This is a genomic window from Pseudonocardia sp. ICBG1293, from assembly GCF_020131355.1.
Taxonomy (GTDB): domain Bacteria; phylum Actinomycetota; class Actinomycetes; order Mycobacteriales; family Pseudonocardiaceae; genus Pseudonocardia.
In genome coordinates, this window is sequence record NZ_JAHLEL010000053.1 from 113,881 (window position 1) to 169,545 (window position 55,665).

Annotated in this window: 61 protein-coding genes and 2 pseudogenes (2 of these 63 cut by a window edge); 36 read left to right on the forward strand and 27 right to left on the reverse strand. The window is 74.1% G+C overall.

Annotated features, from left to right (window positions below; translation table 11 throughout):
* Nucleotides 1-108 carry the 5' portion of a phosphomannomutase/phosphoglucomutase gene (locus KPF47_RS29365; protein WP_224392057.1) on the reverse strand. Its footprint begins 1,305 nt before the window's first position, so 108 of the gene's 1,413 nt are visible here — the first part of the coding sequence; it begins with the start codon at nt 106-108; its stop codon lies off the left edge, out of view.
* Between the two features lie 64 nt (nt 109-172).
* The gene (locus tag KPF47_RS29370; RefSeq protein ID WP_020627719.1) at nt 173-523 is read right to left on the reverse strand and encodes a DUF3499 domain-containing protein; all 351 of its coding nucleotides are present in this window, start codon (nt 521-523) and stop codon (nt 173-175) included.
* 135 nt (nt 524-658) lie between these two features.
* Between KPF47_RS29370 and KPF47_RS29375 the strand changes: the two genes are divergently transcribed.
* Nucleotides 659-1,144, forward strand: a complete 486-nt coding sequence (locus KPF47_RS29375; RefSeq protein WP_374108914.1) for a metallopeptidase family protein — start codon at nt 659-661, stop codon at nt 1,142-1,144.
* Nucleotides 1,145-1,289: 145 nt separating this feature from the next.
* Here KPF47_RS29375 and KPF47_RS29380 read toward each other — a convergent pair whose 3' ends face one another.
* The gene (locus tag KPF47_RS29380) at nt 1,290-1,580 is read right to left on the reverse strand and encodes a WhiB family transcriptional regulator (RefSeq protein ID WP_224392271.1); all 291 of its coding nucleotides are present in this window, start codon (nt 1,578-1,580) and stop codon (nt 1,290-1,292) included.
* Nucleotides 1,581-1,801: 221 nt separating this feature from the next.
* Between KPF47_RS29380 and KPF47_RS29385 the strand changes: the two genes are divergently transcribed.
* Nucleotides 1,802-2,572 carry a site-2 protease family protein gene (locus KPF47_RS29385; protein ID WP_224392058.1) on the forward strand — a complete coding sequence of 257 codons (771 nt, stop codon included), beginning with the start codon at nt 1,802-1,804 and terminating at the stop codon, nt 2,570-2,572.
* Between the two features lie 48 nt (nt 2,573-2,620).
* Here KPF47_RS29385 and KPF47_RS29390 read toward each other — a convergent pair whose 3' ends face one another.
* The 6 genes from KPF47_RS29390 to KPF47_RS29415 all read right to left on the reverse strand — a co-directional run bounded on the left by KPF47_RS29390 (nt 2,621) and on the right by KPF47_RS29415 (nt 8,556).
* The gene (locus KPF47_RS29390) at nt 2,621-3,151 is read right to left on the reverse strand and encodes an NUDIX hydrolase (protein WP_224392272.1); all 531 of its coding nucleotides are present in this window, start codon (nt 3,149-3,151) and stop codon (nt 2,621-2,623) included.
* Nucleotides 3,152-3,227: 76 nt separating this feature from the next.
* Nucleotides 3,228-4,577 (reverse strand): coenzyme F420-0:L-glutamate ligase, encoded by a 1,350-nt coding sequence (locus KPF47_RS29395; RefSeq protein ID WP_224392059.1) that lies wholly within the window; start codon nt 4,575-4,577, stop codon nt 3,228-3,230.
* Nucleotides 4,570-5,568 (reverse strand): 2-phospho-L-lactate transferase, encoded by a 999-nt coding sequence (gene cofD, locus KPF47_RS29400; protein WP_224392060.1) that lies wholly within the window; start codon nt 5,566-5,568, stop codon nt 4,570-4,572. Before cofD ends, KPF47_RS29395 begins: the two co-directional genes overlap by 8 nt.
* Before the next feature lie 18 nt (nt 5,569-5,586).
* A complete protein-coding gene (locus KPF47_RS29405) occupies nt 5,587-6,522 on the reverse strand; it encodes a DNA-3-methyladenine glycosylase (protein WP_224392061.1) in 936 nt (311 codons plus the stop codon).
* 11 nt (nt 6,523-6,533) lie between these two features.
* Nucleotides 6,534-7,604, reverse strand: a complete 1,071-nt coding sequence (locus KPF47_RS29410; RefSeq protein ID WP_224392062.1) for a sugar phosphate nucleotidyltransferase — start codon at nt 7,602-7,604, stop codon at nt 6,534-6,536.
* A 37-nt stretch (nt 7,605-7,641) separates the two neighbouring features.
* Nucleotides 7,642-8,556: a glycosyltransferase family 2 protein gene (locus tag KPF47_RS29415; RefSeq protein ID WP_224392063.1), complete on the reverse strand. Its 915-nt coding sequence runs from the start codon at nt 8,554-8,556 to the stop codon at nt 7,642-7,644.
* Nucleotides 8,557-8,934: 378 nt separating this feature from the next.
* On the opposite strand from KPF47_RS29415, the gene KPF47_RS29420 reads away from it, so the two are divergent.
* Genes KPF47_RS29420 through ilvA form a run of 3 tightly spaced genes read left to right on the forward strand, consistent with a single transcriptional unit; the run spans nt 8,935 to nt 12,656 of the window.
* Nucleotides 8,935-10,590, forward strand: coding sequence for an LCP family protein (locus KPF47_RS29420; RefSeq protein WP_224392064.1), 1,656 nt, complete (start codon nt 8,935-8,937; stop codon nt 10,588-10,590).
* A gap of 31 nt (nt 10,591-10,621) precedes the next feature.
* Nucleotides 10,622-11,368, forward strand: coding sequence for a TIGR03089 family protein (locus tag KPF47_RS29425; RefSeq protein WP_224392065.1), 747 nt, complete (start codon nt 10,622-10,624; stop codon nt 11,366-11,368).
* A gap of 52 nt (nt 11,369-11,420) precedes the next feature.
* Complete coding sequence (ilvA, locus tag KPF47_RS29430; RefSeq protein WP_224392066.1) at nt 11,421-12,656, forward strand: threonine ammonia-lyase IlvA; 1,236 nt, start codon at nt 11,421-11,423, stop codon at nt 12,654-12,656.
* Here ilvA and KPF47_RS29435 read toward each other — a convergent pair.
* From KPF47_RS29435 to KPF47_RS29450, 4 genes and pseudogenes are all read right to left on the reverse strand, one after another.
* Nucleotides 12,653-13,646: pseudogene (locus tag KPF47_RS29435) on the reverse strand (IS481 family transposase). The gene ilvA and the pseudogene KPF47_RS29435 overlap by 4 nt on opposite strands.
* Before the next feature lie 250 nt (nt 13,647-13,896).
* Nucleotides 13,897-15,120, reverse strand: a complete 1,224-nt coding sequence (locus KPF47_RS29440) for an IS701 family transposase (RefSeq protein WP_374108783.1) — start codon at nt 15,118-15,120, stop codon at nt 13,897-13,899.
* A gap of 78 nt (nt 15,121-15,198) precedes the next feature.
* On the reverse strand, nt 15,199-16,080 hold the full coding sequence (locus KPF47_RS29445) for an IS5 family transposase (protein ID WP_224392067.1): 882 nt from the start codon (nt 16,078-16,080) through the stop codon (nt 15,199-15,201).
* A 250-nt stretch (nt 16,081-16,330) separates the two neighbouring features.
* Nucleotides 16,331-17,188 carry an IS5 family transposase gene (locus KPF47_RS29450; RefSeq protein ID WP_224389877.1) on the reverse strand — a complete coding sequence of 286 codons (858 nt, stop codon included), beginning with the start codon at nt 17,186-17,188 and terminating at the stop codon, nt 16,331-16,333.
* 116 nt (nt 17,189-17,304) lie between these two features.
* Between KPF47_RS29450 and KPF47_RS29455 the strand changes: the two are divergent.
* Nucleotides 17,305-17,559 (forward strand): annotated as a pseudogene (locus tag KPF47_RS29455) (transposase); the annotation flags it as partial.
* A gap of 27 nt (nt 17,560-17,586) precedes the next feature.
* Here KPF47_RS29455 and KPF47_RS40500 read toward each other — a convergent pair.
* Nucleotides 17,587-17,709 (reverse strand): hypothetical protein, encoded by a 123-nt coding sequence (locus KPF47_RS40500; protein ID WP_255659617.1) that lies wholly within the window; start codon nt 17,707-17,709, stop codon nt 17,587-17,589.
* Between the two features lie 65 nt (nt 17,710-17,774).
* Here KPF47_RS40500 and KPF47_RS29460 point away from each other — a divergent pair, with 65 nt between their 5' ends.
* The gene (locus tag KPF47_RS29460) at nt 17,775-18,047 is read left to right on the forward strand and encodes an MSMEG_0570 family nitrogen starvation response protein (RefSeq protein WP_224392273.1); all 273 of its coding nucleotides are present in this window, start codon (nt 17,775-17,777) and stop codon (nt 18,045-18,047) included.
* 33 nt (nt 18,048-18,080) lie between these two features.
* Here KPF47_RS29460 and KPF47_RS29465 read toward each other — a convergent pair whose 3' ends face one another.
* On the reverse strand, nt 18,081-19,259 hold the full coding sequence (locus tag KPF47_RS29465; protein WP_224392068.1) for a benzoate/H(+) symporter BenE family transporter: 1,179 nt from the start codon (nt 19,257-19,259) through the stop codon (nt 18,081-18,083).
* A gap of 260 nt (nt 19,260-19,519) precedes the next feature.
* Between KPF47_RS29465 and KPF47_RS29470 the strand changes: the two genes are divergently transcribed.
* The 3 genes from KPF47_RS29470 to KPF47_RS29480 are packed head-to-tail and all read left to right on the forward strand — an operon-like array spanning nt 19,520 to nt 20,921.
* Nucleotides 19,520-20,038 (forward strand): DUF1097 domain-containing protein, encoded by a 519-nt coding sequence (locus KPF47_RS29470; protein WP_224392069.1) that lies wholly within the window; start codon nt 19,520-19,522, stop codon nt 20,036-20,038.
* Nucleotides 20,039-20,055: 17 nt separating this feature from the next.
* Complete coding sequence (locus tag KPF47_RS29475) at nt 20,056-20,301, forward strand: MerR family DNA-binding transcriptional regulator (RefSeq protein ID WP_224392070.1); 246 nt, start codon at nt 20,056-20,058, stop codon at nt 20,299-20,301.
* Between the two features lie 56 nt (nt 20,302-20,357).
* A complete protein-coding gene (locus KPF47_RS29480; protein ID WP_224392071.1) occupies nt 20,358-20,921 on the forward strand; it encodes an XRE family transcriptional regulator in 564 nt (187 codons plus the stop codon).
* A gap of 56 nt (nt 20,922-20,977) precedes the next feature.
* Here KPF47_RS29480 and KPF47_RS29485 read toward each other — a convergent pair whose 3' ends face one another.
* Both KPF47_RS29485 and KPF47_RS29490 read right to left on the reverse strand, forming a co-directional pair.
* Nucleotides 20,978-21,943, reverse strand: coding sequence for a squalene cyclase (locus tag KPF47_RS29485; RefSeq protein ID WP_224392072.1), 966 nt, complete (start codon nt 21,941-21,943; stop codon nt 20,978-20,980).
* A 14-nt stretch (nt 21,944-21,957) separates the two neighbouring features.
* Nucleotides 21,958-23,112 (reverse strand): acyl-CoA dehydrogenase, encoded by a 1,155-nt coding sequence (locus tag KPF47_RS29490; RefSeq protein ID WP_224392073.1) that lies wholly within the window; start codon nt 23,110-23,112, stop codon nt 21,958-21,960.
* A 60-nt stretch (nt 23,113-23,172) separates the two neighbouring features.
* Here KPF47_RS29490 and KPF47_RS29495 point away from each other — a divergent pair, with 60 nt between their 5' ends.
* Nucleotides 23,173-23,901 (forward strand): TetR family transcriptional regulator, encoded by a 729-nt coding sequence (locus KPF47_RS29495; protein ID WP_224392074.1) that lies wholly within the window; start codon nt 23,173-23,175, stop codon nt 23,899-23,901.
* A 269-nt stretch (nt 23,902-24,170) separates the two neighbouring features.
* Here KPF47_RS29495 and purE read toward each other — a convergent pair whose 3' ends face one another.
* Both purE and KPF47_RS29505 read right to left on the reverse strand, forming a co-directional pair.
* Nucleotides 24,171-24,683, reverse strand: a complete 513-nt coding sequence (gene purE, locus KPF47_RS29500) for a 5-(carboxyamino)imidazole ribonucleotide mutase (protein ID WP_073576360.1) — start codon at nt 24,681-24,683, stop codon at nt 24,171-24,173.
* Nucleotides 24,680-25,915, reverse strand: coding sequence for a 5-(carboxyamino)imidazole ribonucleotide synthase (locus tag KPF47_RS29505; RefSeq protein WP_224392075.1), 1,236 nt, complete (start codon nt 25,913-25,915; stop codon nt 24,680-24,682). Before KPF47_RS29505 ends, purE begins: the two co-directional genes overlap by 4 nt.
* A 34-nt stretch (nt 25,916-25,949) precedes the next feature.
* Between KPF47_RS29505 and KPF47_RS29510 the strand changes: the two genes are divergently transcribed.
* Nucleotides 25,950-26,483 (forward strand): GtrA family protein, encoded by a 534-nt coding sequence (locus KPF47_RS29510; RefSeq protein ID WP_224392076.1) that lies wholly within the window; start codon nt 25,950-25,952, stop codon nt 26,481-26,483.
* A gap of 4 nt (nt 26,484-26,487) precedes the next feature.
* On the opposite strand, the gene KPF47_RS29515 is transcribed toward KPF47_RS29510, so the two are convergent.
* Together KPF47_RS29515 and KPF47_RS29520 are read right to left on the reverse strand one after the other, a co-directional pair.
* A complete protein-coding gene (locus KPF47_RS29515) occupies nt 26,488-27,762 on the reverse strand; it encodes an ATP-binding protein (RefSeq protein WP_224392077.1) in 1,275 nt (424 codons plus the stop codon).
* Between the two features lie 7 nt (nt 27,763-27,769).
* Nucleotides 27,770-28,426, reverse strand: coding sequence for a response regulator transcription factor (locus KPF47_RS29520; protein WP_224392078.1), 657 nt, complete (start codon nt 28,424-28,426; stop codon nt 27,770-27,772).
* 65 nt (nt 28,427-28,491) lie between these two features.
* On the opposite strand from KPF47_RS29520, the gene KPF47_RS29525 reads away from it, so the two are divergent.
* Both KPF47_RS29525 and KPF47_RS29530 read left to right on the forward strand, forming a co-directional pair.
* The gene (locus KPF47_RS29525) at nt 28,492-29,310 is read left to right on the forward strand and encodes an inositol monophosphatase family protein (protein ID WP_224392079.1); all 819 of its coding nucleotides are present in this window, start codon (nt 28,492-28,494) and stop codon (nt 29,308-29,310) included.
* Nucleotides 29,303-29,776, forward strand: a complete 474-nt coding sequence (locus KPF47_RS29530) for a MaoC/PaaZ C-terminal domain-containing protein (protein WP_224392080.1) — start codon at nt 29,303-29,305, stop codon at nt 29,774-29,776. The genes KPF47_RS29525 and KPF47_RS29530 overlap by 8 nt, the downstream gene beginning before the upstream one ends.
* Here KPF47_RS29530 and KPF47_RS29535 read toward each other — a convergent pair.
* The 3 genes from KPF47_RS29535 to KPF47_RS29545 all read right to left on the reverse strand — a co-directional run bounded on the left by KPF47_RS29535 (nt 29,751) and on the right by KPF47_RS29545 (nt 32,237).
* Nucleotides 29,751-30,689 (reverse strand): hydroxymethylglutaryl-CoA lyase, encoded by a 939-nt coding sequence (locus KPF47_RS29535; RefSeq protein ID WP_224392081.1) that lies wholly within the window; start codon nt 30,687-30,689, stop codon nt 29,751-29,753. The genes KPF47_RS29530 and KPF47_RS29535 overlap by 26 nt on opposite strands.
* On the reverse strand, nt 30,686-31,309 hold the full coding sequence (locus KPF47_RS29540; protein ID WP_224392082.1) for a PH domain-containing protein: 624 nt from the start codon (nt 31,307-31,309) through the stop codon (nt 30,686-30,688). The genes KPF47_RS29535 and KPF47_RS29540 overlap by 4 nt, the downstream gene beginning before the upstream one ends.
* 79 nt (nt 31,310-31,388) lie before the next feature.
* Nucleotides 31,389-32,237, reverse strand: a complete 849-nt coding sequence (locus KPF47_RS29545) for a biotin--[acetyl-CoA-carboxylase] ligase (RefSeq protein WP_224392083.1) — start codon at nt 32,235-32,237, stop codon at nt 31,389-31,391.
* 144 nt (nt 32,238-32,381) lie between these two features.
* Between KPF47_RS29545 and KPF47_RS29550 the strand changes: the two genes are divergently transcribed.
* The 5 genes from KPF47_RS29550 to KPF47_RS29570 all read left to right on the forward strand — a co-directional run bounded on the left by KPF47_RS29550 (nt 32,382) and on the right by KPF47_RS29570 (nt 36,902).
* Entirely contained in the window at nt 32,382-34,022 is a 1,641-nt protein-coding gene (locus KPF47_RS29550) for an acyl-CoA carboxylase subunit beta (RefSeq protein ID WP_224392084.1), read from the forward strand.
* A complete protein-coding gene (locus KPF47_RS29555) occupies nt 34,022-34,279 on the forward strand; it encodes an acyl-CoA carboxylase subunit epsilon (RefSeq protein ID WP_224392085.1) in 258 nt (85 codons plus the stop codon). The genes KPF47_RS29550 and KPF47_RS29555 overlap by 1 nt, the downstream gene beginning before the upstream one ends.
* 260 nt (nt 34,280-34,539) lie before the next feature.
* Nucleotides 34,540-35,034 (forward strand): hypothetical protein, encoded by a 495-nt coding sequence (locus tag KPF47_RS29560; protein ID WP_224392086.1) that lies wholly within the window; start codon nt 34,540-34,542, stop codon nt 35,032-35,034.
* A 39-nt stretch (nt 35,035-35,073) separates the two neighbouring features.
* Nucleotides 35,074-36,255 (forward strand): histidine kinase, encoded by a 1,182-nt coding sequence (locus KPF47_RS40505; protein WP_224392087.1) that lies wholly within the window; start codon nt 35,074-35,076, stop codon nt 36,253-36,255.
* Nucleotides 36,252-36,902 carry a response regulator transcription factor gene (locus KPF47_RS29570; RefSeq protein WP_224392088.1) on the forward strand — a complete coding sequence of 217 codons (651 nt, stop codon included), beginning with the start codon at nt 36,252-36,254 and terminating at the stop codon, nt 36,900-36,902. The genes KPF47_RS40505 and KPF47_RS29570 overlap by 4 nt, the downstream gene beginning before the upstream one ends.
* A gap of 282 nt (nt 36,903-37,184) precedes the next feature.
* Here KPF47_RS29570 and KPF47_RS29575 read toward each other — a convergent pair whose 3' ends face one another.
* Genes KPF47_RS29575 through KPF47_RS29585 form a run of 3 tightly spaced genes read right to left on the reverse strand, consistent with a single transcriptional unit; the run spans nt 37,185 to nt 39,825 of the window.
* Nucleotides 37,185-37,661, reverse strand: coding sequence for a zinc ribbon domain-containing protein (locus KPF47_RS29575; RefSeq protein ID WP_224392089.1), 477 nt, complete (start codon nt 37,659-37,661; stop codon nt 37,185-37,187).
* Between the two features lie 56 nt (nt 37,662-37,717).
* On the reverse strand, nt 37,718-39,013 hold the full coding sequence (locus tag KPF47_RS29580; RefSeq protein ID WP_224392090.1) for a hydroxyacid-oxoacid transhydrogenase: 1,296 nt from the start codon (nt 39,011-39,013) through the stop codon (nt 37,718-37,720).
* Nucleotides 39,013-39,825 (reverse strand): N-acyl homoserine lactonase family protein, encoded by an 813-nt coding sequence (locus KPF47_RS29585; RefSeq protein WP_224392091.1) that lies wholly within the window; start codon nt 39,823-39,825, stop codon nt 39,013-39,015. Before KPF47_RS29585 ends, KPF47_RS29580 begins: the two co-directional genes overlap by 1 nt.
* 136 nt (nt 39,826-39,961) lie before the next feature.
* Between KPF47_RS29585 and KPF47_RS29590 the strand changes: the two genes are divergently transcribed.
* The 17 genes from KPF47_RS29590 to KPF47_RS29670 form a co-directional block, all read left to right on the forward strand.
* Nucleotides 39,962-40,423 carry a GAF domain-containing protein gene (locus tag KPF47_RS29590; RefSeq protein WP_224392092.1) on the forward strand — a complete coding sequence of 154 codons (462 nt, stop codon included), beginning with the start codon at nt 39,962-39,964 and terminating at the stop codon, nt 40,421-40,423.
* A gap of 202 nt (nt 40,424-40,625) precedes the next feature.
* Nucleotides 40,626-41,858, forward strand: a complete 1,233-nt coding sequence (locus KPF47_RS29595; RefSeq protein WP_224386690.1) for an IS110 family transposase — start codon at nt 40,626-40,628, stop codon at nt 41,856-41,858.
* A gap of 239 nt (nt 41,859-42,097) precedes the next feature.
* Complete coding sequence (locus KPF47_RS29600) at nt 42,098-43,330, forward strand: IS110 family transposase (protein ID WP_224386690.1); 1,233 nt, start codon at nt 42,098-42,100, stop codon at nt 43,328-43,330.
* A 61-nt stretch (nt 43,331-43,391) separates the two neighbouring features.
* Nucleotides 43,392-44,714 (forward strand): CdaR family transcriptional regulator, encoded by a 1,323-nt coding sequence (locus KPF47_RS29605; protein ID WP_224392093.1) that lies wholly within the window; start codon nt 43,392-43,394, stop codon nt 44,712-44,714.
* A gap of 11 nt (nt 44,715-44,725) precedes the next feature.
* Nucleotides 44,726-45,343, forward strand: a complete 618-nt coding sequence (locus KPF47_RS29610; protein WP_224392094.1) for a nucleoside triphosphate pyrophosphatase — start codon at nt 44,726-44,728, stop codon at nt 45,341-45,343.
* Between the two features lie 40 nt (nt 45,344-45,383).
* Nucleotides 45,384-46,274, forward strand: coding sequence for a sulfurtransferase (locus tag KPF47_RS29615; protein ID WP_224392095.1), 891 nt, complete (start codon nt 45,384-45,386; stop codon nt 46,272-46,274).
* Nucleotides 46,271-46,711, forward strand: a complete 441-nt coding sequence (locus tag KPF47_RS29620; RefSeq protein ID WP_224392096.1) for a SufE family protein — start codon at nt 46,271-46,273, stop codon at nt 46,709-46,711. The genes KPF47_RS29615 and KPF47_RS29620 overlap by 4 nt, the downstream gene beginning before the upstream one ends.
* Before the next feature lie 166 nt (nt 46,712-46,877).
* A complete protein-coding gene (locus KPF47_RS29625; RefSeq protein WP_305080482.1) occupies nt 46,878-47,813 on the forward strand; it encodes a TIGR04222 domain-containing membrane protein in 936 nt (311 codons plus the stop codon).
* Between the two features lie 93 nt (nt 47,814-47,906).
* Nucleotides 47,907-48,743 carry a DUF692 family multinuclear iron-containing protein gene (locus tag KPF47_RS29630; RefSeq protein WP_224392097.1) on the forward strand — a complete coding sequence of 279 codons (837 nt, stop codon included), beginning with the start codon at nt 47,907-47,909 and terminating at the stop codon, nt 48,741-48,743.
* Nucleotides 48,740-49,225, forward strand: coding sequence for a hypothetical protein (locus KPF47_RS29635; RefSeq protein ID WP_224392098.1), 486 nt, complete (start codon nt 48,740-48,742; stop codon nt 49,223-49,225). The genes KPF47_RS29630 and KPF47_RS29635 overlap by 4 nt, the downstream gene beginning before the upstream one ends.
* Before the next feature lie 115 nt (nt 49,226-49,340).
* On the forward strand, nt 49,341-51,116 hold the full coding sequence (locus KPF47_RS29640) for an acetyl/propionyl/methylcrotonyl-CoA carboxylase subunit alpha (protein WP_224392099.1): 1,776 nt from the start codon (nt 49,341-49,343) through the stop codon (nt 51,114-51,116).
* Nucleotides 51,117-51,184: 68 nt separating this feature from the next.
* On the forward strand, nt 51,185-51,697 hold the full coding sequence (locus KPF47_RS29645; protein WP_224392100.1) for a GNAT family N-acetyltransferase: 513 nt from the start codon (nt 51,185-51,187) through the stop codon (nt 51,695-51,697).
* Nucleotides 51,698-51,925: 228 nt separating this feature from the next.
* Nucleotides 51,926-52,432: a hypothetical protein gene (locus KPF47_RS29650; RefSeq protein WP_224392101.1), complete on the forward strand. Its 507-nt coding sequence runs from the start codon at nt 51,926-51,928 to the stop codon at nt 52,430-52,432.
* Nucleotides 52,433-52,570: 138 nt separating this feature from the next.
* On the forward strand, nt 52,571-52,936 hold the full coding sequence (locus tag KPF47_RS29655; protein WP_224392102.1) for a hypothetical protein: 366 nt from the start codon (nt 52,571-52,573) through the stop codon (nt 52,934-52,936).
* Nucleotides 52,933-54,000, forward strand: a complete 1,068-nt coding sequence (locus tag KPF47_RS29660) for a hypothetical protein (protein WP_224392103.1) — start codon at nt 52,933-52,935, stop codon at nt 53,998-54,000. Before KPF47_RS29655 ends, KPF47_RS29660 begins: the two co-directional genes overlap by 4 nt.
* 202 nt (nt 54,001-54,202) lie before the next feature.
* The gene (locus tag KPF47_RS29665) at nt 54,203-55,435 is read left to right on the forward strand and encodes an IS110 family transposase (protein WP_224386690.1); all 1,233 of its coding nucleotides are present in this window, start codon (nt 54,203-54,205) and stop codon (nt 55,433-55,435) included.
* A gap of 214 nt (nt 55,436-55,649) precedes the next feature.
* Nucleotides 55,650-55,665: the 5' portion of a hypothetical protein gene (locus KPF47_RS29670; RefSeq protein ID WP_224392283.1), read on the forward strand. It continues 668 nt past the right edge of the window; the window shows 16 of its 684 coding nt (coding positions 1-16); the start codon lies at nt 55,650-55,652; its stop codon lies beyond the right edge, outside the window.

The following is a 55,665-nucleotide window of genomic DNA, read 5'->3' on the forward strand; positions in this document are numbered from 1 at the left end:
GAGGCGCGCCGTCGCCGCGCCGAGTGCGCGCGCGGTGGGCTCGTCCAGTTGGTCGCCGACGACACCGCGGATGTCGTAGGCCTTCACGATCGCCGAGAGGTCGGGCACGACGCACGACCCTAGCGCAACCGTGTCACCCGTCCGCGCAGGTCTCCTCACCCGAGGGGGCGGCTCAGCCGTCCTCGGGCTTCGGGAGCACCCGCAGGTGCCCGCGCCGGCCGGTGCCGCCGGGCCGCGCCACCACCTCGACCGGCCGGTCCACCCGGCCCGCCTCGCGGACGGCGTCGGCGAGCGCGGTGAGGTCCTCGCCGCTGTGCTGGGGCTGGGCGAACTCGCCCTCGAACCGGACGACCTCCCACCCGCGGGGGGCCGTGAGGTTGTGCGCGTGCCCGGTGCAGAGGTCGTAGGAGTGCGGCTCGGCCTGTGTGGCGAGCGGGCCCACGACGGCCGTGGAGTCGGCGTAGACGTAGGTGAGCGTGGCGACGGCGAGCTCGGTGCAGCCCGTCCGTGAACATCTCCGCACACTCAACACGCCGCCGACGATAGCCCGTCGCCGCCCCGTCGCCGCAGAGCGACGCGCACCCCGCTCGGCGGACGGTCCGCCCGCCGCGGTCGCGGGTCACCCCCGGGTGGGGCGCCGGGGTCCTAGAATGCCCTGGTGCCCACCGCTCGTCCCGAGAACGACCGCCGGTCGCCGCGCAGCCCGCGCCGGCGGGACCGCCGAGGACGCGGCCTGCGCGGCCTGATGTACCCGGTGTCGACGCCGGCCTTCCGCACCCGCGCCGAACGCTTCGACGCCAAGGTGCTGGAGGCGCTCGAACCGATCGAGGCGCGCTGGGGCCCCGAGCTGGTCGACCTCGACCTCGCCGTCGACGACGTGCCGTCGGTCGACCGCACCTCGCCCGACGAGATCGTGTGGGGCACCGGGGTGCTGGCCGACGGCGGCGTCCCGCTGGCGCACCTCGTCCCGGCCGGGGTGGACTCGGCCGGGATGCCGACCCGGGCGCGGATCGTGCTGTACCGCCGTCCGCTCGAGGCCCGCGCGCGCAACGGCGAGGACCTGGCCGACCTCGTGCACGAGGTGCTCGTCGAGCAGGTCGCGGAGTACCTCAACATCGAGCCCGACGCCGTCGACGGCGGTTGAGCACCCGGGGCACGACGGGTGCCCACCGAAGGCTGCCCCTTGACGGGTGCCCACCGACGACGACGGGCCGGTCACCGTGACGGCGACCGGCCCTCGTGTTCGTGTACCCCCCGCGGCTCGGACCGGGGCGGCCTCCGTGCTGCGCTCAGACGGCGGCGCGGCGGAGGCGACGACGCTCCCGCTCGCTCAGCCCGCCCCAGATGCCGAAGCGCTCGTCCTGGGCCAGCGCGTACTCCAGGCACTCGGCCCGGACCTCGCAGCCGGAGCAGATGCGCTTGGCCTCACGGGTGGAGCCGCCCTTCTCGGGGAAGAACGCCTCCGGGTCCGTCTGCGCGCACAGGGCACGCTCCTGCCAGTCCGGCACCTCCTCGGCGGCGCCGTCCTCCAGCAGGCCCCTCAGGTCCAGGATCTGGGCGACCTGGTCGTAGTCAGCCATCTCCTGGCCGGGCCGTTCGACCGGCCCCGCCGGCTCGGCCTCCACCGGCCGGAGCATCCGCATGAACCCCTCGACGTCGTCCACTCGCCCACCTCCCCGCAACGCACTGGCGAATGACACCGCTGTAAGTACAGCGCTGAGACTCGCTCTGTGCAAGCCGGCTCTGCCGATCGAGTGAAGGGTCGCGCGCACGCGTTTCGTCCGGCATGGAGTATGGGTATGTGCCGTCCCTGACCCGCCGTATCAGTCCCTGGTTCCTGTTGATCCTCGGCGTCACCGCCCTCGGTGGAGGCCTCGCCGCCGCCGCGGTTCCCACCCGATCGGAGGCGCTGGCCACCCTCGGGGTGTTCGTCCTGGTGCTCGGCGGCTGGGTGGTGTCGCTGTGCCTGCACGAGTACGGGCACGCCATCACGGCCTACCGTGGCGGGGACACCTCGGTCGCGGCGAAGGGCTACCTGACCCTCGACGTGCGGCGCTACACCGACCCCGGCCTGTCCCTGGTCCTGCCGCTGATCATCCTGCTGATCGGCGGTCTGCCGCTGCCCGGCGGCGCGGTGTGGATCAACCAGTGGGCGCTGCGGTCGCGCGCCCGGCGCAGCGCGGTCTCGCTCGCCGGCCCCGCGGCGAACCTCCTCCTCGGCATCGTGCTGATCATCACGGTCGCCGTGTTCCCGGGGATGCCGTTGCCGGTGGCGGCCGGGCTGTCGGCTCTCGCCTACTTCCAGGTGATCGCGTTCGTGCTGAACATGCTCCCCGTACCCGGCCTCGACGGATGGGGCGCACTGGAGCCGTACCTGTCCGAGCCGGCCCGGCGGCTCGGGGAGCGGGTCCGGCCCTGGGCGCCGCTCGTGCTGCTCGCCCTGCTGCTGTTCGTGCCCGGGGTGAGCGCGCTGTTCTTCACCGCCACCCAGCTGCTGTTCGGCGCGGCCGGCGGGAACCAGGAGCTGTTCGCACTGGGCTACGACACGATGTTCTTCTGGCGGAACCTCTGAGTCCGGCGCACCGCTCCACGGTGCGCGCGTGGAACGGCAGGGCGCAGGTCAGTGGACGGCGGCGACCATCGTGGCGACGGTGTCGTCGTCGGCGGGCAGCGCGTCCACCGGCCACCACCGCAGGTCCAGCGACTCGTCGCTGATCCGCGGCGTCGCCCCCGCGGGGGCGCGCACCAGGTAGCGCACGTCCAGGTGCCGGGTCGGGACCCCGAGCGAGCAGGTGACGGGGTGGACGTCGACGTGCAGCGGGTGCTGCCCGATCTCCAGGCCGTCGATCCCCGACTCCTCGGTCGCCTCGCGCAGCGCCGCCGCGCGCAACGAGCCGTCACCGGGCTCGCAGTGCCCGCCCAGCTGGATCCAGCGGCCGACCCGCGGGTGCAGGGTCAGCAGCGTGTGCTCTCCGGCGGCGTCGAGCAGCAGCGCCGACGCGGTGAGGTGGCCGGGCACGCAGGAGCGGTCGCAGGCGTCGTCCGGGCGTGCGGCGAGGAAGGCCAGCAGCGCCTCCCGCAGGGCCCGCTGGCCCGTCCCCACCGGCTCCCAGGCGCGGAGCTCGTCCGCGGCCACCGGTGCCGCTACCACGCCGCCGCCCCCGGGCCGGGCCGCGTGCCCGGCGCTCCCGGGCGACCGGGCCCGACCGGCCCGGCGCTCGGGCGGGTCACCGCTCGACCAGGGCGTCGCCGGGGTCACGCGGGGTGCGGGGCACGATCGGCTCGACCGGGACACCGACGGCGACGGCGCCCAGCGCCGCCCAGTCGTCCGGCAGGTCCAGGACCCGTCGGGCGACGTCCGCGGCGAAGATCGTCGACCCGACCCAGCAGGACGCCAGTCCCTCCGCGGCCAGCGCGACCAGCAACGACTGCACCGCCGCGCCGCCGGCGACGGTGAACATGTCCCGCTCGGCGGCGTCGCGCACCGGGTCGGGGTAGGCGTGCATCCCCGCGGTGGCCCGGAACGCCAGGACCAGCTCCGGGGCGCGGCGCAGCAGGTCACCGCGGGCGAGTCGGCGCTCCACCTCGTCGGCCGGACGTCCGTCGGCGACCAGGTCGGCGCGCCAGCGCTCGCGCAGCGCGTCGAGCACCGCGGTGCGCCGCGCCGCGTCGCGCAGCCACACGAACCGGAACGGGGTGCTGTGGTGCGGCGCGGGCGCGGTCAGCGCGACGCCCACGGCGCGGCGCACCGCGTCGGGGTCGACCGGCTCCTCGGCGAAGTCCCGGGTGCTGCGGCGCAGCAGGACCGCCTCGCTCCGCCCGCGGGCGATCGCCTCCTCGGTCCCCAGCCAGAACAGGTCCTCGGAGATCGGGCGGACCAGGTCACGGGCCGTCGAGCCGTCGTCGGGCAGGACCGCGCCGCGCACCACCGCGACCGGCATCCCGCCGAGCTTGCCCTTCACCAGGTCCGCGGCCGCGGCGATCTCGTCGGCGACGGCGATCTCGGTGACCACCAGGTCGTTGCCCTGGCCGTCGACGGCGCCGGCGTAGCCGTGCAGGACCGGCAGCCCGGCGGAGCCGATCGCGACGTCGGTCTGGCCGACCCGCCAGCTGCGTCCCAGGGTGTCGGTGACCACGACGCCGACCTCGACACCGAGCCGCTCCCGCAGCCCGGCACGCAGCCCGGCCGCGCTGGCGTCGGGGTCGGCGGGCAGCAGGGCGAGCTCGTCGCGGCGGACGTTGGACCCGTCGATGCCCGCGGCCGCCTGCACGATCCCGAGCTTCCCGGTCACGATCAGCGTCCGGCCCCTCCGGGCCACCACCCGCTCGGTCTCCTGGTCGACCAGACGGCGACGGAGCGCGTCGCGCTCCTGTTCGTCGGCGGGGGCGGGCACCAGCCTGCCCTCGACCTTGGAGAACACCTTGCTCGTGACCACCACGACGTCGCCGTCGCGCAGCCAGCTCAGCCGCTGCGCCAGGGCCGCGGTGAGGTCGTCCCCGGGACGGAACTCCGGCAGCCCGGGGACCGGGAGGATCTCCAGCTTCTGCGCCGCGTGGTCCGGGACGCGCTCAGACACCGACGCCCGCCAGCTCGAACGCGGCGCGGGCCATGTCGGCGGTCGCATCGTGGTCGGTCATCAGCAGCGGTACCTCGCGCACGGTCGCGCCGGGCACGGTCGCCGCGTCGCCGGTGTGCACCAGGTAGCCGTCGAGCAGGCCCCCCTCGCCGCGGCCGCCGTAGTGCCTGCCGACACCCTCGGCGCTGGTCTCGACGCCGATCGCGGTCAGGCAGGCGTCGGCCATCCCCCGCACCGGCGCCCCGCCGACGATCGGGGACAGCCCCACGACCTTCGCGGGCGTCGCCGCGAGGGCCTGGGCCATCCCGGGGACCGAGACGATCGTGCCGATCGACACCACCGGGTTGGACGGGGCGACGAGCACCACGTCGGCGCCGGCGATCGCGGCCCGGGCGTCGGGCAGGATCGCGGCCTGGTCGGCGCCCACCGAGGCGAACCGGTACGCCTTCGGGGCGGCCCGGTGCCGGATCCACCACTCCTGGAAGTGGATCGCGACCTGCGGGGTCTCCTCGACCGCGGCCGGGTCCGGGTTGTCGATCACGACGTGGGTCTCGACGCGGTCGTCGGAGGCGGGCAGCAGCCGCACCCCGGGCTGCCAGCGGTGGCACAGCGCCTCGGTGACCTGGGAGAGCGGGTAGCCGGCGCGCAGCATCCGGGTGCGGACGAGGTGGGTGGCGACGTCGCGGTCGCCGAGCCCGAACCAGCTCGCCTCGGCGCCGTAGGCCTCCAGCTCGGCCTTGACCGACCACCTCTCGTCCGAGCGGCCCCAGCCCTTCTCGACGTCGATGCCGCCGCCGAGGGTGTACATGACGGTGTCGAGGTCCGGACAGACCCGCAGCCCGTGCAGCCAGATGTCGTCGCCGACGTTGACCACGGCGGTGACCTCGTGCGCGGACCCGCCCGACCCCACGGGGGGCAGTCCGAGCGCGTGCTTCACGCCTTGCAGGAAGCGGGCTCCGCCGACGCCGCCGACCAGAACGGTGACCTTCACACGGCGACCCTACGTCGGTCAGAGCGAGCGGTAGTCGCGCGGGGAGAAGCGGGGCCCGAACCGGGGACGCCGGAACCCGGACGCCTCGATGTAGCGGACCGCGCGCTGGCGCTGCGGCGCGTAGGGGGCGAGCACCTCCAGCATCCCGGCGTCGTCGAGGTCGTGGCCCAGCAGCGCCCAGCCGACGGTGTTGGGCACGTGGAAGTCGCCGAAGCTGACCGCGTCCGGGTCGCCCCAGGCGCGCTGGGCGATCTCCGCGGCCGTCCACACCCCGATCCCGCGGACCCGGCGCAGCAGCACCCGGCCCTGCTCCCCGCCCAGCTCGGCGGCCCGTTCCAGCCGGTGGGCGACGACGGCGGCGTGCAGGATCGCCGTCCGCCGGGCGTGGTCGACCCCGGCCCGGTGCCACTCCCACTCGGGCACCGCCCGGATCTGCTCGGGCGTCGGGGGGACCCGCATGCCGGCGGGCACCACCCCGGCCGGCCCCGGCGCCGGCTCCCCGAAGCGCCACGCGAGCTCGCGGAACGAGCGGTGCGCCTCGGTGCCGGTGACCTTCTGCTCCAGCACGGCGGGCAGCAGCGCGTCCCACACCCGGCCGGTGGCCCCCAGCCGCAGCCCGGGCCGGCGCCGGTGCGCGTCGGCGACGAGCGGGTGGTGCGCCACGAACGCCGACGGGTCGTCGTCGGCCCCCAGCAGCGACGGCAGCCGGTCGACCTCCCAGGGCGCGCCGGGGCCCCAGCCGGTCGCCCGCACGGTGCCGTCGGCGCGACGGCGGAGCGCGACGGTCGCGGGACCGGCAGGCGTCGTCGACACCCGCCAGATCACCGCCCCGTCGACCGCGGTGCGCCAGGTGGGGTCACCGCGCCCGCGGCGCAGCGGGGCCAGCACGCCGTACAGGTCGAGCGGGAACGGCGGCCGCCATTCCCGGTCCACCACCACGGCGACCGCGTCCACGCCCCCGATGGTCACACGTCGGGGGAGAACCGGACCCCGTGGGGCGGCAGCGTGACGTCCGGCCACACCCGCATGTCGTGGCGCAGCTCGCAGTGCGCACCGATCACGGCCCGGTCGCCGACCACGGTGTCCCGGATGCTCGCCCCCTCCTCGACGACGGCACCCGCTCCGACCACGGAGTTCTCCACCACGGCGCCGGCCTGCACCACCGCGCCGTCGAACAGCATGGAGCCCTCGACCCGGGCCCCGGAGCCGATCCGGGCCCCGCGGCCGACGGTGGTCCCGCCGAACACGAACGCGTCGGAGGCCACCTCGGCCCCCTCCAGCACCATCGACTCGCCGGTCGGGCCGGGCAGCGCCGCCGACGGCGCGACCCCGCGGACCAGGTCCGCCGAACCGTGCACCAGGTCGCCGGGGGTGCCCATGTCGCGCCAGTAGGCGACGTCGACGTGCCCCTGCACGTGCGCCCCGGAGGCGAGCAGGTCGGGGAACGTCTCGCGCTCCACCGACACCGGCCTGCCCTCGGGGATGGTGTCGATGACCTCGCGGCGGAAGACGTAGCAACCGGCGTTGATCTGGTCGGTCGGCGGGTCCTCGGTCTTCTCCAGGAACTCCAGCACCCGGCCGGTCGGGTCGGTGGGGACGCAGCCGAAGGCCCGCGGGTTCTGCACCCGCACCAGGTGCAGCGTGACGTCGGCACCGGTGCTGCGGTGGGTGTCGGCGACCGCGGTCAGGTCGGTGCCCGCCAGCACGTCACCGTTGAAGATCATGATGTGCTCGGCCGAGAGCTTGCCCGCCACGTTGCGGATGCCCCCGCCCGTGCCCAGCGGCTCGGTCTCGGTCACGTAGGTGAGGTCCAGCCCCAGCGACGCGCCGTCGCCGAAGTGCTCCTCGAAGGTCTCGGCCAGATAGCTCGTGCCCAGCACCACCCGCCGGATGCCCGCCTCGCGGATCCGCGACAGCAGGTGCGACAGGAACGGCACCCCCGCCGTCGGCAGCATCGGCTTGGGCGCCGACAGGGTCAGTGGCCGTAGCCGGGTGCCCTTGCCCCCGACCAGAACGACCGCCTCGACGTCCTGCAACGCAGGTTCCCCCTCAGGTTCTTCTTCTCGTAAGCGCTCAGCCGGTCCGCCGCAGCAGACCCGAACGCACGGCCAGGCCGGTACGCAGGGCGGCACGCAGCGGTGCGTGCACCGGACCGCGGTGGCGGTCGGCCAGGTACCGGTAGGCGCTGCGGTGGTGCTCGGCGAGCATGCGTGCCGACACCTCCGCCTTACCCGTGGACGCTCCGCCCACGTGGACGACATCGGCGCCGGGGACGTACACGTTTCGCCACCCGGCGAGCCCCAGCCGCTCGCCCAGGTCGACGTCCTCGAAGTACATGAAGTAGCGCGGGTCGAAACCGTCGACGGAGTCGAACGCGGTGCGCCGCAGGAGCAGGCACGATCCGGACAGCCAGCCGGCCGCGCGCTCGGTGAGGTCCTCGCGGCTGCGGCGGTAGGCCGCCGTCCACGGGTTGTCCGGCCACACCGGGCCGAGCGCGGCGTGCCCGGCCCCCGCGACCAGCGACGGCACCGCGCGCGCCGACGGGTACACCGCGCCGGAGGGCTCGCGGATCAGCGGGCCCAGCGACCCCGCGCGGGGGTGGCGGCCACCGGCGTCGAGCAGGGTGTCCAGCGAGCCGGGGCCCCACTCGAGGTCCGGGTTGGCGACCACCACCCAGCCGTAGCGGCCGGGCAGCGAGGCGACCCCGCGGTTCGCCGCGGCGCCGTAGCCGACGTTCTCCCCGATCGGCAGGAACGTGACGTGGTCGCGCTCGCGGGCCGCACGCTCCGGCGCGCCGTCGACGGAGCCGTTGTCGGCCAGTACGACCGGCACGTCGGTACGGGTGGTCGCGGCGCGCAGCGAGTCCAGGAAGGTGTCCAGCAGGGCGCCCGGCGAGTACGTCACCGTGACCACGGCGACCTCGTCGCCGTAGGACCGTACGTCGTCGCCCACGTGCCCTCCCCCGTCCTTTTCGTCCACCCCGCGCATGACCCGAAACCTAGTCAGCGGCCGGCGTTCCCCGCCCGGCGGCACCGCCCGGCAGAGCCCGTTCGCGCCCGCGAAGATCACAGACCGTCACCGGGAACGGTAGCGCGACACCCCGACACCAACCGCGGAAGGCCCTCCGAGCAGCGACGACGCGCCGCGCGCCGACGTCACCCTCAAGTCCCCGCCCCCTACGACGACCGGGCGAGCGACCCGACACGCAGGCCCGTACGACCCACGATGCGGGCCCGGATGCTGCACCCTGGTCCCCGACCGGGGTGTCCGGTCCCAGAGACGCACGGGCCGCGCCCGGGTTCACCGGGCTCCCCCGTCCGGGTGAGACGGCGCGGCACGGACCGGACGGACCCGAGGGGAGCGAGCATGGGCGAGGGCTACCGGGACCGCTCCCGCCCGTCGGCCGCCGAGCGCGCCGCCGCCCGGCGGGCCGACCGTTCCGCCGCACCGGACGGCTGGTCCCGCTCGCCCCGCGTCCGCCCCGCCGGCGGCGCCGCGCGGGGCAGGCCCGCGGGACCGGCGGGCTGGAGCCGGGCCGCGACGGCGTCCGGCCCCGAGGAGCATCCGCCGTACCCGGCGCGCGGTCGGCGCACCGGCGGGCGACCGGCCCAGGGGCAGGGGGTACTGGCCCGGCTGCGCATCGCCGTCGCCGTGCTGTCGGCGCTGACGGTGCTGCTCACCGGTGCCGTGTGGACCCTCTACCGCGACGTCACCGGCGGCATCACCACGACGAACCTGCTGTTCGGCGGCTCGGCCGGCGGCGACCAGAACATCCTGCTGGTCGGGGTGGACAGCCGCACCGACGCCCAGGGCAACCCGCTGCCCGCCGACGTCCTGGCCCAGCTGCGCAGCGGCGCCGAGTCCGGTGTCCTCAACTCCGACACCATCATCGTCGTGCACCTGCCCGCCGACGGCGGCAGCGCGACGGCGTTCTCGATCCCGCGCGACTCCGAGGTGTCGATCCCCGGGATCGGCCGCAACAAGATCAACGCGGCCTACCCGCAGACGAAGGCGCTGACCTCGACCCGGCTGGTCGCCGAGGGCGTCACCGACCCGCGGCGGATCGACCAGGACTCCTCCCAGGCCGGCCGGCAGGCGCTGATCGACACCGTGCAGGACCTCACCGGGCTGGCCATCGACCACTTCGCCGAGGTCAACCTGCTCGGCTTCTACAACCTCACCAACGCCGTCGGCGGCGTCGACGTCTGCCTGAAGGACCCGGCGCGCGACACCTTCTCCGGTGCCGACTTCCCCGCGGGACCGCAGACGATCTCCGGGGCCGACGCGCTCGCGTTCGTCCGCCAGCGGCACGGGCTGGCCGGCGGGGACCTGTCCCGGATCAACCGCCAGCAGGTGTTCCTCGCCGCGGTCGCCAACAAGGTCCTCTCCTCCGGCACGCTCACCGACCCGACCAAGCTCGGCGCGCTGGTCGAGGTGATCCAGCAGTCCGTCGTCATCGACAGCGGCTGGGACCTGCTCGGCTTCGCCCGCGAGGCGTCGTCGATCGCGGCCGGGAGGATGGACTTCCTGACCATCCCCACCGGCGGCCCGGAGACCACCGGCGGCAAGGATGTGCTGGTCGTCGACCCCGGCGAGGTCCGCGACTTCGTCTCCCGGCACACCGAGCCCGAACCCGAGGAGTCCGCCGCGCCCTCCACGGAGGCGGCACCGCCGGTCGTGGCCGACGTGGCGAACGGGTCCGGCGTGACCGGGCTGGCCGCTCAGGTCGCCGACACCCTGGGCTGCAACGGGTTCACCCCCGGCGAGGTCGGCAACGCCCCGGACCGCACCACCTCGGTGGTCCGCTACAGCCAGGCCGACGGCGACGCCGCCGCCCGCCGGGTCGCCGAGGCCCTCGGCGGGGTCGGCGTCGAGCAGTCCGACGCCGTCGCCCAGGGCCGGGTGCAGGTCCTGCTCGGGACCGACCGCGCCGACGGCGGCCGGTCGACCTCCGCCGCGGCCGCGCCCGCCGCCGCCCCGGCGCCGTCGATCACCGCGGGCGGGGTCCCCTGCATCGACTGACCCCGGTACCGGCCGACTAGCGTCGGCGGCGATGGACACCGTCTTCGGCTCCGGCCTGTTCCTCACCGACGCGCTGCTCGGCCCGGCGCTGGGCGCCGCCGCGCCGCGCCCACTGGTCACCCACTACGACGACGCGACCGGCGAACGCACCGAGCTGTCCGGCACGACCACCGCGAACTGGACCGCGAAGGCGGCGAACCTGCTGCGTGACGAGGTCGACGTCGAGCCGGGCACCCGGGTCGCGGCACTGCTGCCGGCGCACTGGCAGACCGTCGCGGCGCTGCTCGCCGCGTGGTCCTGCGGCGCGGAGCTGGTCGCCGACCCGGCGGGCGCGGACGTCGTGCTCGCCGACGGGGCGCGGCTCGACGTGGCGCTGGCGGCCGGGGCGGGCACCGTCGTCGCGTTCTCGCTGGACTTCTTCGGCCGGGGCCTCCCCGGGCTGCCCGGCGGGGTGGTCGACTTCGCGACCGAGGTGCGGGTGCACGGCGACGAGTTCGTCCCGTGGGATCCGGTCGACGGCGTGGCGCCGGCCTGGGACGGCGCGACCGGCGAGCAGGTGCTGGCCGCCGCCCGGGAGCGGGCGGACGCCCTCGGCATCACCGCGGGGGCCCGGGTGCTGTCGACGACCGGCTGGGACAGCGCCGACGGCCTGCGGGACGGGCTGCTCGCCGTCCTCGTCGCGGGGGCGTCGCTGGTCCAGACGGTGAACCCGGCCGCCGACCCGGCGACCCTGGAGCGCCGCGCGGAGTCCGAGCGGGCCACCCTGCGTCTGGGGTGAGCGGCGGGGCCGGCCGGAGGTCATGACACCCTGGTCGACCGTGACCCCCTCTGTGAGCGCCCGGGACGTCGACGACGCGGCGGCCCGGCTCCGCGCCGTCATCGGCCCGACCCCGCTGCAGCTCAACCCCCGCCTGTCCGACGCGCTCGGCGGCGAGGTCTGGGTCAAGCGCGAGGACCTCCAGCCGGTCCGCTCGTACAAGATCCGCGGTGCCTACAACCTCATCGCACAGCTGCCCGAGACCGACCGCCTCGCGGGCGTGGTCTGCGCCAGTGCCGGCAACCACGCCCAGGGCGTGGCGTTCGCCTGCCAGCGGCTCGGCGTGACCGGCCGGGTCTACCTGCCGGGCACGACGCCGCGCCAGAAGCGGGACCGGGTCGCGCGCCTGGGCCGCGACGCCGTCGAGGTGCGGGTGGTCGGCAACACCTACGACGAGGCCGCCGCCGCCGCCCGCGCGGACGCCGAGTCCACCGGTGCCACCCAGGTCCCCGCCTTCGACGACCCCCGCACCGTCGCCGGCCAGGGCACCATCGCCCGCGAGATCCTCTCTCAGCTGGCCGACCCGCCGGACGTGCTCGTCGTGCCGGTCGGCGGCGGCGGGCTGCTCGCCGGGGCCATCACCTACCTGCGCGAGCACGCGCCGTCGACCCGGATCGTCGGCGTCGAGCCCGCCGGGGCGGCGAGCATGGCGGCCGCGGTGGCCGCGGGCGAGCCGGTCGAGCTGGGCTCGCTGGACCCGTTCGTCGACGGCGCCGCCGTGCGCAGGGTCGGCGCCGCCACGTTCGACGTGGTGCGCGACGCCGGCGTGGAGCTGCTCGCGGTCCCCGAGGGCCGGATCTGCGTGGAGATGCTCGCGCTCTACCAGTCCGACGGGATCATCGCCGAGCCCGCGGGCGCACTGTCCCCCGCGGCGCTGGACCGGCTCGACATCCCCCGCGACGCCACGACGGTCTGCCTGCTGTCGGGGGGCAACAACGACGTCTCCCGCTACGCCGACATCGTCGAGCGTGCCCTGGTCTTCGAGGGGCGCAAGCACTACTTCCTCGTCGAGTTCCCGCAGGAGCCGGGGGCACTGCGCCGGTTCCTCGACGACGTGCTCGGCCCGGACGACGACATCACCCTGTTCGAGTACACCAAGCGCTCCAACCGGGAGACCGGCCCGGCGCTGGTCGGGATCGAGCTCGGGTCGCCGGACGACCTGCCCGCGCTGCTCAAGCGGATGGCCGAGGCGCCGCCGCACATCGAGCCGATCCCGCCGGACAGCCCGCTGTTCGGTTTCATCCTCTAGATGTGATGTCCAGGCAGGTTGGTCAGGCGGTTGATCGGCGGTAGGCCGTTGGTTGCGCTGTGGGGCCGGTGGTGATTGTAGAAGTGCAGCCAGCCGGGGAGCGCGTCTCGACGAGCGGTTTCGCAGGGGTGGAAGCGGGCGTAGGCCCACCCGTCGGCGAGGGTGCGGTGGAAACGTTCGATCTTGCCGTTGGTCTGAGGCCGGTAGGGCCGGGTTCGTTTGTGGGTGATGCCCAGTTCGCTGCAGGTGTCACGCCAGGCGTGTGAGCGGTAGCAGCTGCCGTTGTCGGACAGGACCCGTTCGACGGTCACGCCGCGGGCGTTGAGCCAGTCCACGGCTCGTCGGAGCACACCGGTGGCGGTGTCGGCTTTCTCGTCGCTGTGGATCTCGGCGTAGGCGACGCGGGAGTGGTCGTCGATGACGGTGTGGACGAACGCTCTGCCGGGTGCACGGCTTGTAGTCGGTTCCCTTGGGCAGTCCGGGAGTGGACCGCTTGTTCAGGGCGCCTTGTCGGCGTCCGACGTAGCGGTGTCCGCCTCCGTCGGGGATGTTGCCGAACTTGGTGACGTCGACGTGGATCAGCGAACCGGGGTAGGGGTGTTCGTAGCGGCGTAGGGGCTCGCCGGTGACCCGGTCGATGTGGGAGAGCCTGTTGATCCGGCAGCGGCGCAGGACCGCGTGCACGGTCGAGGCGGCGAGAGTGAGTCGGCCGCCGATCTGTACTGGTCCGAGTCGGTGGCGCCATCGCAGTCGCACGATCTGCTTCACCAGCGTGGGCGGGGTCTTGGCCGGCATCGACCGTGGTCGGGAGCTGCGGTCGACCATTCCGGGCGGGCCCTCGGCGCGGTAGCGGTCAGCCCACTTTCGGGCGGTGCGAGGGGCGACCATGAACATTCTGGCCGCTGTGGAGCAGGTCCAGTCCTGGTCGACGATCAGACGGGCCAGCCGTAGTCGGGCACGCGGAGTCAGCGCAGCGTTAGCGTGGGTCACGAGGGCCTCCGGTTGGTGAAGCGGTTCCTAGACAGCTCCACTTCACAACCGGGGGTCCTCGCCTGTCTGCGCGACAGGCCGTCATCAGCTCAACCCGGAACAACGTCCCTGGACATCACACCTAGTACTCCAGCCGCACTTCGTTAGCTGAGCTGTCTTCGTCGTCGATAGTGGCTTTCGCGGGCTCGGTGTTGGTGGCGACGTCGCCAGGTCGACCAGGCCCAGCACGGCGCCTGGGTGGGAATGTGGATCAGAGGTGCCAGGAGACGTCGGATCTCGGCGAGGGTGAGCGGGATGAGCCCGTGATCAGGTCTTTTGGGGCGATCGCCGCGGTGACCGAGAGGTAGGCGTGGGCGAGAATAGCCAGGGTGACGTGGCGGTACCAGGCGTCGTAACGCCGCACTTGATAGTGGTCGAGCCCGACCTCGTTCTTCGCGGTCTGGAAGCACTCCTCGATCGCCCACCGCGTGCCGGCGACGCGGATGAGATCGTCGTCGGTGGTGCCGGGCGGGCCGGCGCACAGGTAGTAGGCCAGATCGGGCTCCTCGCCGGCGGAGAGCTGTGTGTCGGTGAGGATCTGACGTCGGACCAGTAGCCATCGGCCCCATCCGGCCGGGGCGTTCTCGGGCGGATACAGCGAGGCCACGGCCCAGTCGTAGAAGCGTTCTCCCTTCACACCCGGACCGGCTGAGCGGCGCTTCCACGCCCGTCCGGGAGCGCGGGCGACCAGGTCGTCGGCCCGTCGTGAGCCGCTGATCTGACAGATGTCGGCGTCCAGGGACAACGGGACGGACTGGCTGCGCGGAACCGCGACGACGTAGCCGATCCGGCGCTGCTCGCACCAGGTGCGGAACTTGTAGTCCTGCCCGTATGCCTCGTCCGCGGTCACCCATCCTGCGGGAACCCCGGCATCGAGGGCACGGCCGAGCATTTCCTTGGCCAGCGTGGCCTTGGTGGCGAACTCGATCTCCTCAGGCACCGCCGCGGCTCGGCAGCGTTCCCGATCACCGGTCCAGGACTTGGGCAGGTAGAGCTCGCGGTCGATCAACGTCCGGCCCTTGCTCGTGGCATAGGCACAGAAGACTCCGAGCTGGCAGTTCTCCACCCGCCCGGCAGTGCCCGAGTACTGGCGCTGCACCCCCGCCGACTTCGTCCCCTTCTTCAGGAACCCGGTCTCATCGACGATCAGCACCCCACCGGACTCGCCGAGGTGCTCGACGACGTAATCCCGCAGGTCATCACGGACACCGTCGACATCCCAGGTCGCGGAGTTGAGCAGCCGCTGCATCCCATCCGGAGTCGTGTCACCGGCGACCTCGGCCAGCGTCCACCCGTTCTTCCCCGCCAACGGCGCCAACAACCCCCGCACATACGCCCGCGCCCGACGCCGCGGTTCCGTCCGGAAGAACCGGCCCGCCACCAGCCCGAACAGCCCATCCAGGCCACCGGCCCACGCCTCGAGATCCTCCTCCACCTGCACAAGATCGAAGCTTAGCGCACATCAACATCACAAACTGCGGCTGGAGTACTAAGAGCGCCCGGCAATTGATGGTTATCGGAGTCGACGGGTCGTGGGTCGGGTTGTCCAGCGGTAGCGGCTGCGGGCACGGTTGATCAGCCGGCGGATCACGGTGAGCGCGGCGGCGAGGTCGAGGTAGAACTCGACGATGATCTTCCGGCGATCGGTGAACCGGCGCAGCTTGCCGTAGCCGTTCATCCAGGAGTGCGTGCGCTCGATGGGCCACCGTCGTCCTGCCTGGATCGGAGCCGGGACCCCCGTGGTCGCGATCTCGCCGGTGAAGCCCAGGGTGTGCAGCAGAGTACGGGTCTTGCCGGAGTCATAGCCGCGGTCCAGGTGCACGGTCGGGAACAGATCACCACCGTGGGCGTCGCGGTGGCGGGGCAGCGGGCCGATCATCGTCACGATGCCGGTCAAGGTCGGTTCCAGCAGGGGCGAGTCATGGTCGTTGGCTCGCGCCGCGACCAGGTGCAGCGGGATGCCCTGGTCATCGCAGGCCACGGACCGTTTCGTGCCCTGCTTGCCGCGGCCGACAGGGCTGCGGCCGGCCACCTCGCCTCCGCCTGGTGCCTTGGTGATCGATCCGTCGACCGCCAGATCGTCAAGATCCAGGCCGAGTATCTGGTCGTAACCGGCCAGCGCGGTGCGGAGCAGTTCCTCGCTGACTCCCGCGGTGGCCCAGTCATCGAGACGGCGGCGGATGGTGCGGTCCGAGCAACCCGGCGTGGCGATGCGTTCGTAGCCACTACCGTGCACCAGAGCGGCAACGACGTGGTCGAACACGACCCGATCAGAGATCCGGCGACGGTGACAGCCCCACGGATGGGTCGGGTCGAACTCGGGCCGGTCAGACCCGATCAGAGCGGCGAACTCGCCCCACAAGGGCTCGATCAGAGATGCTGGCAGCAGAGGCACGGACTCTCCACACGATCATCAGGACATCAGCAATCCCATGATCACTTGCAGGTCCGTGTCTCTACCAACACCGACACACGGCCACCTCTACTGCCGGACGCTCTAAGAGGTCGTTTCAGAACGACTTGTCGAGTTTCCATTGACCCCTCGACGACAGATCAAACGGCAGGTCAGATAGCCGCTTGTCGTCTACAACAGACACGTCGACCTCGTTCTGAAATGACCTCTAAGAGCGCCCGGCGATTGATGGTTATCGGAGTCGACGGGTCGTGGGTCGGGTTGTCCAGCGGTAGCGGCTGCGGGCACGGTTGATCAGCCGGCGGATCACGGTGAGCGCGGCGGCGAGGTCGAGGTAGAACTCGACGATGATCTTCCGGCGATCGGTGAACCGGCGCAGCTTGCCGTAGCCGTTCATCCAGGAATGGGTGCGCTCGACCGGCCACCGCTTACCGACCTGGATCGGGGCGGGCCGGCCCTTGGTGGCGATCTGTGCGTCGAACCCGAGTCGTTCGAGCAGATCGCGGGTCTTGCCTGAGTCATAGCCCCGGTCCAGGTGCAGGCACGGTCGCTCGGGCAGCGGCCCGATCATGTCGTAGATCCCGATCAGGGTCGGTTTCAGCAACGGCGAGTCGTGGTCATTGGCGCGGGCGCTGATCAGGTGCAGCGGGATCCCCGCACCGTCGCAGACCACGGAGCGTTTGGTGCCCTGTTTGCCCCGGTCGACCGGGTTACAGCCGGCGACCTCGCCACCGCAGGGAGCCTTGGTGATCGCTCCGTCGGCAGACAGATCGTCGAGGTCGAGACCGATCATCTGGTCATAGCCGGCCAGCGCGGCCCGAAGGACCTGCTCCCCGACGCCGGCGGCGGCCCACTGGGCGAGACGGCGGCGGATCGTGCGGTCCGAGCAGCCGGGGGTGGCGATGCGTTCGTAGCCGCTGCCGTGCACCAACGCCGCGAGCACGTGCTCGAACACCAGGCGGTCGGGGATACGGCGGCGGTGACATCCCCACGGATGGGCCGGGTCGAACTCCGGGCGCCGCTCTGCCTCGATCAGGGCAGCGAACTCGACCCAGAGGGGGTCGATCAGCGATTCTGGCAATAGAGGCACGGACCCTCCAGGCGACCATCAGGACATCAGCAATCCCATGATCACTTGCAGGTCCGTGTCTCTACCAACACCGACACACGGCCACCTCTACTGCCGGACGCTCTAAGGCCTACTCCTCACGCGCCATCCGCGCCCACCTGCGCAGACGACGGATCGTCGCGGTCATCCCGGAGCCGGCTGACCAGCAGGGACACCGGAAACGACGCGGCACACGCGGCGGCCGACCACCGGCGTTCGACCGGGTCGACTACCGCGGCCGCAACGTCGTCGAACGCGGGTTCTGCGAGGTCAAGCAGTGGCGCGGCCTCGCGACCCGCTACGACAAACTCGCCCTGACCTACCGCGGCGGAGTTGCACTGAAGGCCATCGTCACCTGGTTGCGCACTTTAGAGGTCGTTTCAGAACGACTTGTCGAGTTTCCATTGACCCCTCGACGACAGATCAAACGGCAGGTCAGATAGCCGCTTGTCGTCTACAACAGACACGTCGACCTCGTTCTGAAATGACCTCTTAGGAGACACGCCCTAGACGCCGACCGCAACACGACGGCAACGCGGGTCGCCTACCGTCGGCGACCGTGCCCGAGATGATGTTCGACGTCCGCTGGCCGGACGGCACCGAGGTCAGCTACTACTCGCCGTCGCTGGTGGTGACCGAGCACCTGGGCACCGGCGTCACCTACCCGGTGGCCGAGTTCGTCGCACTCAGCCGCACCTGCATGGAGATCGCCGACTCCCGGGTCCGCGCGAAGTACGGCTTCGGCTGCGCCCAGTCGGCGCGCACGATCGCGCTCATCGACGCCGCGGCCGGGCGGTTCGCCCCGACCGACGAGGTGCGGGTGGAGGGCTTCCGGCGCTGAGCAGCACGGCGCCGCGGCTCCGGTGGGGCGGCGTCATGCGGCCGCCGGGCGGCGGCGCAGCACCAGGTGCAGCGCCACCCCGGTCAGCAGTCCCCAGAACGCCCCGCCGACCCCGGCGACAGTGACCCCGGCCGCGGACACCAGGAACGCGGCCGCGGCGGGCACCCGGGCGACCGCCGGGTCCGGCGCCCCGGCGGGGACGGCGAGCGCCCCGGCCAGCGCCGCCCCGAACGTCCCGAGCAGGGCCAGTCCCGCGACCGACTGCACGACCCCGGGCGGGGCGGCGGCGACCAGGGCGGCCAGCGTCGTCGCGAGCGGGGCGAGCAGCAGGCAGGTGACCCCGTTGGCCTGGGAGGCGATCCAGCGCCGCGCCGGGTCCGGGTGCGCCTCGGGCGAGGCGGGCAGTGCCGCGGTGATCGCGGCCAGGTTGATCGCGTGCGCTCCGGCCGGGGCACCGAGCACCGTCCCGGCACCGGTCAGCACCATCGCGTGCCGCCAGGGCACGGTGTAACCGGCCGCGGCGAGCACGGCGACACCGGGCACGTTCTGCGAGGCCATCGTGACCACCCACAGCGGCAGCGCGACCCCGACCAGCGCCGCGACCGAGAGCCCCGGGGTGGTCAGGACGATCTCCGGCGTCCGCAGCCAGGACCAGCCGTCGGCGAGCGCGACGACGATCAGCAGCGCCAGCCCGAACGCGGCCGGGGAGGCCCAGCGCGGTGCGAACCGCGACAGGACCACCCACAGCACCACGATCGGCGCCACCAGCAGCGGCCGGTCGACCAGTGCCCGCACCGGGGCCAGGCACAGCGGCAGCAGCACCCCGGCCAGCATCGCCTGCGCGATCGGTGCCGGGATGGCGCCGACGAGCCTCCCGAGCGGACGCACCAGACCGGTCGCGACGATCAGCAGCCCGGCGACGAGGAACGCCCCGACCACGGCGGGCCAGCCGCCCGCGACCGCCCCGGAGGACGCCAGCAGCGCGGCACCGGGAGTGGACCAGGCGACCGTCAGGGGGCGCCGGAACCGGCGGCTCAGCCACACCGTGGCGGCGCCCTGCAGCGCGGTGAGCACCACCAGCCCGGACGCGGCCTGTGCCGGGTCGGCCCCGGCCGCCGTCAGTCCCGCGAGGACGACGGTGAACGAGCTCGTCACCCCGATCACCGCGGCGACGGCGCCGACCGAGGCGGGTTGCACCCAGGAACGATCCACCGGGACACCCTAACGGCATCGTTCTGTAAACAGAACACACCGCCGACGGGCCGGCCGGGGCGCGAGCGGTCCGGTGACCAGGATGTTCTGCAGCCGATACACGGGACGCCGCCGCCGGGACCAAAGATGACCGAACCGTTTCGTCCGGAAAACAGGCGGTGACGTCCGGCCCGCCGATCTTGGAACGGCCCCCCCGCGGCGCCCCATCCTGCGTGGGTCGCCGCACCCGTCGGGCGCGGCTCTACCGGAAGGCCCGTCTCATGAAGCTGCCCGTCGCTCTGGCCCTGGTGATCGGCGTCGCCGGGGCGGTGATCGCGTACCTCTACCTCGGCCCGCTCTCCGGTCTCGGCCTGTTCGTGCCGGCCACGTTCCTGGGTGCCGCGACCTTCTTCGCGGCGGGCGGTGACCGGCCTGCCCTGGTCAGCGCCCTGGCCACGAACGTCTGGGGGATCATCACCGGCACCGTCATGCTGATCCTGGCCGGGCTCACCACCCAGCCCGCACTGCTCGGCCTGATCATCGGCGGGATGACCGCGGTGTTCATCCTCGGTGCGCTCGTGCCGCAGCTCGGGTTCGTGCCCGGGTCGGTCGTCGGGTTCGCCACCACGGCGGCGTTCGGCCTGCTCAGCGGCGCCTCCGGCACGGACTTCTCGCTGCCCACCGGACCGTTCACGGTGATGCTGCTCTCGTTCGTGGTCGGCTCGGTCGTGCTGGGCTACGGCTGCAGCCTGATCGTCGGCCGGCTGACCGCCCGCACCGCGGCACCCGCCGCGGCCTGACCCGGCGGCGGTGCCCGGTGCGGCTGGTCACCACCGGTGAGGCCGCCGCCCGGCTGGCCCTGAGCCCGCGGGCGCTGCACCGCTGGGCCAGGGCCGGTCTGGTGACACCGGCCTTCCGCGAACCGGACGGGCGTGACCTGTGGGACGTGGAGGACCTGCGGGACCAGGTCACGGCGCTCCCGGCCCGCTTCTCGGCGGCCACCGCGGTGCGCGACCCGGGGACACCCGTCCCCCGCCCCGGCCCGGACGCACCGGCCGGGTGACCCGCGGTCCCCGCCGCGGCGTCCACCGGCCCCGCCGGCCGGGCTACAGTCGGCCGGTGGACGCCGGGGCGCTGCGGACGACCGTCGGCGAACGGTTGCGGACGGCACGGACCGCACACGGCCTGTCGGTCGGGGTGCTCGCGGAGCGGGCCGGTATCGGCAAGGGCTCGCTGTCCGAGATCGAGAACGGCGGCCGCAACCCCACCCTGTCCACCCTCTACGCGCTCGCCGACGCCCTGGGCGTCCCGCTCTCCCGGCTGCTCGCGGAGCACCCCGGGGCCGAGGCAGGCGGTCCCGGCATCACCGCCCGCCTGCTGGAGACGACCACCGACGAGCTCGGCACCGTCGAGGTCTACGCCCTGACCCTCACCCCGGAGGCGGTCCACACCTCCCCCGGGCACGGGCCGGGCGTCGTCGAGCACCTGCTGGTCACCCGCGGCGCGGTCCGGGCGGGTCGCGGCGGGCACGAGGCCCACCTCGGCACCGGGGAGGCGACCCGCTGGCACGCCGACGGGGAGCACACCTACACCGCCCTCGACGGGGCACCGGCCGCGGCCGTCCTCGTCATCCGCACCCCGGCTCCGGGTCTGCGGGACCGCACCACCCCGCCGACGTCGTGATCACCAGTACCTCAGCGTGGCGCACGCGGCCCCGGACCGCGCTCAGGTACTGATCGTCAGGCCGCCGCGTCCCACCAGCCGAGGATGCGGGTGCCGTACAGGGTCAGCCAGGGCGACGGCTCCCCCGGCGGCACGTCGACCTCGAACCACATCTCCCCCGGGTCGCGGACACCCTGGACCCAGCGCCCGTCCGGACGTCGCGCGGCGCGCAGGGCCGCGACGGCGTCGGCCAGCCGCGGGTCGGGCCGGGCCCGGTCGAGTGCGGCCGCGCGGCGGAAGTACTCGGTGCCGCGCAGCACGTCGTGCCGCCAGCGCAGCGGGTACGCCAGCTCGGCCGGGTCCCGTTCCAGGGCGACCGGCTCCCCGGTCGAGAGCCGGTGGAGCAGCCCGCGGGTCAGCAGGTACTCCTCGCCCGACCGGCGGGCGGCCCGCGTCGCGGGGGTGCCCCCGGTGGCCTGTTCGTGGGCGAGCAGCCCGCCCAGGGCGTTGAGGGTCGAGTGGAACGACGACCGCTGCGCACCGTCCACCCAGAAGCAGTTCCAGCCGCCGTCGGCGAGCCGGTGCTCGGGGAACCAGGCGGCCAGGGCGTCCATGTCCCGTCCGAGCCAGAGACCGTTGGCCACGGTGGCCGCGTTGATGCAGGCGTCGACCTCGCCGCCCCAGTAGGGCAGATCGTCGTACTCCCAGCGGCACGACTCGAGCCTCTCCGACGTGTCCGCCAGCACCGACGGGTCCAGGCCCCACTCGCGCAGCGCGGTCAGCGACCAGGTCGTCGCCGTCCACGGCTGCCCCTCGACGTCGGATCCGCCCGCCGGGAAGTAGGCGCCGCCCGCCCAGGTGCCCTCGGGGTCCTGGTGGGCGAGCAGGCGCGCACCCAGGCCCTCCGTCGCCACCCGCGCCCGGGTGGCCTCCCAGACCTCGGGAGGCGCACCCGTCAGGTCGCGCTCGACCTGCCAGCGCAACGCCGGGTCGGTGTCGAGCAGCCAGTCGATCAGCCTGCGGTCCGCGACGGCCCCGTCCATGGGGCGTCAGGGTGTCACTTCAGCAGGCTGCGCGCCATCACCATGCGCTGGATCTGGTTGGTGCCCTCGTAGATCTGGGTGATCTTCGCGTCGCGCATCATGCGCTCGGCCGGGAAGTCGCGGGTGTAGCCCGCGCCGCCGAGCAGCTGGACGGCGTCGGTGGTCACCTGCATCGCGGTGTCGGAGGCGAAGCACTTGGCGGCCGAGGAGATGAAGCCCAGGTCGGGCTCGCCCCGCTCGGCGCGCGAGGCGACGACGTAGCAGAGCTGGCGGGCGGCCTCGACCTTCATCGCCATGTCGGCGAGCATGAACTGCAGACCCTGGAACTCGGCCAGGTGCTTGCCGAACTGCTTGCGCTCCTTCATGTACTGCGTCGCGACGTCGAGTGCCCCCTGGGCGATGCCGACGGCCTGCGAGCCGATGGTCGGCCGCGTGTGGTCCAGGGTGCGCAGCGCGGTCTTGAAGCCGGTGCCCTCGGCGCCGATGATCCGGTCGGCCGGAATGCGGGCGTCCTCGAAGTGGATCTCGCGGGTGGGCGAACCGTGGATGCCGAGCTTGCGCTCCTTGGTGCCGACGACGAAGCCCGGGTCGTCCTTGTGGACGACGAACGCCGAGATCCCGTTGGCCTTCTTCTCCGGGTCCGTGACCGCCATGACCGTGTACCAGGTCGACTCGCCGGCGTTGGTGATCCAGCACTTGGTGCCGTTGAGGACCCACTCGTCGCCGTCGCGGCGGGCGCGGGTCTTCATCGACGCGGCGTCCGAGCCCGCCTCGCGCTCGGACAGCGCGTAGCTGACCATCGCCTCGCCGGCCGCGACCGAGGGCAGGACCTGCTTCTTGAGCTCGTCCGAGGCGGACAGCAGGATCGGGGTGAGCCCGAGGCCGTTCACCCCGGGGATCAGCGACGACGACGCGCAGACCCGCGCGACCTCCTCGATCACGATGCACCCGGCGAGCTCGTCGGCACCCTGGCCGCCGTACTCCTCGGGGATGATCACGGCCTGGAACCCGGCCTTGACCAGCGCGTCGCGGGCCTCGGCGGGGTAGCGACCCTGCTCGTCCACCTCGGCGGCGTACGGGGCGATCTCCTTCTCCGCCAGGTCCCGGACCGCCTCGCGGAGGGCCTCGTGCTCGTCGCTGAGCCGGTAGCTGTCGAAGTCGCTGTTCATACCGACCATGCTAACGGCACTCCGTGCCACATGTCACGGGACCTTGCTACCCTCCGTGCCATGACGACCAGCACGCGGCGCGGGCGTTCCCCGGAGGGGCGGGCCGAGGTGCGGCGGGACCTGGTCGCCGCGGCGGCGCGGCTGTTCACCGAGCGCGGGTACGGCGACACCACCGTCGACGACATCGCGGCCGCCGCGGGCGTCGGGCGCCGAACGTTCTTCCGCTACTTCCGCGGCAAGGAGGACGCTCTGCCCCCCGACCACGAGCGCGGACTGTCGCGGATCGGCGAGGTCTTCGCCGGCGCGCACCCCGACGAGCCGCTGCCGTCGCTGGCACTGCGTGCCGCGGAGACGGTGTTCGAGCTCTACACCGAGGACCCCGAGGTGGCCCGGCTGCGCTTCGCCCTGGTCGGCTCGGTGCCCGCGCTGCGCGACCGCGAGGCCGCGTCGGTGCACCACTACCGCCGGCTGTTCACCCGCGAGCTCACCGCCCGGCTCGGGGACCGCCCCGACGGGGAGCTGCGGGCCGCGGTGACGGCGGCGGCGCTGGTCGCCGCGCACAACCAGGCGCTGCGCCGGTGGCTGGTCGAGGGCGCCCGCGACGCCGACCTGCCCGGTGCCGTCGACCACTTCCGCCGGGTGGCGACGATGCTGCCGCTGGAGGAGGCGACCGAGCCCGCCGCCGCGCCCGACCTGGAGGACGTCACCCGGCGCCTGGAGCGTGCGGCCCGGAGCCTGGAGCGGGGGTCGACGCGGCACACGGGCCGATCCCGGCCCGGACATGCGTGATCCCCGGGCCGCACCGGGGTGCGTCGACCGAACCGGACAAGGCTCGGACCCGGGGATCACGGGTGACCGTCGGGAACTCGCCGGCACCACACCGGCTTCCACGACCGCCTCTCCGACGGGTTCTCCCCGCCGGAGCAGAACGTGGTGCTAGCTGACGGCCACCTCACGTGTCCTGCTGTAGCTCATCTGCTGGACCACCTCCTCTCCCGTGTACCGACACCGTACGCACGGGATCGAGCGGCGCGCCACCGGAAATCGCGGTCCGGTCCTCAGCCCTCGCGGGCGGCCACGCGCAGCGCCGCGTCCTTGTCCAGGACGCTGCGCTCGAGGTCGGCCTGGAACTCCACCATGGCCTGCCGGAGCCGCTCGTCGCCGGCGCCGAGGATGCGCACCGCGAGCAGCCCGGCGTTGCGGGCGTTGCCGACCGCGACGGTCGCCACCGGCACCCCGGCGGGCATCTGCACGATCGACAGCAGCGAGTCCAGGCCGTCGAGGTACTTCAGCGGCACCGGCACGCCGATCACCGGCAGCGGCGTCGCGGCGGCGACCATGCCGGGCAGGTGTGCCGCGCCGCCGGCACCGGCGACGATCGCCTGCAGCCCGCGGTCGGCCGCCGACGCGGCGTAGTCGAGCATCCGCTGCGGGGTCCGGTGGGCGGAGTAGACGCCGACCTCCCACGGCACGCCGAACTCGTCGAGCGCGGCGCCCGCGGCGCCCATCACCGGCCAGTCCGAGTCGCTGCCCATGATCACGCCCACGCGCGGGGAGCCGGTCTGCGTCATCGGGGTCCTTCCGGGGAGTGCGGGGAGCGGGGATCGCCGGTGTGGGCGGACCAGCCGTCCGCCCAGGTGGCGGTGGCCAGCCAGCCCGCGGCGAGCTCGGCGCGGGCGCGCACGTCGGCCTCGTCGCGGCCCAGGACCGTCACGTGGCCGATCTTGCGGGCCGGACGCCCGTCCTTGGCGTAGAGGTGCACCTTCGCCTCCGGGAAACGCGCGAAGCAGTGGTGCAGCCGCTCGTCCATGCCCATCGCGGGTTCCTGCGCCGCGCCGAGCACGTTCGCCATCACCGCGACCGGTGCGACCGGCGCGGTGGACCCGAGCGGGTAGTCCAGCACCGCGCGCAGGTGCTGCTCGAACTGCGAGGTGACCGAGCCCTCGATGGTCCAGTGCCCGGAGTTGTGCGGGCGCATCGCCAGCTCGTTGACCACGACCTCGCCGGGCGCGGTCTCGAACAGCTCGACCGTCATCAGCCCGACCACCCCGAGCTCGGCCGCGATCCGCAGGGCCAGCTCCTGGATCCGGGCGGCGTGGTCCGGGTCGAGCCCCGGGGCGGGCGAGGTGACCCGGGCGCACTGGCCGTCGACCTGGAGGGTCTCGACGACCGGCCAGGCCGCGGCCTGCCCGTACGGCGACCGGGCGACGCTCGCGGCCAGCTCCCGGGTCATCGGCACCGCGGACTCGACGAGCAACGGCGTCCCGGCCGCGAGCAGGTCGGAGACCAGGGCGGGGTCGGCGGCGCGCAGGAACCAGACACCGCGACCGTCGTAACCGCCGCGGGTGGCCTTGAGCACCACCGGCCAGCCGTGCTCCTCTCCGAACGCGGCGACGTCCTCGGCGGACGCCACCTCGGCGAAGGCGGGCACCGGCAGGCCCATGTCCGACAGCCGCCGGCGCATCACCAGCTTGTCCTGCGCGTGCACCAGCGCCGAGGGCGGCGGCCGCAGCGGCACACCGGCCTCGGCGAGCGGGACCAGCACCTCCTGCGGGACGCCTTCGTGGTCGAACGTGACGGCCGAGCAGCCCGTCGCGAGCTCCCGCAGCGCGGCGGCGTCGTCGGGGTCGCCGAGCACGACGTCCGGCGTCACCCGGGCCGCAGGGTCGCCCGGCGACGCGGCGAGCACCCGCAGGGTCTGCCCCAGCGCCACGGCGGCCTGGGCGGTCATCCGGGCCAGCTGGCCGCCGCCGACCATGCCGACGACGGGCAAGGCGGCGTTCAGCGCGTCAACCCTCTCCACGAGACCGGGAGCCTAATCTGGCACGATCGAGCCCGTGACGGTGGTGGAGGCGACGCTCGCCAGGATCCCCCAGCCGTACCGCGACAAGGCGATCAAACACCGCGAGCTGATCAAGTTTCTGATGGTCGGTGGCAGCACCTGGGTCATCGACACGGTGGTGTTCCTGGTGCTGAAGGCCACGGTGCTGGCCGACAAGCCGGTGACCGCCAAGGTCATTGCGGTGCTGGTGGCGACGATGGTGTCGTACGTGCTGAACCGCGAGTGGTCCTTCCGGACCCGCGGCGGGCGTGAGCGGCACCACGAGGCCCTGCTGTTCTTCGTCATCAGCGGGATCGGTGTCGCGGTGTACTCGGCGCCGCTGTGGGTCTCGCGCTACGTGTTCGAGCTGCAGGTGCCGTTCGTCACGCTGGTCGCCCAGGAGTCCGCCGACTTCGTGGCCGGGCAGATCGTGGGCACCCTGGTCGGGATGGCGTTCCGATGGTGGGCGTTCCGCCGGTTCGTGTGGCCCGACCAGTTCGTGCGCCGCCAGCCGCCGCCCCCGCCGCCCGTCCCGGCCCCCCAGGACTGAGCCGCTAGCGGGGCCCGTTGCGGTCGGGCACCGGGGCCGCGGCCGCGACGTCGTCGGTGCGGGCGGCCGGCAGGTAGAGCCGGAACACCGGCGGCCGGGCGCGGGAGAGCTCCAGCCGGCCGCCGTCGGCCTCGACCAGCGTCCGGGCCAGCGCGAGACCCAGCCCGGTCGAGGACTGCGCGGAGATGCCCCGGTCGAACACGTGCGGCACCAGGTCCTCCGGCACCCCGGGCCCGGTGTCGGAGACCTCGACCAGCAGCGCGTTCTCCCCGGTGCGGGCCGAGATCGTGACCGGGCCGTCGCCGTGCTGCAGGGCGTTGTCCACCAGCACCCCGATCGCCTCGCGCAGCCGGGCCGCGGTGACCCGGGCGAGGAGCCCCTCGGGCACCCGCACCCGCAGCGCCCGCCCGGCCGCGGTGAGCGGGCCGCGCCACTCCCGTTCGGCGTCGGCGACGGCCTCGGCCAGGTCGACCGGCTCCGCGCCGACCGCCCGGGCCGCACGCGCGGACTCCAGCAGGTCGTCGAGGACGGCGGTGAGCCGCTCGGTCTGCTCCAGCGCCGCGTTGGCCTCCCGGCGGGCGTCCGGGTCCGGGTGGCAGGCCAGCTCGTCGAGGCGCAGCTGCAGCGCGGTGATCCGGCTGCGCAGCTGGTGGGACACGTCCCCGACCAGCGACCGCTCGCGGTGCAGCAGCTGCGACAGCGCCGTCGCCGAGGAGTCCAGGACCTCGGAGACGCGGTCGAGCTCGGCGATGTCGTAGCGGGCCGGGGAGCGGCGGAAGTCGCCGGCGCCCAGACGCGCGGCGCGGGCCGCGAGGTCGCGCAGCGGGTCCGACAGCCGACGCGCGGTGTACACCGCGACCCCGGTCCCGACCGTGACGGAGAACCCGACCAGCAGCACGACGACGGCGACCACCTGGGTCTGCTGCGAGCGCATCACCGACGTCGGCTGGGACAGCTCCATCATCCCGCCGGGGCCGAACGGCAGCGTCTCGGTCACCGGGTCCTCGACCCGGTCCACGCCGTACACGATGGGCTCGGCGTCCGGCGGCACGACCACGAGCCGGGAGTTCGGCGGGATGGCCGCCTCCACCAGCCGCCGCGACGGTGCGCCGGTGCCGTACTCCTCGACGGTCTCGGTGACCTGTTCGAGGCGCTGGGTCAGCTCGGCGCGGGTGAAGTCCTCGACCAGCTGCCAGGTCGCCAGCGCGAGCGGGCCGCCCAGGAACAGCGCGGTCAGCGCCACCGTCAGCAGGGTGGAGATCAGGATCCGGCGGCGCACGGCGACCTCAGTCCGAGTTGTACCGGAAACCGACACCGCGGACGGTGGCGATCCGCTTCTCGCCGCCGATCTTGCGGCGCAGCCACGACATGTGCATGTCCAGCGTCTTCGACGACTTCATGTCCGCGTCGCCCCAGACCGCGTGCAGGATCTCCTCGCGGGTCACGACCTGCCCGGCGTGGATCATCAGCACCCGCAGCAGCTCGAACTCCTTGTTGGCCAGGGAGATCTCGTCGCCGTCGAGCAGGACGCGGCGGCCGGACAGCTCCATCCGCAGCCCGCCCACCTCGACGACGTCCTGGGTGCGCCGGCGCAGCAGCGCCCGGACCCGTGCCAGCAGCTCGGCCAGCCGGAACGGCTTGGACACGTAGTCGTCGGCACCGGCGTCGAGCCCCACGACGAAGTCGACCTCGTCGGTGCGCGCGGTCAGCATCAGCACCGGCAGGTCGGGCAGGGTCGTGCGGACCCGGCGGCACACCTCCAGGCCGTCCATGCCGGGCAGCCCCAGGTCGAGCACGAGCAGGTCCACCTGGGCGCCGGTCACCCGGTCGACGGCACCGACGCCGTCGGCGACGACCTCGACGTCGTACCCCTCGCGCTGCAGCGCCCGCGACAGCGGCTCGGCGATGGCCGCGTCGTCCTCGGCCAGAACCACGGTGGTCATTTCACCGAGCATAGGGCTCCGGGCCCCGGACACGGCGGCGGTGCGAGCTGGCATGCTCGCCCAACGTGAAGCCCGAGCGATGCGTGCCCGCCGACCCCGGTGATCTGGATCTCGCCCTGCGCCTGGCGGACCTCGCCGACGCGATCACCCTGCCCCGGTTCCGGGCGGCCGACCTGCGGGTGGAGCGCAAGCCCGACCGCACCCCGGTGACCGACGCCGACACCGCGGCGGAGGACGCGATCCGGGCCGCGCTGGGCCACGAGCGCCCCGGCGACGCGATCCTCGGTGAGGAGCGGGGCGGGTCCACCGACCTCGCGAGCGGCCGCGGCTGGGTGATCGACCCGATCGACGGTACGAAGAACTTCTCCCGCGGCGGCCCCGCGTGGGCGACGCTGATCGCACTCGTCGTCGACGGGGTGCCCGCCGTGGGTGTGGTGAGCGCGCCGGCGCTGCAGCGGCGCTGGTGGGGGTCGGCCGGGGCGGGCGCCTGGGCGCGCGACCTGCCGACCGGGACCCCGAGGCGGATCGCGGTGTCCGGGGTGGCCGACGTCGCCGACGCCTACGTGTCCACCACGAACACCGACACCTTCCGCAGCGAGCCGTCCCCGGTCTCGCGCGAGGGCTGGATCGGGCTGACCGAGGCCTGCTGGGAGTCCCGCGCGTTCGGCGACTTCTGGCAGCACGTGCTGGTCGCCGAGGGCGTCATCGACGTCGCGGTGGAGCCCGCCGCGAACCCGTGGGACCTCGCCGCGCCGGCCGCCGTCGTCGCCGAGGCCGGCGGGCGGCTGACCGACCTCGCCGGGAACCCGACCTGGTCCGGCAGACACGGCCTGACCAGCAACGGGCTGCTGCACGACGCCACCCTGGAGGTGCTGCGTGGCTGAGACCGCCGCCGAGGTCTTCTTCGACGACCTCGCCCCGGGCACCGTCGTCGACCTCGGCACGACCGTGGTCGACCGCGAGGAGATGCTGGCGTTCTCCGCCCGCTTCGACCCGCAGCCCTTCCACCTCGACGACGCCGCGGGCGAGCGGGTCTTCGGCGGGCTGGCCGCCTCGGGCTGGTTCACCGCGGCGCTGTGGATGCGCGCCTACGTCGACGGGCTGCTGTCCCGCGCGGCGGCGCTGGGCTCACCGGGCGGCGACGAGATCGCCTGGCCCGCGCCGGTGTTCGCCGGCGACGAGCTGCACGCACGGATGGAGGTGCTCGACGCCCGGGTGTCGCGCAGCCGGCCGTCGATGGGGCTGATCACGCTGCGCGGCACGATGACCCGCACCGGCGACGGCGCGGTCGTCTACCGGTCCCGGTTCACCGGCATGTTCGCCCTCAGGCCGGTTCCGCCAGCGCCGTGACGACCCGCGAGGGCGACGGCCGCCCCAGGTGCCCGGCCATCCACACGCTGGTGTCGACCAGCTTCGCCAGGTCGACACCGTGGTCGACGCCGAGCCCGTCGAGCATCCACACCAGGTCCTCGGTCGCGAGGTTGCCGGTCGCGGACCCCGCGTAGGGGCACCCGCCCAGCCCGCCCGCGCTGGCGTCGACGGTGGTGACGCCGTACCTCAGCGCGGCGAGGGTGTTGGACAGCGCCTGGCCGTAGGTGTCGTGGAAGTGCACGGCGAGCCGGTCGGTCCCGACCCCGCGGGCGACGCAGGCGTCGAGCACCGCGCCGACGTGCGCCGGGGTGGCGACGCCGATCGTGTCGCCCAGGGAGAGCTGGTCGCAGCCCATCTCCATCAGCCGGGCCCCGACGGCAGCGGCCTGGTCCGGGTCCACGCCGCCCTCCCAGGGGTCGCCGAAGACCATCGACACGTACGCGCGCACCCGCAGCCCCTCACGCACCGCGCGGGTGACCGTGGGCTCGAACATCGCGAACTGCTCGTCGAGGGTGCGGTTGAGGTTGCGCTTCGCGAAGGTCTCGGTGGCCGAGGCGAACACCGCCACGTGGTCGCAGCCCGCCTCGATCGCCCGGTCCAGCCCGCGCTCGTTCGGGGTGAGGACGGGGTAGTCGAGGCCGGCGCGGCGGTCGAGCACGGCGAGCAGGTCGGCGGCGTCGGCGAGCTGGGGCACCCATCTCGGGTGCACGAAGCTGGTCGCCTCCAGCGTGCGCAGTCCCGCGTCGGCGAGGCGGTCGAGGAACTCGGCCTTCGCCGCGACCGGGACGACGGTCTTCTCGTTCTGCAGCCCGTCGCGCGGGCCGACCTCGTAGATCTCGACGCGCCCGGGGAGCGCGGGATCGCGCACCGTCGTGGGAAGACCGTTGCTCACAGGGGCGCCCTCTCTCGCTGCGGTGCGGATGCCCCCATCCTGCCCCGCACGGCCGCGTCGGCGTGCCCACGGCGGGCCGTGTGCTCGCTCTCCTTCTCGTGGCTGCGGCGCCGCTCGGCGAGCAGGCCGATCTCCCGGTGCAGCCGGGCCTGCACCTGTTCGACGGCCGGGACGTCGGTGAACCGCAGCCGTTCCCCCGCGACGTCGAGCAGCAGCGTGCCGCAGCCGAACAGCCGGTCCCCGGCACCGGCGCGGACCCGGACCGAGTCGATCCGGTCGATCGGCACGTCGAGACCGTCGCGGACGAGCAGCCCCTCCCGGATGAGGAACCGCCGGTCGGTGACGACGAACCGGGTGGCACGCCAGCGAGCGATCGGGAGCAGCGTGAAGCGCACCGCGAGGACCGCGGCGAGGCCCCCGAGCGCGAGCCAGGCCCACGGCGCCCACGGCTGCAGCCGGACGACGGCGGCCCCGAACCCGGCGACCGCGCTCACCCCGACGAGCACCGCGGCCGGGCGCAGGCACAGCCGCCAGTGCGGGTGCCCGAGCAGCACGACGTGCTCGCCCTCGTCCAGGACCCGGTCGAGGGCCCGGTCCGGAGCGCTGTCGGGGAACGCCATGTGCCCACGGTAGGGCGCCGCGCGGCGCCCGCCCACCCGACGCGCGGGCGCTGCGTCGCAGGTCAGCGCAGTGGGTGACTCAGGTCTGGTCGGCCGCGCGCAGATGGACGATGTCGCCGGCCGCCACCGCGACGCGGGCCCCGTCGTCCGGATGGACCAGCAGGCGTCCCTGCGGGTCGACGTCCTCGGCCGTCCCGACGAGGTGGTCCCCGGCCGGGCGTTCCACCCGGACCCGGGAGCCGAGGCTGGCGCAGGCCGACCGGTAGTCACGGCGCAGACCGCAGGCGTCGGCGTCGCCGTGGACCTCGCGCCACTGCGCCTCGCGCCGGTACAGGTGCCCCAGCAGCACGACCGCGGTCTCGGCGCGGCTCGCGGTGAACGCGTGCGCGGCCAGCGAGGTCGCGCCCCACGGCAGGTCGGTGGCCGGCGTGGAGATGTTCAGGCCGATGCCCAGCACGATGCCCGGCCCGCCGCCGGACACCGCGGTCATCTCGGCGAGGATCCCCGCCGCCTTGCCGCGGGTCGATCCGACGAGCAGGTCGTTGGGCCACTTGAGGGCGACCGGCAGGTCCGGGGCGAGCTCGGCGATCGCGTCGGCGAGCGCCACCCCGGCGAGCATCGGCAACCAGCCCAGCCGGTCGGCGGGCACCCCCTCGGGGCGCCAGAGCACCGACAGCGTCAGCGCCGCCCCGGGCCGGGAGATCCAGGTGCGGTCGAGGCGTCCGCGGCCGCGCACCTGGTCCTCGGCGATCAGCACCGAGCGGTCCGGCGCACCGCGCCCGGCCTCGGCCAGCAGGTCGGCGTTGGTGGATCCGGTGGAGGCGACGACCTCGAGCGCCGTCCAGCCCCCGGCGGGACGGAGCACGGCCGTCCGCAGGGCGTACGGGTCCAGCGGAGCCCCGTCACCGTGATTCGTCCCGGTCGTCATCACCGCGCACCGTAACGGCACCGCGACGCACCGGGGACCGCGGAGGGTGCACGGATCGGTAACGGTCGCCGTCGCGGCCACCCGGTCGGCTGCGTCGCACGTCACCCCCGGACCGAACCTACTTGCGGGTTAAGCTCCGACCCCATGAGCGCCGCAACGGAGCCGATGGCGACCCCGGACAGTGGTGGGGCAGAGCCGGACATCCACACCACGGCGGGCAAGCTCGCCGATCTCTACCAGCGTTTCGAGGACGCGGTCCACGCCGGTTCGGCGTCCGCGGTCGAGAAGCAGCACGCGAAGGGGCGCCAGACCGCCCGTGAGCGGATCGACCAGCTGCTCGACCCGGGCTCGTTCGTCGAGCTGGACTCACTGACCCGGCACCGGTCCACGAACTTCGGGATGGACGCCAAGCGCCCGTTCGGCGACGGCGTCGTGACCGGTACCGGCACCATCGACGGCCGCCCGGTCGCGGTGTTCTCCCAGGACGCGACCGTCTTCGGCGGCGCGCTGGGCGAGGTCTACGGCGAGAAGATCGTCAAGGTCATGGACGTGGCCGCGAAGATCGGCTGCCCGGTCGTCGGCATCAACGACGGCGGCGGCGCGCGCATCCAGGAGGGCGTGGTCGCGCTCGGCCTCTACGGCGAGATCTTCACGCGCAACGTGTCGAGCTCCGGCGTGATCCCGCAGATCTCGCTGATCATGGGCCCGTGCGCGGGCGGCGCCGTCTACTCCCCCGCGATCACCGACTTCACGGTCATGGTCGACGAGACCAGCCACATGTTCATCACCGGCCCGGACGTCATCAAGACCGTCACCGGTGAGGACGTCGACATGGAGGAGCTCGGCGGCGGCCGGGCCCACAACACCAAGTCCGGTGTGGCCCACTACCTGGCGGGCGACGAGGCCGACGCGCTCGACTACGTCAAGCAGCTGCTGAGCTTCCTGCCGTCGAACAACCTGTCCGAGGCGCCGTCGTTCCCGGCCACCGAGCCCGTCGAGGGGTCGATCGAGGACGGGATCATCGACTCCGACCGCGAGCTCGACACCCTGATCCCGGACTCGGCGAACACCCCGTACGACATCCGTGAGGTCATCAACCGGGTCGTCGACGACGAGGACTTCCTCGAGGTCCAGGAGCTCTGGGCGCCGAACATCGTGATCGGCTACGCCCGCGTCGAGGGCCGCAGCGTCGGCATCGTGGCGAACCAGCCGACCCAGTTCGCCGGCTGCCTGGACATCGACGCCTCGGAGAAGGCCGCCCGCTTCGTGCGGACCTGCGACGCGTTCAACATCCCGGTGCTGACCTTCGTCGACGTGCCGGGCTTCCTGCCGGGCACCGAGCAGGAGTGGAACGGCATCATCCGCCGCGGCGCCAAGCTGATCTACGCCTACGCCGAGGCGACCGTCCCGAAGGTCACCGTCATCACCCGCAAGGCCTACGGCGGCGCCTACGACGTCATGGGCTCCAAGCACCTCGGCGCCGACGTCAACATCGCCTGGCCGACCGCGCAGATCGCGGTCACCGGCGCGCAGGGCGCGGTGTCGATCCTCTACCGCAAGGAGCTCAAGGGCCTGGAGGGCGACGAGCTCGCCGCCAAGCGGGCGGAGCTGCAGCAGGACTACGAGGACACCCTCTGCAACCCCTACATCGCCGCCGACCGGGGCTACATCGACGCGGTCGTGCCGCCGTCGCACACCCGCGGCTACGTCGGCCGGGCGCTGCGGATGCTGTCCACCAAGCGGGAGCAGGGCCCGACCCGCAAGCACGGGAACATCCCGCTCTGATGGGCGAGCCGCAGCAGACGCAGGAGTCCACCGAGGGCACCCCGGAGGAGCGCCGCGCGCTGTTCCGGGTCGTCCGGGGCACCCCCGACGACCACGAGCTCGCGGCGCTGGCCGCCGTGGTCGCCGCGGCGGCGAGCACCGGCGGTCCGTCCCCGGCGCCGCGGACGCCGGACCTGTGGTCGCACCCCGCGGCCCGGCTCCGTGCCCCGCTGCACGCCGGCCCGGGCGCCTGGCGCGCCTCCGGCCTCCCGCGCTGACCCCGCACACGGCACCGGCCGACGCCCGGTCCCCGGCACACCACGTGCCCGGGGCCGGGCGTCGTCGCGTCCGGCCCCGGCGCCCCCGCTCCCAGGGGCGACCCACGACGTCGCGCGGCACCCCGTGCGCGGGGCGCTCCGGGGGCCGCACCGGCTCCGGCGGGGGGCGCGGTCCACCCCGGGGTGGAGGGCGCGGCTCCACCCGGGATCGACCCCGGCGCCGACGCGACGACCCGTCCCGTGGAGAGATCGTTCTCCCCATGGACGCCACCTCCCTCGTCATCACGGTCGCGATCGTCGGCCTGGTCCTCTACAAGCAGTTCCGCGGGCAGTTCGTCGGCGGCGCCCGCGACGTGCGGCTCCCCGCCGTCGTGATGGGCATCGGGGTGCTCACGGTGGCCCAGGCCGGGCCGGAGGTCACCGCGGCCGGGCTCGCGCTGCTCGCCGCCGAGCTGGTGCTGGTGGCCGGGCTCGGGGTGCTGCGCGGGTACGCGTTCCGCCTGGGCACCCGCGACGGGTGGGCCTACCGCAGCGGGTCGGCCGCGCTGCTCGTCGCCTGGGTCCTGACCCTCGGCGTGCGGATCGGTGCGGGGGTCGTCGGCGGGGCCGTCGGCGCCGGGCCGCTGCTGTCGACGTCGTCGGCGCTGGTCCTGGGCGGCAGCCTGCTGGTCCAGAGCCTGGTCCTGCGACGGCGGGTGGCCGCGGCCGGCCTGCCCGTCCGGCCGGCCGAGGGCCGTGCCCGGGTCGCGGCCTGACCGTCCCGCCCGCACCGGCAGCTGTGTCAGAGTGAAACGGTGAGCACGCCCGCCGCCCGCACGGCCCGCCGCGTCGAGCCCGACCGGTCGCCGCTGCTCGGGGTACCCCGTCGGCTCGTGTCGCTGCTGTGGCTGCCGATCGTGTTGTTCCTGCTCTTCTGGTCGCCCGCCCAGCAGGTCACCCCGACCTGGCTCTACGCCGGGCTCGTCCCGGCCGTCGCCGGGTGGGTGGTCTTCGCCCTCTACCGCGACATCCCGCCGGTCGCGACGGTCCTGACCGCCGTCGCACTCTCCGGGGGCGGGATCGCCCTGCTGGCCGGGTCCGACGGCTGGACCACCTCGGCGGCGTTCCCGATGATGGCGGTGTTCGTGGCCGCGCTGCGGCTGCCCTACCGGACCGCGCTGTTCGTGGACGTGCCGGTCATCGCGGTCACCACGATCGTCGTCGGGCCCTACCCCTCGCTGTGGGACGCGTTGCTCGTGGCCGCCGCGCTGACGGCGATGGTGCTGTTCGGGATCGGCCGGCGCGACTCCGCCCGCCGGGTCGAGGAACACGAGCAGACGCTCGTCGCCGGGGCCAGGGCCCGCGAGGAGCACGCACGCGCCGAGGCCATCGCCGACCGCGCCCGGGTCGCCCGCGACGTGCACGACGTGCTGGCCCACTCGCTGTCCGCGCTCGCCGTCCAGCTGCAGGGCGCCCGGCTGATGGCGCTGCGCGACGGGGCGGCCCCGGACACGATCGCCCAGATCGAGCGGGCCCAGCGGCTCGCCTCCGACGGGATCACCGAGGCCCGTCGCGCCGTGCGGGCACTGCGCGAGGGGCCGGCCCCGGTCGATGTCGCCGAGGAGCTGCGCGAGCTCGGCCGGGCGCACCCGGACGCCGTCGTCGAGGTGTCCGACGGGCTGCGCTTCGGTGCACGGGAGGGCGAGACGGTCCTGCGCACCGCGCAGGAGGCCCTGTCGAACGCCCGCAAGCACGCCCCCGGCGCCCCGGTGACGCTGCACCTGCGCCGCGCGGGCGGCGACGCCGAGCTGGAGGTCGTCGACGTCGCCGGGACACCACCACCCCCCGGCGACGGTGCGGGCTCCGGCCTGGCCGGGATGGCCGAGCGGGCCGCGCTCGTCGGCGCCGAGCTGCAGACCGGCCCCACCCCCGACGGCTGGCGGGTCCGGCTCCGGCTGCCCGCAGGCTCCCCGGACCACGAGAGGACCACGACGTGAGCGACCTGCGGGTGGTGCTGGCCGACGACCAGCGGATCGTGCGCGACGGCCTCGCCACCGTCCTGGGCCTGCTGGACGGCATCGAGGTCGTCGGTACCGCGTCCGGCGGCGACGAGGCGGTCGCCCGGGTCGCCGAGCTGGCGCCGGACGTGCTGCTCACCGACCTGCTGATGCCCGCGGGCGACGGGGTCTCGGCGACGCGGCGGGTCCGCGACGCGCACCCGGGCACCGCCGTCGTGGTGCTCACCACCTACGTCGACGACGACGCCGTGGTCGACGCGATCGCCGCGGGCGCGTCCGGCTGGCTGTCCAAGGACGCCGACGCCGAGGCCATCGGCCGGGCCCTGCGCTCCGCCGCCGACGGCGTGTCCACCGTCGACGCCGGGGTGCTGTCCCGCCTGGTCACCGCCCGCGCGTCGACGGTCCCCCCGACGCCGGTCGAGACACCCGACGGGCTCACCCCGCGCGAGGTCGAGGTGCTCGGGCTGATCGCGGAGGGGTTGTCCAACACCGAGATCGCACGACGGCTCGTGGTCGGCGAGGCGACGGTGAAGACCCACGTCAACCACCTGTTCGCCAAGACCGGGCTGCGCGACCGCGCCCAGGCCGTCGGCTACGCCTACCGCCACGGCCTCGCCGGCCGCTGACCCGCCCCGCACGGCCGGGCGACGGTCGGCGGGCGCCGTGGCGGCCCGTGCCGTCGCCGGCTCCCGTCGCACGGGTCGCCGCGCACCGCCCCCGGCCGCCACGCACACCCGCCCGCCCGCGGGCGGTCGGCCCGGCGCACCACCGCCACCCACCGCGCCCGCCGCGGCCCACCACGGGCCGCCGCCGCGGGCCGGCGCCACACCCCTCGCCGTGCTGCCACACCCGTTGCAGCGGGTGTGGGAGGCGGCCGGGGGGTGTGGATCCGGCCGGGGGCTCGCGGCTCAGTCGGCGGCCGGAGGCTCGGGGGTGGGAGTGGGCGTGGGGCCGTGTCCGTGGCCGTGTCCGTGGCCGTGGCCCTGTTTCGCGGCCAGGCCGGCGCCGGGCATCGGAGCGGTGCCGCCGATCTGGATGTCACCGGCCCGCAGCGGGGCGTCGTGGTACTTGCCCTCGTGCGCCAGGACCGGGCGCTGGTCCCCGGCGATCTCCGGGTACTTCTCCTCCAGCCGTCGTCGCTGGTCCCAGGTCCGGCGCATCGAGTCGATGTACTCGGAGTTCCCGTTGTAGACCCCGCGCCAGGTCTGGGGCATCTCGTCCTTGGACAGGCCGGGGCTGGCCTGGCCGCCGAGCGCGAACCCGGCGGGGACCTTGCTGGTCGCGCCGTCCCCGCAGAGCGGGCAGGGCGGGGTGGCCGCGTCCGACATGGACGCGAGGTGCTCGAAGCGGGCTCCGCACCCGCAGCGGAAGACGTAGATCGGCATCGTGCCGCCTTCGATCGGGGCGGCCGGTGGCCCCGGAGGACCACCGGCCGCGACGGTCACCAGTTCTCGACGGACTTCGTGAGGATGTCGGCGATGTCGTCCTCGGTCGGGGTCCGCGGGCAGGTCGCGAGCAGCCGCTGCTGCTTCATCGTCCCGGGGACCAGGTCCGGGACGTCGGCCTCGGTGTAGCCGACGCCGCCGATGCCGTTCGGGATGCCGATGTCGCGCATCAGCCGGGTCAGCACCCCCGGCAGCTGCTCGCGCGGGTCGTTCACCCGGTCCGCCCGCGGGTCCATCAGCTCCGCCGCCTTCAGGTGCCGCTCGGGCGCGGAGTCGAAGGAGAACCGGAACGCCTCCGGCGCCGTCAGCGAGACCGACTCCCCGTGCGGCACCATCGCCTCGTCCTGCGGATAGCCCTGCGGCCGGTAGTCCTTGACCATTCCGGCGATCGGGTAGGCGTTGGCGTGCGGGATGTGCACCCCGGAGTTGCCGAAGCCCATCCCGGCGAAGGTCGCGGCCATCATCATGTCCGAGCGGGCCTCGACGTCCTCGGCGCCGCGCTGCACCGCCGTCCGGAACGACTTCGCCAGCAGCGACATCGCCTTCTCGCACCACAGGTCCGACACCGGGTTGGAGCCGCAGTAGGTCACCCGCTCCTCGGGCTTCTTCCGGTCGAAGGTCGTGTAGTAGCGCGCCGTGTAGCTCTCCAGCGCGTGGCAGGTGATGTCCATCCCGGCGGCTGCGGTGACCTGCGGCGGCAGCGTCATCGTCAGCAGCGGGTCGATGACGGCCAGGGTCGGGCGCAGCCGCCAGTGGCTGATCCCGGTCTTGACCTTCATCGACAGGATGTCCAGCACGCACATCGCGGTGGACTCCGAGCCGGTGCCCGCCGTCGTCGGGACCGCGATCAGCGGCTTGAGCTGTCCGGGCGGGACCTTGGCGCCGCCGATCGGCTTGTTGATGTAGTCCATCAGCTCGTCGGGGTGGCTGGTGAGCAGGTTGATCGCCTTGGCGGTGTCGATCGCCGACCCGCCGCCGATCGCGACGAAGCCGTCCCACGGCCCCTGCGCGCGGGCGTACTCGGTCGCCTTGTTCATCGAGTCGTCGGTCGGCTCGACGTGCACGCCGTCGAAGATCTCGGACTCGATGCCGTGGCGGGACAGGTTGTCGGCCAGCCGCTGCGGGGCGCCCAGCGCGTTCACGCCGGGGTCGGTCACGATCAGCACCCGCGACACGTCGTAGGCCGACAGCTCGAAGCCGACCTCGTCGATCGCGCCGGCGCCGAACTTCAGCGGCGGCGCACCCCAGGTGAAGATCGTCTCCTCGGTGAACTCCGGAACCTCGAACGTCATCAGGTGTACGACCCCTCCGGTGCCTTGCGCAGCTGGTGGATCTGCTCGGCGTCGTGGCCGAACACCATCTGCGCGTTCGTCTGCTCCTGGATGCCGCGCAGCTTCTCCACCGAGGAGAACCAGTCCTCCAGGTTGTTCACGATCGCGGCCGGCGCTGCGGGCGGGCCGTAGCTCTCCCCCATGTAGACCGCGTCCGAGGTGAAGATCATCGTCCCGGTGTCGGGGAGGTCGACGCGCATCGACATGCAGCCCGGGGTGTGCCCGGGGGTCTGGATCATGCTGACGCCCGGGAGCAGCTCGACGTCACCGGAGACGATCTCCCAGTCGATGCCCTCGTAGTCGGCCTTGAGGTGGGCACCGTTGAACGGGCCCTCGAAGCCGAGCGCGAACTCCTTCTCCTTGTCCGAGCAGATCATCTTCGCGTTCGTGTTCTTGAACATCTGGGCGTTGCCGGCGTGGTCGAAGTGCAGGTGCGAGAGGACCACGTAGTCGATCTCGTCCAGTCCGACGCCCATCTTGTGCAGCTGCTTGTCCAGGTACTCGTCGTCGGCGACCTGGTCGTAGGGGAAGAACTCCTGCAGACCGGTCGGCGCCCAGCGCGTCTCCCAGTCCGAGGGACAGCTGGTGTCCCACAGGAGCTTCCCCTCGTCGGTCTCGACGAGCACGCAGTGCGTCGGGACCTCGACCCAGTCGACCGGGGAGTCCTTCTCGGAGCGGGGCTTGATGCTGACGCCGGGCTTGAGGAGCAGGAACGGGAGGTTCGCGTGCATCGCCCCGCAGGGGATGACGCTGAGCTTGTTCGCCGTGGCCATGGAGGTTCCCTTCGTCGCTGGAGGGTTCTGGCAGTCGTCGCCGGGCCAGTCTCGGGAAGCCCGGGTCGGGCGTCCATGGTCGTATGCGCCTGTCTTGATCGCCGGACATGGCGCGGACAGACATAGGGTCGGCCGCATGAAGCCGGCTCCGCCGTTCCCCGAACCCGGTCAGGACGCGATCCTGCAGGCGGTCGGGCAGACCGCGCTGGACCTCGCGAACATCGGCGACCGCGAGGTCATGCTCGGCGCGATCCTGCGTCGCACCCGGGCGCTGCTCGGGGCGGACATGGCCTACTTCAGCCTCAACGACCTGCACTCCGGGACGACCTTCATCCAGCTGACCGACGGGGTCCGCACGCCGGAGTACCGCGCGATCCGGATGCCGTTCGGCACCGGCGTGCTCGGGCGGGCCGCGGCGGGCGCGGGGACGGTCGCGACCGCCGACTACCTGGCCGACCGGTCGCTCAACCACCTGTCCGGGATCGACACGATCGTCGGCGGGGAGGGGGTGCGGGCCATCGCGGGCGCCCCGATGCGCCTGGGCGGACGGGTCGTCGGGGCGTTGCTGGTGGCCCACCGCGCCCCGTTACCTTCTTGATCAAGCCCGCTGAGGGCTTGCAGGCCGCCGGCCGCGGTATGACTGACTGCCCCTGTCGCCCGATGATCTGGGGGGTGTTGTCGCCGTGGCCGGAGGGCGCCAACGACCGCTGATAGAGACCTGACCCGTGTGGTCTGCTCGCAACGTGGCTGCCGGCGCGGGTGCTCGTGGTCGGCCTGCCGCGACGAGAAGGGAGCGGCGGTTGCCCGATCCTGACCAGCACCCGACCGGGTTCGCGGTGTTCTGCGGCCTGGACGTGGGCAAGTCCGAACACCACGCCTGCGCGGTCGACACCAACGGGAAGCGGGTGCACGACAAGGCCCTGCCCAACGACGAATCGGCGCTGCGCACCGTGCTGTCCGGGCTGGCCGAGCACGGCGCGGTGCTGATGGTCATCGACCAGCCCGCCTCGATCGGAGCGCTGGCCATCGCCGTCGCTCGTGATCTGGGGATCACGGTGGCCTACCTGCCCGGGCTGGCGATGCGCCGCATCGCCGACCTGCATCCCGGGCAGGCCAAGACCGACGCCCGCGACGCCCACGTGATCGCCGAGGCCGCCCGGACGATGCCGCACACCCTGCGCCGGGTCGGCACCGACGACGAGACCCTCGCCGAACTCACTGTGCTCGCCGGTTACGACGATGACCTGGCTGGGCAGAGCACCCGGCTGACGAACCGGCTGCGCGACGCCCTGCTGCATGTTCATCCCGCCCTGGAACGCCTGCTCGGGCCACGCCTGGACCGCGGTGGCGTGCTCGACCTGCTCGCGGCCGCGCCCACCCCGCAAGCCCTGCGAGAGCTCGGCGCTGACGGGATCGCCGAGACGATGCGGGCCCGGTCGCCTCGACTGGCCCGCACCCTTCCCGCCCAGATCCTGACCTCGCTCGACGCCCAGAGCCTGACCGTTCCCGGCACGGCCGCGTTCGCCCGTGTCATCACCGGCGTCGCCGGGCAGCTGCGCCAGGTCCACACCGAACGCGACCAGCTCGCCGACGAGCTCGAAGCCCGCCTGGAGGCCCACCCTCTTGGACCGGTCCTGACCTCGATGCCCGGACTCGGGGTCAGGACCGCCATCAAGATCCTCACCATCGTCGGCGACGGCTCCGGGTTCCCCACCGCCGGGCACCTCGCCGCTTACGCCGGCCTCGCCCCAGTCACCCGCCGCTCCGGCACCTCGATCAAAGGCGAAACCCGATCCCAGCGCGGCAACCACGCCCTGAAATCCGCGCTGTTCCTGTCCGCATTCGCCGCCCTGGCCGACCCCGCCAGCCGCGCCTACTACGACCGCAAACGAGCCGCCGGCAAACGACACAACGCCGCCCTGATCTGCCTCGCCCGACGCCGCACCGACGTCATCTACGCCATGCTCCGCGACCGCCGCCCCTACAACCCGCCCACGGTCAACAACCCCGATCCAGAACTCGCCGCCGCTTGACGAACCCATAGAGACACCCCCCCCGTTACCTTCTTGATCAAGCCCGCTGAGGGCTTGCAGGCCGCCGGCCGCGGTATGACTGACTGCCCCTGTCGCCCGATGATCTGGGGGGTGTTGTCGCCGTGGCCGGAGGGCGCCAACGACCGCTGATAGAGACCTGACCCGTGTGGTCTGCTCGTAACGTGGCTGCCGGCGCGGGTGCTCGTGGTCGGCCTGCCGCGACGAGAAGGGAGCGGCGGTTGCCCGATCCTGACCAGCACCCGACCGGGTTCGCGGTGTTCTGCGGCCTGGACGTGGGCAAGTCCGAACACCACGCCTGCGCGGTCGACACCAACGGGAAGCGGGTGCACGACAAGGCCCTGCCCAACGACGAATCGGCGCTGCGCACCGTGCTGTCCGGGCTGGCCGAGCACGGCGCGGTGCTGATGGTCATCGACCAGCCCGCCTCGATCGGAGCGCTGGCCATCGCCGTCGCTCGTGATCTGGGGATCACGGTGGCCTACCTGCCCGGGCTGGCGATGCGCCGCATCGCCGACCTGCATCCCGGGCAGGCCAAGACCGACGCCCGCGACGCCCACGTGATCGCCGAGGCCGCCCGGACGATGCCGCACACCCTGCGCCGGGTCGGCACCGACGACGAGACCCTCGCCGAACTCACTGTGCTCGCCGGTTACGACGATGACCTGGCTGGGCAGAGCACCCGGCTGACGAACCGGCTGCGCGACGCCCTGCTGCATGTTCATCCCGCCCTGGAACGCCTGCTCGGGCCACGCCTGGACCGCGGTGGCGTGCTCGACCTGCTCGCGGCCGCGCCCACCCCGCAAGCCCTGCGAGAGCTCGGCGCTGACGGGATCGCCGAGACGATGCGGGCCCGGTCGCCTCGACTGGCCCGCACCCTTCCCGCCCAGATCCTGACCTCGCTCGACGCCCAGAGCCTGACCGTTCCCGGCACGGCCGCGTTCGCCCGTGTCATCACCGGCGTCGCCGGGCAGCTGCGCCAGGTCCACACCGAACGCGACCAGCTCGCCGACGAGCTCGAAGCCCGCCTGGAGGCCCACCCTCTTGGACCGGTCCTGACCTCGATGCCCGGACTCGGGGTCAGGACCGCCATCAAGATCCTCACCATCGTCGGCGACGGCTCCGGGTTCCCCACCGCCGGGCACCTCGCCGCTTACGCCGGCCTCGCCCCAGTCACCCGCCGCTCCGGCACCTCGATCAAAGGCGAAACCCGATCCCAGCGCGGCAACCACGCCCTGAAATCCGCGCTGTTCCTGTCCGCATTCGCCGCCCTGGCCGACCCCGCCAGCCGCGCCTACTACGACCGCAAACGAGCCGCCGGCAAACGACACAACGCCGCCCTGATCTGCCTCGCCCGACGCCGCACCGACGTCATCTACGCCATGCTCCGCGACCGCCGCCCCTACAACCCGCCCACGGTCAACAACCCCGATCCAGAACTCGCCGCCGCTTGACGAACCCATAGAGACACCCCCCCGCACCCTCGGCCCGGCCGCCCGGACCGCGCTGGAACACATGGCCGTGCAGGCCGCCGTCGCGCTGGAGCAGACCCGGCGCGGGGAGGAGATCCGCCGCCTGCGCAGCACCCGCGACGACGGCTCCGACCCCGGCGCGCGGCTGCGCCTGGAGCACCTGCTGCACCTCGACGAGCGGCTGATGGGGGCGATGGCCGGCTCCACCGCCGAGGCCGCCGGGGTGTTCGCCGTGCTCGCCGAGTCGGTCGGGCACCCGCTCTCGCTGCACGACCCGTCCGGCGCGCTGCGCACCGGACGGCGGCTGCTCACCCCCGAGGAGCTGGCGGGGTGGCGGCTCCGCTCGGCGGTCCGCACCTCCCAGCAGGCGGGTGGGGTGGCGATCGCGCACCTGCCCGGCGGCGGCACCTACGCGCTGCTCGCGATCACCACCGCGGGCGAGCACCTGGCGACGCTGGTCATGGAGGGCGCCGACGACGACGCCGTCGCCCGGCTCGCGCACGCCTCGGCATTCATGACGGTCGCGCTGCTGGTCGAGCGCGCACTGGCCCAGGCCGACGAGGCCGCCCAGACCACCCTGGTCGAGGAGCTCGTCGACAGCCGGGTCCCGCCGCGGCCGACGCTGGGCAGCCGGCTCGCGCAGTACGGCGTCTCCCCCGACGCCCCGGCGACCGTGCTGGTCGTCGACGTGGACCCGGCCGGTGCGGTCACCGCGGCGCGGGCGGTGCGGGGACTCGACGGGGCGGGCCGCTGGCTGGTGTCGGTGCACGACGGGCACGTGTGCGTGATCGCCGCCGGGCCGACCGGACCCGGCTGCGCGGGACCCGCTGCGGCCCCCCTCGTCGCCGACGGCCTCGCCGCGGCCGGGACACCGGCACTCGTCGGGACCGCGCACAGCCCGTCGGGCGGACCGTCGGACCTGCGCCGCGCCCACACCGAGGCCGCCGAGATCGCCGCCGCCGCACGGGCGCTCGGCCGCACCACCGGGCACGCCGACTTCGCCTCGCTCGGCGCGGTCGGCGCGGTGATCCGGGACCGGACCGGCACCACGTCGCGGGAGATCGTCGGGCGGCACCTCGGCCCGGTCCTCGACTACGACCGGCGCCGGCGCACCCGGCTGGCCGAGACGCTGTGGCACTGGTTCGCCGCGGGCGAGCTGCTCGCCCCGGCCGCCGACGCGCTGTCGGTGCACCCGAACACCGTGCGCCAGCGCCTGGAACGGGTCGACGACCTGCTCGGGCCGGACTGGCGCACCCCCGAGGGCCGCTTCCACCTGCACCTGGCGCTGCGTCTGCACCGCGTCACCGGACCGGACCGCGGCGCCGACCCGGCGGCGGACCCCGGTGCCGTGGTGGCGGGCCGGTAGCGTCTCCCGGCGTGCGCCTGGTCCTCGCCTCCGCCTCGCCCGCCCGCCTGTCGGTCCTGCGCGCCGCGGGGGCCGACCCCGCGGTGGAGGTCTCCGACGTCGACGAGGACGCCCTGCTCGCCGCGCACCCCGACGCCGACCCCGCGGCCGCGGTGACGCTGCTGGCCGCGGCCAAGGCCGCCGCCGTCGCCGCCCGGCTGACCGGCGACTGCCTGGTCGTGGGGTGCGACTCGATGCTGCTCGTCGACGGCGAGCTGGTCGGCAAGCCGCACGACCCGGAGCCGGCGCGGCGTCGCTGGAAGGCCATGGCCGGGCGCACCGGGGAGCTGCTGACCGGGCACGCCGTGCTGCGGCTGGCCGACGGCGCGGTGGTGCAGGAGGCCGAGGGACACGCCGGGACCGGGGTGCGCTTCGCCGAGCCGACCGACGCCGAGCTGGACGCCTACCTCGCCACCGGCGAGCCGCTGCGGGTCGCGGGTGCGTTCACTCTCGACGGTCTGGGCGGCTGGTTCGTCGAGGGCATCGACGGCGACCCGTCCAACGTGATCGGGATCAGCCTGCCGCTGCTGCGCCGCCTGCTGGGTGGCGTGGGGGTGTCGGTGGTGGATCTGTGGACGCCACGACGCTGACCGCCGTGTAGGTGTCGGGGCGCGCGGTTACCCTGCGGCCATGACTGTCGGACACGACCCCGACCCGAAGCTCGCCGAGTACGCGCACCCCGAGCGCCTGGTCACCACGGCCTGGCTGGCCGAGCACCTCACCGACCCCGGCCTCGTCGTCGTGGAGTCCGACGAGGACGTGCTGCTCTACGAGACCGGGCACATCCCCGGCGCGGTGAAGGTCGACTGGCACACCGAGCTGAACGACCCCGTCACCCGTGACTACGTCGACGGCACCCGCTTCGCCGAGATCATGTCCGAGCGCGCCATCGGCCGGGACACCACGATCGTCGTCTACGGCGACCGGAACAACTGGTGGGCCGCCTACGCGCTGTGGGTGTTCTCCCTGTTCGGCCACCCCGACGTGCGCCTGCTCGACGGCGGCCGCGGCAAGTGGGTCGCCGAGGGCCGCGAGATGGTCACCGACGCGCCCGCCCCGCAGCGGGCCGACTACCCGGTCGTGGAGCGCGACGACTCGGGCATCCGCGCGTTCAAGGACGACGTGCTCGCCCACCTGGGCAAGCCGCTGGTCGACGTGCGGTCCCCGCAGGAGTACACCGGCGAGAAGCTGCACATGCCGGACTACCCGCAGGAGGGCGCGGTCCGCGGTGGGCACATCCCGGGCGCCGCGAGCGGCCCGTGGGCCCGCGCCGCCGCCGAGGACGGCTCGTTCCGGAGCCGGGCCGAGCTGTCCGCGATCTACGAGCAGGAGCAGGGGCTGTCGGCCACCGACGACGTCGTCGCCTACTGCCGGATCGGCGAGCGCTCCAGCCACACCTGGTTCGTGCTGACCCACCGGCTGGGCTTCGGCTCGGTCCGCAACTACGACGGCAGCTGGACCGAGTGGGGCAACGCCGTGCGCGTGCCGATCGTGCAGGGCGAGGAGCGCGGGTCGGCGTGAGCGAGGACCTTCCTCCCGACCTCGCCGAGCTGGTCGACGACTTCGCCGCGGTCGGTCCGAAGGACCGCCTCCAACTGCTGCTGGAGCTGTCCCAGGAGCTGCCCGACCTGCCGGAGCGCTACGCCGACACCGCGGACACGATGGAGCAGGTCCACGAGTGCCAGTCGCCGCTGTTCCTCGCCGTCGAGGTGGAGGACGGCGGCGAGCGGCCGGTGCACTTGTTCTTCTCCGCCCCGAAGGAGGCGCCGACCACCCGCGGGTTCGCCTCGATCATGGTGACCGGGCTCGACGGGCAGCCCGCCGCGACGGTGCTGGCGGTGCCGGACGACTTCTACACCGACCTCGGCCTGGCCGAGGCCGTCAGCCCGCTGCGGCTGCGCGGCATCGCGGCGATGCTGGCGCGGATCAAGAACCAGGTGCGGGCCGCGACCGCCTGAGCCCGCACACCCACTCCCGCGACAGCCGGGGTCACCGACGGTGACCCCGGCTGTCGTCGTCCGCGCTCCTTCCTCAAGTCCACCTCAAATCGGTGACACGGCCGGGGTGAGCGGGCGCACACTGCTTCGAACGACGAAGTGTCGCTCACCGCAGGGGGTGGTGGAGATGGGCACGAACCTCACCGGGGACACCTGGGGCATCCCGGGTCAGACCTTCCTGGTCCTCTACCTCGTCGCACTGGTCCTGGTCTGCGGGATCGTGCTGCGCCGGCGCCGGACGATCGCGCGGGGTGACCCGCGCGGGGCGCGCACCCTCGACAGCAGGCCCGAGGACGTCGCCTACCTCAACGGCGGCCCCGAGCTGGCCGTGTACGCGGCCCTGTCGGCCATGCACGTCGACGGCAGCCTGGTCACCTCCGGCCGCACGACCGGCCAGGTACGGGCGGGGCGGATCCCCGGGCACGGCGCGTCCGCGCTGCAGCGGGCGATCCACCGCTGTGCGCAGCGCCTGACCCCCGGCCGGATGCTGGTCACCCACGAGCCGGTCCGCACCGAGCTGGCCCGCGTCGCCCAGCGGCTGGAGACCGCGGGGCTGCTGCTGTCCCCCGCCGACCGGGCCCGCTACCGGGCGACCGCCTGGCCGCCCGCGCTGCTCGCCCTCGCCGGGGCGGTCCGGGTCGCGGCCGGGCTGGGCGGGGGCCGGCCGGTCGGCGTCCTGGTCCTGCTCGTCGCCGCCACCGCCGGGGTCACCACGGTGCTCGCGGTGCGGGTGCCCGCACGGACCCGGGCCGGGGACGCGGCGCTCGCCGTCGTCCGGTCCCGTCACGACGCGCTGTCACCGTCGATGCGCCCGGACTGGACGGCCGCCGGGCCGGCCGCGGCCGCGCTATCGGTCGGGGCCTTCGGGGTCGGCGCGATGCTCGCGGCCGAGCCGGCCTTCGCCGAGGAGCTCGCCGCGCACAAGCTCGCCACCCTCGGCGGGGCGCCCACCGCGACCGGGGCCGGCTCCTCCGACGGCGGCGTCGGCGGCTGGTCCGGCGGCGACGGCGGCGGGAGCAGCGGCGGTGGGGGCTGCGGCGGGGGCGGCGGCTGCGGCGGCTGAACCCGCACGAGGGGGGACCAGATCCGCCGTCCCCGCAGCTGCACCATGGGGGGTGTGAAGCTGCGGGGACGGTGCGCACGGGGAGGTGGCGAGGTGGACGGCGTCCCGGGCGGGACCGGGGTCGGGTGGCGCAGCGGTATCGCCGCGGTCCTCGACGACATCGACGGTCTCGGCTTCCACGAGGTCGTGGCCGAGTCGCTGCGCCCGGACGCGGTGCCGGCGTCACTGCTGCGCAGGCCGGTGGTCGTGCACGGGGTGCGGCTCTCGCCCGGCTCGCCGGGACCCCTCGACCCGCGGCGGGTCGCCCACCTCGCGGCGTGCGCCGCGGCGACGGGTGCGGCGCTGGTCAGCGAGCACATCGCCTTCACCCGTGCCGGCGGGGTCGACGCCGGGCACCTGCTGCCCCTGCCGCGGACCCGTGCGGCGCTCGACGTGCTCGCCGCGCACGTCGTGGCGACGCGCGCGGAGCTGGGCGTGCCGCTGGCGATGGAACCGATCGCGGCGCTGTTCGACTGGCCCGACGACGAGTTCGGCGAGGCCGAGTTCCTGCACCGGCTGCACGACCGGACCGGAGCGCCGCTGCTGCTCGACGTCGCGAACGTCCACGTGAACGCCCGCAACCGGGGACGCGACCCGCGGGCGGACGTGGACGCGCTGCTCGCCGGGCTGCCGCCCGGGGCGGTGGCCTACTGCCACGTCGCCGGGCACGCCACCGACGCGGCGGGGCTGCTGCACGACACCCACACCGACCCCGTCCCGGACGCGGTGCTGGCACTGCTGACCCACACCGTGGCGCAGCTGCCGATGCCGCCCCCGGTGATGCTCGAGCGCGACGGCCGCTACCCGCCTGCGGCCCGGCTGCGGGCGGAGCTGGACGCCGTCGCGGCCGCCGCCGGGCACCCGGCCCCCTGCGGGGCGGGCGCGGCGTGAGCGACCCCGCAGGACAGCGGCCCGGGCCGGTGCCACCGGACGGTGGGGACGGGAGCGGGCTCGCGCGCCGGCAGGCCGAGCTGGTCGCCGCGCTCGTCGCGGGCGGGGCGGACCCGCCGGGGTTCGACGCGGGGCGCCTGGCGGCGGCCCGGGCGGCGCTGCGACGCAAGCGGGCCGGTCTGGTCGCCGCGCAGTGGCCGCTGCTCGCCGCGGACGCCGGGGCGGACTGGCAGGCCCGCTTCGACGCCCGCTTCGACGGCGTCGCCCCCTACGGCGCCCAGCGGGAGGGCTGGGACCTGGCCCGGGAGCTCGCGGCCGCCGGAGGGCTCGGGCCCGGCGCACGGCGCGAGCTGGCCGCACGTGAGGCGGCGCTGCACTACGACGGAGCGACCGCACCGCGGCCCCGCAACCGGGTCGCACGGTGGTGGCGCCGGTCACGACTGGAACGATCACGACCGGGGTCGCGGGGCACGGACGGGTGAGGGCGTTGCCATCACCACATTCCCCACCGGTAATTTCCCGGTCCGCGGCTCCTACACTCCCCGGTAACCCTGCGCCGGAGCATCGGGCCGGCGCCGTGACCGGAGGAGTTCGACCGTGCCCGCACTGCGCAAAGTGCTCGTCGCCAACCGGGGAGAGATCGCCGTCCGCGTGATCCGAGCAGCGAAGGACGCGGGCCTGGAGAGCGTCGCCGTCTACGCCGACCCGGATCGGGACGCCATGTTCGTCCGGCTCGCCGACGAGGCCTTCGCGCTGGGTGGCTCCACCGCCGCGGAGTCCTACCTCGACATCGAGAAGATCATCGGAGCCGCGAAGCAGGCCGGCGCGGACGCGATCCACCCCGGCTACGGGTTCCTGTCGGAGAACGCCGACTTCGCCCAGGCCGTCATCGACGCCGACATCACCTGGATCGGCCCGTCACCGCAGTCGATCCGCGACCTCGGCGACAAGGTCACCGCGCGGCACATCGCGCTCAAGGCCGGCGCCCCGCTGGTCCCCGGCACCAAGGACCCGGTGCAGAACGCCGACGAGGTCATCGCCTTCGCCGACGAGCACGGTCTGCCGGTCGCGATCAAGGCCGCCTTCGGTGGCGGTGGCCGCGGGATGAAGGTCGCCCGCGAGCGGTCCGAGATCGCCGAGCTGTACGAGTCCGCGGTCCGCGAGGCCACCGCCGCGTTCGGCCGGGGCGAGTGCTTCGTCGAGCGCTACCTGGACAAGCCGCGTCACGTCGAGACCCAGGTGCTGGCCGACCAGCACGGCAACGTGGTGGTCGTCGGCACCCGTGACTGCTCGCTGCAGCGCCGGTTCCAGAAGCTCGTCGAGGAGGCGCCCGCGCCGTTCCTGTCCGAGGAGCAGAAGCAGACCCTGTACGACGCGTCGAAGGCGATCTGCACGGAGGCCGGCTACTACGGCGCCGGCACCGTCGAGTTCCTGATCGGCCAGGACGGCATGATCACCTTCCTCGAGGTGAACACCCGCCTGCAGGTCGAGCACCCGGTCTCGGAGGAGACCACCGGGATCGACCTGGTCCGGCAGATGTTCCGGATCGCCGAGGGCCAGGAGCTGGACTTCGACGGCGACCCGGAGCCGCGCGGGCACGCCATCGAGTTCCGCATCAACGGCGAGGACGCCGGGCGCAACTTCCTCCCGGCGCCGGGCACCGTCGAGCGGATCTGGTACCCGGCCGGTCCGGGCGTGCGGATGGACGCGGGCGTCGAGGACGGCTCGGTCATCGGCGGCCAGTTCGACTCGCTGCTGGCGAAGCTGATCGTGTGGGGCGCCGACCGTCAGCAGGCGCTGGAGCGCTCGCGCCGGGCACTCGCGGAGTTCACCGTCGAGGGCATGGCGACCGTGCTGGACTTCCACCGGCTCGTCGTCGCCGACCCGGCGTATGCGGCGGACACCCTGGAGGACTTCACCGTCCACACCCGCTGGATCGAGACCGAGTGGGACAACACCGTCGCCCCGTTCGAGGGCGGCGCGGGTGCCGACGAGGAGTCCGGCGAGCGACAGACCGTGGTGGTCGAGGTCGGCGGGCGACGCCTGGAGGTCTCCCTGCCCGGTGACCTCGCCCTGGGCGGCGGCAACGGCGGCGGCGCGGCCAAGGCGGCGCCGCGCAAGCGCGGCGGCAAGGGCGGTGGCGGGGCGAAGGCCTCCGGCGACGCCGTCACCGCTCCCATGCAGGGCACGATCATCAAGGTCGCGGTCTCCGAGGGCGACACCGTCGAGGTGGGTGACCTGATCGTCGTCCTGGAGGCGATGAAGATGGAGAACCCGGTCACCGCGACCAAGGCGGGCACCGTGACCGGGCTGGACGCCGAGCAGGGCTCCTCGGTCACCCAGGGCACCGTGATCTGCGAGATCAAGGACTGAGCGCGCTGGACCCCGTCGAGATCAACGCCGGGGCCTGGTACCTGCGCGGACCACGCCACGACGGCCGGGTGGACGACCGCCCGGCCGTCGCGGCGTCCTGCCGGGACCCGGAGATCCGGCGCTGGCGCAACCGGCCCGACCCGGCGGCCCCGGACTTCGACGCGCAGGTGGGCGCACACGTCGCGGACCGGATCGACGGCTGGGCCCGCGGCACCCGCTGTGCCTGGGCCGTCGCCGAGCCGACGACCGGCGAGATGCACGGTGAGGTCACCCTGGAGCACCTCGACCTCGCCCACGGCACCGCCGAGCTGCGCTGCTGGACGCTGCCCGGCGCCCGCGGGCGCGGCCTGGCCCGCACCGCGGCGGGGGCGGTCGTCCGCTTCGCGTTCGGCGGGCTCGGGCTGCACCGCGTGACCTGGTGCCACGCCGAGCCGAACCGGGCCTCCGCCGCCGTCGCCGCGGCACTCGGTTTCGCGCCGGAGGGCCGGCTGCGGGAGGCGTGGACGGTCGACGGCGAGCGGGTCGACGTCGTCGTGCTGGGTCGGTTGGCGAGCGACGGCGCAGGGCGTCCCGACCGTTGACCGGCGCGCCCGGCCGCTCTAGCGTCTCCGGCGTGTCGCGCACGCCGTCCGGCGCCCGCGGCCTGCACCGAGCAGCACCCACGACAACTCCACAGCCGACCCGTGTGCCCGATCCACGGGGCCCGGAACTACCGCCACGCGGAGTACCGCGCCGCGGATCCGCTCACCACGCAGGCCCTGCCGCGCCGTGAGCCGTCCCAGTACGACCGAGACGTCACAGGATCCGTCATGCCCCCAGAGTTCGACATCGCGCCGACGACGTTCCACGTCACGACGCACGTCCACACCGACGGCCCGATCCCGGGCCCGCACTCTCTGCTCACCCTGACCTCCTCCGCGTACGGCGCGGGCGGGGTCCTGATCGGCACCTTCACCGCCAACCTCCGGGAGCTCCCGGGGGCCACCCTGCACCCGACCGCGCTGGCGACCGGGCGCACCCGGGCGGAGGACTGGCTCCTGACCCGGCGGGCCTCGCGCCCACCGGGGCAGGTGGCGAACGAGTACGCCTCCTGGGTCACCGACCTGGGCGGGCGCGCGTTGTTCGCCACCGATCCGGAGGAACCGGACCACCTGTTCGTCTACTGGTACCTGCAGCGCTTCGCAGGCCGGTGGCCGTTCGCGGGGACCGTTCCCGCCCACGGGGGGACGCCCCGGTCCTGGGCCCCACCGCCGTGCCCGCTCCGCGGGTGCGCCCCGGCTGGGGTCCCGGAGCCGTCCGAGGTGGCGGCGGCCTGACCGCGACGCACACCCCCGTCCGCGCCGGTGGCCACCGGCGCGGACGGGGGTGTCGTCGTGTGCGGGCTTCGCGATCGCGACCGTTCCCCGCCGAAACCCCGTGGCGGGGCACGGTGCGGGCCTAGCGTGCGGCCGTCCGTGATCCGCCCGTCCGCACCGGAGGCCGACGTGCCCGACATCCACCCGGACCTGCGTGTCGACCCGGCGGCCCCGGCCGGGGCGGCGGAGGCGCTCGACCGGGCCGCCGCCCGGCTGGCCGGCGCGCTGCGCACCCTCGACGCCGACGCCCGCCGGGTCGAACCGTGGCTGGGCGACCCCGCCAGCGCCGGCGCCGCCGCCCGCTACGCCGTCCACGCCGCGGACGGCCCGGACGCCGCGATCGGCCGGCTGCGCGCGCTGCACGCCGAGCTGCTGCGGGCCCGCGACGCCGCTGCCGCGACCGGGCGGGCCTACACCCGGGCCGAGGCGTCCGCCACCGACGCCCTGCACGGGGGCGCCCGGTGACCGGGCCGCGCTGGGCGGGCCTGAGCCACGCCGAGATCGTCGCGATGGTGGCGGCCGGACCGGGGCCGTCGGCGTCGGCCGGTGCGGAGCGGGCCTGGCGCGACACCGCCGCCGCCCTGACCGAGGTCCACCGCGAGCTGTCCGGTCAGGCCCGCGGCCTGCCCGGGGCCTGGTCCGGCAGCGCCGCGGACGGTGTCACGGTGGCACTCGGGTCACTGGGCGGCTGGGTCGCCTCGGCCGCCGTCGACGCGGGTCGTACCGCCGACGCACTCGCCACCCAGGCCGGGCTCGCCGCGGACCTCCGGGCCCGGATGCCTGCCGCCGCGAGCCCGGCACCACCGGAGACCTCACCCGCCGGACCGGCCCTGCTCGACGACTGGGCGGCCGCCGACCTCGCCGCGGGCAACTCGGCCGGCCGGGCCGCGGAGCTGATGGTCCGCTACGACGACGACACCCGCGCCGGCGGCGCCCCGTGGACCGGCTGGAGCCCGTCCCCGGACGTGACCCGCGAGGTGGCCCGCGACGACGGCGCCCCACCCGGCTCCCCGGCCGTCGCTGCCCCGCCGCCCGGCCCCGGTGGCGACGCGGCCCCGGTCCCGCCGGACGACGCCCCGCCGGGGACCACGGTGCTCGCCGGGATCGGCCCCGGCGGCCTCGTGGCCGCGGTGCTGACCGGCAACGGCCGGGCCGGGGTGCCGGGAGCGCGACCGGTCGACGTCGGCGGGCCGGCCTCGCGACCGGACACCGGGACCGGCTCCGCGGGCGAGACCTCCCGCGGCGGCACCGGCGCAGCCACCGGGCCCGGTGCGCCGGCCGGCACCGCGGCCGCACCGGCGTCCCCCGCGGGCGAGGCCCGCGCCCCGGGCGGCGACGGCGGCGACGGCACCCCGGACGCAGCCGGTCCCCGCGGCGGCGGCGCGGACCCCGCCGGGAGCGGCACCGGGGTGAGCGCGGCCGTGCTCGCGGGTGGGGCACTCGGCGGGGCCGGGATCCTGGTCGGTGCCACCGTCCGGCGGGACCGGCGCGCCCGGGACCTCGGGGGGACACCCCCGTTACCTTCTTGATCAAGCCCGCTGAGGGCTTGCAGGCCGCCGGCCGCGGTATGACTGACTGCCCCTGTCGCCCGATGATCTGGGGGGTGTTGTCGCCGTGGCCGGAGGGCGCCAACGACCGCTGATAGAGACCTGACCCGTGTGGTCTGCTCGTAACGTGGCTGCCGGCGCGGGTGCTCGTGGTCGGCCTGCCGCGACGAGAAGGGAGCGGCGGTTGCCCGATCCTGACCAGCACCCGACCGGGTTCGCGGTGTTCTGCGGCCTGGACGTGGGCAAGTCCGAACACCACGCCTGCGCGGTCGACACCAACGGGAAGCGGGTGCACGACAAGGCCCTGCCCAACGACGAATCGGCGCTGCGCACCGTGCTGTCCGGGCTGGCCGAGCACGGCGCGGTGCTGATGGTCATCGACCAGCCCGCCTCGATCGGAGCGCTGGCCATCGCCGTCGCTCGTGATCTGGGGATCACGGTGGCCTACCTGCCCGGGCTGGCGATGCGCCGCATCGCCGACCTGCATCCCGGGCAGGCCAAGACCGACGCCCGCGACGCCCACGTGATCGCCGAGGCCGCCCGGACGATGCCGCACACCCTGCGCCGGGTCGGCACCGACGACGAGACCCTCGCCGAACTCACTGTGCTCGCCGGTTACGACGATGACCTGGCTGGGCAGAGCACCCGGCTGACGAACCGGCTGCGCGACGCCCTGCTGCATGTTCATCCCGCCCTGGAACGCCTGCTCGGGCCACGCCTGGACCGCGGTGGCGTGCTCGACCTGCTCGCGGCCGCGCCCACCCCGCAAGCCCTGCGAGAGCTCGGCGCTGACGGGATCGCCGAGACGATGCGGGCCCGGTCGCCTCGACTGGCCCGCACCCTTCCCGCCCAGATCCTGACCTCGCTCGACGCCCAGAGCCTGACCGTTCCCGGCACGGCCGCGTTCGCCCGTGTCATCACCGGCGTCGCCGGGCAGCTGCGCCAGGTCCACACCGAACGCGACCAGCTCGCCGACGAGCTCGAAGCCCGCCTGGAGGCCCACCCTCTTGGACCGGTCCTGACCTCGATGCCCGGACTCGGGGTCAGGACCGCCATCAAGATCCTCACCATCGTCGGCGACGGCTCCGGGTTCCCCACCGCCGGGCACCTCGCCGCTTACGCCGGCCTCGCCCCAGTCACCCGCCGCTCCGGCACCTCGATCAAAGGCGAAACCCGATCCCAGCGCGGCAACCACGCCCTGAAATCCGCGCTGTTCCTGTCCGCATTCGCCGCCCTGGCCGACCCCGCCAGCCGCGCCTACTACGACCGCAAACGAGCCGCCGGCAAACGACACAACGCCGCCCTGATCTGCCTCGCCCGACGCCGCACCGACGTCATCTACGCCATGCTCCGCGACCGCCGCCCCTACAACCCGCCCACGGTCAACAACCCCGATCCAGAACTCGCCGCCGCTTGACGAACCCATAGAGACACCCCCCCCCGGCGACCGCCCCCGGCCCGGACGCCCGACGGCAGGCGACAACCGGTGCCCGTCGCACCCGGCAGGACCCGGCGGCGCCCACGGCGACCCGCCGGACACACCGGCGAGCGGGGCCGAGCACCGCCCGCCCTCCGGCGACGCGACGACCAGTGGCACCCGTGCCCCCAGCGGCACCCCGGCCCCGGCCGCCGTGGACGGTGGGTCGC

Excerpts from the sequence above, each read along its gene's own strand:
- KPF47_RS29380 (WP_224392271.1), bottom strand. The coding sequence starts at position 1,580 with ATGGCTGACTACGACCAGGTCGCCCAGATCCTGGACCTGAGGGGCCTG.
- KPF47_RS29415 (WP_224392063.1), bottom strand. The coding sequence starts at position 8,556 with ATGCGCGGGGTGGACGAAAAGGACGGGGGAGGGCACGTGGGCGACGAC.
- KPF47_RS29420 (WP_224392064.1), top strand. The coding sequence starts at position 8,935 with ATGGGCGAGGGCTACCGGGACCGCTCCCGCCCGTCGGCCGCCGAGCGC.
- KPF47_RS29425 (WP_224392065.1), top strand. The coding sequence starts at position 10,622 with ATGGACACCGTCTTCGGCTCCGGCCTGTTCCTCACCGACGCGCTGCTC.
- KPF47_RS29460 (WP_224392273.1), top strand. The coding sequence starts at position 17,775 with ATGATGTTCGACGTCCGCTGGCCGGACGGCACCGAGGTCAGCTACTAC.
- KPF47_RS29470 (WP_224392069.1), top strand. The coding sequence starts at position 19,520 with ATGAAGCTGCCCGTCGCTCTGGCCCTGGTGATCGGCGTCGCCGGGGCG.
- KPF47_RS29485 (WP_224392072.1), bottom strand. The coding sequence starts at position 21,943 with ATGGACGGGGCCGTCGCGGACCGCAGGCTGATCGACTGGCTGCTCGAC.
- KPF47_RS29490 (WP_224392073.1), bottom strand. The coding sequence starts at position 23,112 with ATGAACAGCGACTTCGACAGCTACCGGCTCAGCGACGAGCACGAGGCC.
- KPF47_RS29495 (WP_224392074.1), top strand. The coding sequence starts at position 23,173 with ATGACGACCAGCACGCGGCGCGGGCGTTCCCCGGAGGGGCGGGCCGAG.
- purE (WP_073576360.1), bottom strand. The coding sequence starts at position 24,683 with ATGACGCAGACCGGCTCCCCGCGCGTGGGCGTGATCATGGGCAGCGAC.
- KPF47_RS29520 (WP_224392078.1), bottom strand. The coding sequence starts at position 28,426 with ATGACCACCGTGGTTCTGGCCGAGGACGACGCGGCCATCGCCGAGCCG.
- KPF47_RS29540 (WP_224392082.1), bottom strand. The coding sequence starts at position 31,309 with ATGGCGTTCCCCGACAGCGCTCCGGACCGGGCCCTCGACCGGGTCCTG.
- KPF47_RS29545 (WP_224392083.1), bottom strand. The coding sequence starts at position 32,237 with ATGACGACCGGGACGAATCACGGTGACGGGGCTCCGCTGGACCCGTAC.
- KPF47_RS29550 (WP_224392084.1), top strand. The coding sequence starts at position 32,382 with ATGAGCGCCGCAACGGAGCCGATGGCGACCCCGGACAGTGGTGGGGCA.
- KPF47_RS29555 (WP_224392085.1), top strand. The coding sequence starts at position 34,022 with ATGGGCGAGCCGCAGCAGACGCAGGAGTCCACCGAGGGCACCCCGGAG.
- KPF47_RS29560 (WP_224392086.1), top strand. The coding sequence starts at position 34,540 with ATGGACGCCACCTCCCTCGTCATCACGGTCGCGATCGTCGGCCTGGTC.
- KPF47_RS29575 (WP_224392089.1), bottom strand. The coding sequence starts at position 37,661 with ATGCCGATCTACGTCTTCCGCTGCGGGTGCGGAGCCCGCTTCGAGCAC.
- KPF47_RS29580 (WP_224392090.1), bottom strand. The coding sequence starts at position 39,013 with ATGACGTTCGAGGTTCCGGAGTTCACCGAGGAGACGATCTTCACCTGG.
- KPF47_RS29585 (WP_224392091.1), bottom strand. The coding sequence starts at position 39,825 with ATGGCCACGGCGAACAAGCTCAGCGTCATCCCCTGCGGGGCGATGCAC.
- KPF47_RS29590 (WP_224392092.1), top strand. The coding sequence starts at position 39,962 with ATGAAGCCGGCTCCGCCGTTCCCCGAACCCGGTCAGGACGCGATCCTG.
- KPF47_RS29605 (WP_224392093.1), top strand. The coding sequence starts at position 43,392 with ATGGCCGTGCAGGCCGCCGTCGCGCTGGAGCAGACCCGGCGCGGGGAG.
- KPF47_RS29615 (WP_224392095.1), top strand. The coding sequence starts at position 45,384 with ATGACTGTCGGACACGACCCCGACCCGAAGCTCGCCGAGTACGCGCAC.
- KPF47_RS29625 (WP_305080482.1), top strand. The coding sequence starts at position 46,878 with ATGGGCACGAACCTCACCGGGGACACCTGGGGCATCCCGGGTCAGACC.
- KPF47_RS29650 (WP_224392101.1), top strand. The coding sequence starts at position 51,926 with ATGCCCCCAGAGTTCGACATCGCGCCGACGACGTTCCACGTCACGACG.